49 protein-coding genes and 2 pseudogenes (2 of these 51 cut by a window edge) are annotated in these 56,597 nt (G+C 67.8%); 25 read left to right on the top strand and 26 right to left on the bottom strand.

Annotated features, from left to right (window positions below; genetic code table 11):
• From rnr to radA, 8 genes and pseudogenes are all read right to left on the bottom strand, one after another.
• A protein-coding gene (gene rnr / locus ACFFDA_RS13940) for a ribonuclease R (RefSeq protein ID WP_404481049.1) crosses the window boundary here: on the bottom strand, window positions 1-1,957 show its 5' portion. Its footprint begins 341 nt before the window's first position; 1,957 of the gene's 2,298 nt are visible here — the first part of the coding sequence; its start codon is at window positions 1,955-1,957; its stop codon lies off the left edge, out of view.
• A 200-nt stretch (window positions 1,958-2,157) separates the two neighbouring features.
• A complete protein-coding gene (proS, locus tag ACFFDA_RS13935; protein ID WP_404481048.1) occupies window positions 2,158-3,717 on the bottom strand; it encodes a proline--tRNA ligase in 1,560 nt (519 codons plus the stop codon).
• Between the two features lie 85 nt (window positions 3,718-3,802).
• Complete coding sequence (locus ACFFDA_RS13930; RefSeq protein WP_404481047.1) at window positions 3,803-4,240, bottom strand: NUDIX hydrolase; 438 nt, start codon at window positions 4,238-4,240, stop codon at window positions 3,803-3,805.
• A 24-nt stretch (window positions 4,241-4,264) separates the two neighbouring features.
• Window positions 4,265-4,831 carry a polyhydroxyalkanoate synthesis repressor PhaR gene (gene phaR / locus ACFFDA_RS13925; protein ID WP_404481046.1) on the bottom strand — a complete coding sequence of 189 codons (567 nt, stop codon included), beginning with the start codon at window positions 4,829-4,831 and terminating at the stop codon, window positions 4,265-4,267.
• A 116-nt stretch (window positions 4,832-4,947) separates the two neighbouring features.
• Window positions 4,948-5,994 carry an alanine racemase gene (locus ACFFDA_RS13920; protein ID WP_404481045.1) on the bottom strand — a complete coding sequence of 349 codons (1,047 nt, stop codon included), beginning with the start codon at window positions 5,992-5,994 and terminating at the stop codon, window positions 4,948-4,950.
• Window positions 5,984-6,415 (bottom strand): iron-sulfur cluster assembly scaffold protein, encoded by a 432-nt coding sequence (locus ACFFDA_RS13915; protein ID WP_404481044.1) that lies wholly within the window; start codon window positions 6,413-6,415, stop codon window positions 5,984-5,986. The genes ACFFDA_RS13920 and ACFFDA_RS13915 overlap by 11 nt, the downstream gene beginning before the upstream one ends.
• A gap of 7 nt (window positions 6,416-6,422) precedes the next feature.
• On the bottom strand, window positions 6,423-6,950 hold the full coding sequence (locus tag ACFFDA_RS13910) for a CvpA family protein (protein ID WP_404481043.1): 528 nt from the start codon (window positions 6,948-6,950) through the stop codon (window positions 6,423-6,425).
• Between the two features lie 12 nt (window positions 6,951-6,962).
• Window positions 6,963-8,331, bottom strand: a pseudogene (gene radA / locus ACFFDA_RS13905) (DNA repair protein RadA).
• A gap of 71 nt (window positions 8,332-8,402) precedes the next feature.
• On the opposite strand from radA, the gene ACFFDA_RS13900 reads away from it, so the two are divergent.
• Window positions 8,403-10,733 carry a patatin-like protein gene (locus ACFFDA_RS13900; protein WP_404481042.1) on the top strand — a complete coding sequence of 777 codons (2,331 nt, stop codon included), beginning with the start codon at window positions 8,403-8,405 and terminating at the stop codon, window positions 10,731-10,733.
• A 98-nt stretch (window positions 10,734-10,831) separates the two neighbouring features.
• Here the strand turns inward: ACFFDA_RS13900 and dnaJ are convergent, their stop codons facing one another.
• Window positions 10,832-11,956, bottom strand: coding sequence for a molecular chaperone DnaJ (dnaJ, locus tag ACFFDA_RS13895; RefSeq protein ID WP_404481041.1), 1,125 nt, complete (start codon window positions 11,954-11,956; stop codon window positions 10,832-10,834).
• 138 nt (window positions 11,957-12,094) lie between these two features.
• Window positions 12,095-14,003, bottom strand: a pseudogene (gene dnaK, locus ACFFDA_RS13890) (molecular chaperone DnaK).
• A 196-nt stretch (window positions 14,004-14,199) separates the two neighbouring features.
• Between dnaK and ACFFDA_RS13885 the strand changes: the two are divergent.
• Both ACFFDA_RS13885 and ACFFDA_RS13880 read left to right on the top strand, forming a co-directional pair.
• Window positions 14,200-14,721, top strand: coding sequence for a copper chaperone PCu(A)C (locus ACFFDA_RS13885; protein ID WP_404481040.1), 522 nt, complete (start codon window positions 14,200-14,202; stop codon window positions 14,719-14,721).
• Window positions 14,721-15,227 carry a vgr related protein gene (locus ACFFDA_RS13880; protein WP_404482754.1) on the top strand — a complete coding sequence of 169 codons (507 nt, stop codon included), beginning with the start codon at window positions 14,721-14,723 and terminating at the stop codon, window positions 15,225-15,227. Before ACFFDA_RS13885 ends, ACFFDA_RS13880 begins: the two co-directional genes overlap by 1 nt.
• 70 nt (window positions 15,228-15,297) lie before the next feature.
• On the opposite strand, the gene ACFFDA_RS13875 is transcribed toward ACFFDA_RS13880, so the two are convergent.
• The 3 genes from ACFFDA_RS13875 to hrcA form a co-directional block, all read right to left on the bottom strand.
• Entirely contained in the window at window positions 15,298-15,561 is a 264-nt protein-coding gene (locus ACFFDA_RS13875; RefSeq protein ID WP_404481039.1) for a glycine zipper domain-containing protein, read from the bottom strand.
• Window positions 15,562-15,796: 235 nt separating this feature from the next.
• Window positions 15,797-16,375, bottom strand: coding sequence for a nucleotide exchange factor GrpE (gene grpE, locus ACFFDA_RS13870; RefSeq protein WP_404481038.1), 579 nt, complete (start codon window positions 16,373-16,375; stop codon window positions 15,797-15,799).
• A gap of 16 nt (window positions 16,376-16,391) precedes the next feature.
• Entirely contained in the window at window positions 16,392-17,435 is a 1,044-nt protein-coding gene (hrcA, locus tag ACFFDA_RS13865; RefSeq protein WP_404481037.1) for a heat-inducible transcriptional repressor HrcA, read from the bottom strand.
• 194 nt (window positions 17,436-17,629) lie between these two features.
• Here hrcA and rph point away from each other — a divergent pair, with 194 nt between their 5' ends.
• The 5 genes from rph (at window position 17,630) to ACFFDA_RS13840 (ending at window position 22,677) form a co-directional block, all read left to right on the top strand.
• On the top strand, window positions 17,630-18,346 hold the full coding sequence (gene rph, locus ACFFDA_RS13860; protein ID WP_404481036.1) for a ribonuclease PH: 717 nt from the start codon (window positions 17,630-17,632) through the stop codon (window positions 18,344-18,346).
• 78 nt (window positions 18,347-18,424) lie between these two features.
• Window positions 18,425-19,099, top strand: coding sequence for an RdgB/HAM1 family non-canonical purine NTP pyrophosphatase (gene rdgB, locus ACFFDA_RS13855; RefSeq protein WP_404481035.1), 675 nt, complete (start codon window positions 18,425-18,427; stop codon window positions 19,097-19,099).
• A complete protein-coding gene (locus tag ACFFDA_RS13850) occupies window positions 19,083-20,594 on the top strand; it encodes a tetratricopeptide repeat-containing sulfotransferase family protein (protein ID WP_404481034.1) in 1,512 nt (503 codons plus the stop codon). The genes rdgB and ACFFDA_RS13850 overlap by 17 nt, the downstream gene beginning before the upstream one ends.
• 32 nt (window positions 20,595-20,626) lie before the next feature.
• Complete coding sequence (gene hemW / locus ACFFDA_RS13845; RefSeq protein WP_404481033.1) at window positions 20,627-21,778, top strand: radical SAM family heme chaperone HemW; 1,152 nt, start codon at window positions 20,627-20,629, stop codon at window positions 21,776-21,778.
• Entirely contained in the window at window positions 21,778-22,677 is a 900-nt protein-coding gene (locus ACFFDA_RS13840; protein ID WP_404481032.1) for a tyrosine recombinase XerC, read from the top strand. The genes hemW and ACFFDA_RS13840 overlap by 1 nt, the downstream gene beginning before the upstream one ends.
• 20 nt (window positions 22,678-22,697) lie before the next feature.
• Here the strand turns inward: ACFFDA_RS13840 and ACFFDA_RS13835 are convergent, their stop codons facing one another.
• The 5 genes from ACFFDA_RS13835 to rsmI all read right to left on the bottom strand — a co-directional run bounded on the left by ACFFDA_RS13835 (window position 22,698) and on the right by rsmI (window position 26,213).
• Window positions 22,698-23,147, bottom strand: a complete 450-nt coding sequence (locus ACFFDA_RS13835; protein WP_404481031.1) for a hypothetical protein — start codon at window positions 23,145-23,147, stop codon at window positions 22,698-22,700.
• Between the two features lie 129 nt (window positions 23,148-23,276).
• Window positions 23,277-23,891 carry a DedA family protein gene (locus ACFFDA_RS13830; RefSeq protein WP_404481030.1) on the bottom strand — a complete coding sequence of 205 codons (615 nt, stop codon included), beginning with the start codon at window positions 23,889-23,891 and terminating at the stop codon, window positions 23,277-23,279.
• A 12-nt stretch (window positions 23,892-23,903) separates the two neighbouring features.
• Window positions 23,904-24,875: a glutathione synthase gene (gshB, locus tag ACFFDA_RS13825; protein WP_404481029.1), complete on the bottom strand. Its 972-nt coding sequence runs from the start codon at window positions 24,873-24,875 to the stop codon at window positions 23,904-23,906.
• A 151-nt stretch (window positions 24,876-25,026) separates the two neighbouring features.
• Entirely contained in the window at window positions 25,027-25,389 is a 363-nt protein-coding gene (locus ACFFDA_RS13820) for a YraN family protein (RefSeq protein ID WP_404481028.1), read from the bottom strand.
• A complete protein-coding gene (gene rsmI / locus ACFFDA_RS13815) occupies window positions 25,386-26,213 on the bottom strand; it encodes a 16S rRNA (cytidine(1402)-2'-O)-methyltransferase (protein ID WP_404481027.1) in 828 nt (275 codons plus the stop codon). Before rsmI ends, ACFFDA_RS13820 begins: the two co-directional genes overlap by 4 nt.
• 41 nt (window positions 26,214-26,254) lie before the next feature.
• Between rsmI and ACFFDA_RS13810 the strand changes: the two genes are divergently transcribed.
• The 3 genes from ACFFDA_RS13810 (at window position 26,255) to ACFFDA_RS13800 (ending at window position 31,103) form a co-directional block, all read left to right on the top strand.
• The gene (locus tag ACFFDA_RS13810; RefSeq protein ID WP_404481026.1) at window positions 26,255-27,445 is read left to right on the top strand and encodes a penicillin-binding protein activator; all 1,191 of its coding nucleotides are present in this window, start codon (window positions 26,255-26,257) and stop codon (window positions 27,443-27,445) included.
• Window positions 27,446-27,717: 272 nt separating this feature from the next.
• The gene (parE, locus tag ACFFDA_RS13805) at window positions 27,718-29,727 is read left to right on the top strand and encodes a DNA topoisomerase IV subunit B (protein WP_404481025.1); all 2,010 of its coding nucleotides are present in this window, start codon (window positions 27,718-27,720) and stop codon (window positions 29,725-29,727) included.
• 92 nt (window positions 29,728-29,819) lie between these two features.
• Window positions 29,820-31,103 carry a serine hydrolase gene (locus ACFFDA_RS13800; RefSeq protein ID WP_404481024.1) on the top strand — a complete coding sequence of 428 codons (1,284 nt, stop codon included), beginning with the start codon at window positions 29,820-29,822 and terminating at the stop codon, window positions 31,101-31,103.
• 204 nt (window positions 31,104-31,307) lie between these two features.
• Here ACFFDA_RS13800 and ACFFDA_RS13795 read toward each other — a convergent pair whose 3' ends face one another.
• Entirely contained in the window at window positions 31,308-32,504 is a 1,197-nt protein-coding gene (locus ACFFDA_RS13795) for a glycosyltransferase family 87 protein (RefSeq protein ID WP_404481023.1), read from the bottom strand.
• Window positions 32,505-32,633: 129 nt separating this feature from the next.
• On the opposite strand from ACFFDA_RS13795, the gene ACFFDA_RS13790 reads away from it, so the two are divergent.
• From ACFFDA_RS13790 to ACFFDA_RS13775, 4 genes are read left to right on the top strand one after another with little or no spacing between them, the layout of a single operon-like run.
• Complete coding sequence (locus ACFFDA_RS13790) at window positions 32,634-33,479, top strand: AAA family ATPase (protein WP_404481022.1); 846 nt, start codon at window positions 32,634-32,636, stop codon at window positions 33,477-33,479.
• A gap of 1 nt (window position 33,480) precedes the next feature.
• The gene (locus ACFFDA_RS13785; RefSeq protein WP_404481021.1) at window positions 33,481-33,924 is read left to right on the top strand and encodes a GFA family protein; all 444 of its coding nucleotides are present in this window, start codon (window positions 33,481-33,483) and stop codon (window positions 33,922-33,924) included.
• Between the two features lie 3 nt (window positions 33,925-33,927).
• Window positions 33,928-34,830: a DUF817 domain-containing protein gene (locus ACFFDA_RS13780; RefSeq protein ID WP_404481020.1), complete on the top strand. Its 903-nt coding sequence runs from the start codon at window positions 33,928-33,930 to the stop codon at window positions 34,828-34,830.
• A 4-nt stretch (window positions 34,831-34,834) separates the two neighbouring features.
• Window positions 34,835-36,016, top strand: coding sequence for a VWA domain-containing protein (locus tag ACFFDA_RS13775; protein WP_404481019.1), 1,182 nt, complete (start codon window positions 34,835-34,837; stop codon window positions 36,014-36,016).
• A gap of 171 nt (window positions 36,017-36,187) precedes the next feature.
• On the opposite strand, the gene ACFFDA_RS13770 is transcribed toward ACFFDA_RS13775, so the two are convergent.
• Both ACFFDA_RS13770 and ACFFDA_RS13765 read right to left on the bottom strand, forming a co-directional pair.
• Window positions 36,188-37,387 carry an exo-beta-N-acetylmuramidase NamZ domain-containing protein gene (locus ACFFDA_RS13770; protein WP_404481018.1) on the bottom strand — a complete coding sequence of 400 codons (1,200 nt, stop codon included), beginning with the start codon at window positions 37,385-37,387 and terminating at the stop codon, window positions 36,188-36,190.
• Entirely contained in the window at window positions 37,384-37,920 is a 537-nt protein-coding gene (locus ACFFDA_RS13765) for a DOMON-like domain-containing protein (protein ID WP_404482753.1), read from the bottom strand. Before ACFFDA_RS13765 ends, ACFFDA_RS13770 begins: the two co-directional genes overlap by 4 nt.
• 272 nt (window positions 37,921-38,192) lie before the next feature.
• Here ACFFDA_RS13765 and tyrS point away from each other — a divergent pair, with 272 nt between their 5' ends.
• From tyrS to cysK, 5 genes are all read left to right on the top strand, one after another.
• Window positions 38,193-39,422 carry a tyrosine--tRNA ligase gene (gene tyrS / locus ACFFDA_RS13760; protein WP_404481017.1) on the top strand — a complete coding sequence of 410 codons (1,230 nt, stop codon included), beginning with the start codon at window positions 38,193-38,195 and terminating at the stop codon, window positions 39,420-39,422.
• A 316-nt stretch (window positions 39,423-39,738) separates the two neighbouring features.
• On the top strand, window positions 39,739-40,077 hold the full coding sequence (locus tag ACFFDA_RS13755; protein WP_404481016.1) for a PilZ domain-containing protein: 339 nt from the start codon (window positions 39,739-39,741) through the stop codon (window positions 40,075-40,077).
• Between the two features lie 97 nt (window positions 40,078-40,174).
• Entirely contained in the window at window positions 40,175-42,313 is a 2,139-nt protein-coding gene (locus ACFFDA_RS13750) for a TonB-dependent receptor (RefSeq protein WP_404481015.1), read from the top strand.
• A 346-nt stretch (window positions 42,314-42,659) separates the two neighbouring features.
• Entirely contained in the window at window positions 42,660-43,958 is a 1,299-nt protein-coding gene (locus ACFFDA_RS13745; RefSeq protein ID WP_404482752.1) for an MFS transporter, read from the top strand.
• The gene (gene cysK / locus ACFFDA_RS13740) at window positions 43,955-44,872 is read left to right on the top strand and encodes a cysteine synthase A (protein ID WP_404481014.1); all 918 of its coding nucleotides are present in this window, start codon (window positions 43,955-43,957) and stop codon (window positions 44,870-44,872) included. Before ACFFDA_RS13745 ends, cysK begins: the two co-directional genes overlap by 4 nt.
• 94 nt (window positions 44,873-44,966) lie before the next feature.
• Here the strand turns inward: cysK and hisI are convergent, their stop codons facing one another.
• Both hisI and ACFFDA_RS13730 read right to left on the bottom strand, forming a co-directional pair.
• Complete coding sequence (hisI, locus tag ACFFDA_RS13735) at window positions 44,967-45,344, bottom strand: phosphoribosyl-AMP cyclohydrolase (protein ID WP_404481013.1); 378 nt, start codon at window positions 45,342-45,344, stop codon at window positions 44,967-44,969.
• Between the two features lie 512 nt (window positions 45,345-45,856).
• Window positions 45,857-46,597, bottom strand: a complete 741-nt coding sequence (locus ACFFDA_RS13730) for a double zinc ribbon domain-containing protein (RefSeq protein WP_404482751.1) — start codon at window positions 46,595-46,597, stop codon at window positions 45,857-45,859.
• 88 nt (window positions 46,598-46,685) lie between these two features.
• Between ACFFDA_RS13730 and ACFFDA_RS13725 the strand changes: the two genes are divergently transcribed.
• Entirely contained in the window at window positions 46,686-47,453 is a 768-nt protein-coding gene (locus ACFFDA_RS13725; RefSeq protein ID WP_404481012.1) for a methyltransferase domain-containing protein, read from the top strand.
• A gap of 75 nt (window positions 47,454-47,528) precedes the next feature.
• Here ACFFDA_RS13725 and ppdK read toward each other — a convergent pair whose 3' ends face one another.
• The 3 genes from ppdK to ACFFDA_RS13710 all read right to left on the bottom strand — a co-directional run bounded on the left by ppdK (window position 47,529) and on the right by ACFFDA_RS13710 (window position 53,378).
• Window positions 47,529-50,192 (bottom strand): pyruvate, phosphate dikinase, encoded by a 2,664-nt coding sequence (gene ppdK / locus ACFFDA_RS13720; protein ID WP_404481011.1) that lies wholly within the window; start codon window positions 50,190-50,192, stop codon window positions 47,529-47,531.
• A 61-nt stretch (window positions 50,193-50,253) separates the two neighbouring features.
• Window positions 50,254-52,467, bottom strand: a complete 2,214-nt coding sequence (glyS, locus tag ACFFDA_RS13715) for a glycine--tRNA ligase subunit beta (RefSeq protein ID WP_404481010.1) — start codon at window positions 52,465-52,467, stop codon at window positions 50,254-50,256.
• Window positions 52,464-53,378, bottom strand: a complete 915-nt coding sequence (locus ACFFDA_RS13710) for a glycine--tRNA ligase subunit alpha (protein WP_404481009.1) — start codon at window positions 53,376-53,378, stop codon at window positions 52,464-52,466. The genes glyS and ACFFDA_RS13710 overlap by 4 nt, the downstream gene beginning before the upstream one ends.
• A gap of 153 nt (window positions 53,379-53,531) precedes the next feature.
• On the opposite strand from ACFFDA_RS13710, the gene ACFFDA_RS13705 reads away from it, so the two are divergent.
• The 4 genes from ACFFDA_RS13705 to pth all read left to right on the top strand — a co-directional run.
• Window positions 53,532-54,452, top strand: coding sequence for a TraB/GumN family protein (locus ACFFDA_RS13705; protein WP_404481008.1), 921 nt, complete (start codon window positions 53,532-53,534; stop codon window positions 54,450-54,452).
• Window positions 54,453-54,458: 6 nt separating this feature from the next.
• Window positions 54,459-55,307 carry a TraB/GumN family protein gene (locus ACFFDA_RS13700; RefSeq protein ID WP_404481007.1) on the top strand — a complete coding sequence of 283 codons (849 nt, stop codon included), beginning with the start codon at window positions 54,459-54,461 and terminating at the stop codon, window positions 55,305-55,307.
• A 145-nt stretch (window positions 55,308-55,452) separates the two neighbouring features.
• Window positions 55,453-56,061, top strand: coding sequence for a 50S ribosomal protein L25/general stress protein Ctc (locus tag ACFFDA_RS13695; protein ID WP_404481006.1), 609 nt, complete (start codon window positions 55,453-55,455; stop codon window positions 56,059-56,061).
• A gap of 224 nt (window positions 56,062-56,285) precedes the next feature.
• A protein-coding gene (pth, locus tag ACFFDA_RS13690; RefSeq protein WP_404481005.1) for an aminoacyl-tRNA hydrolase crosses the window boundary here: on the top strand, window positions 56,286-56,597 show its 5' portion. It continues 264 nt past the right edge of the window; only the first 312 of its 576 coding nucleotides appear in the window; it begins with the start codon at window positions 56,286-56,288; its stop codon lies beyond the right edge, outside the window.

Here is a 56,597-nt window from a genome sequence, read left to right as displayed (position 1 = left end):
CGAACTTCTGGACCCCAGTGATGCGGCAGTCGAACACCTCGCCCACGCGGGCCGAAAGCCAGGCGGCGACGTAGCGGTCGATGGTCTCGCGCTCGGCTTCCATGGCGCGGCGCTCGGCGGCGCTGATCGCCTCGCTGACCCGGCCGAGATCGCCGCGGTCGCGCTCCGACAGGCCGGAAGTCGCGGGGATGTCGCCCTGCGGCTTGGGCTGCTCCAGCCCATAGGCATCGACCAGCGCGCGGTGGACCAGGAGGTCGGCATAGCGGCGGATCGGCGAGGTGAAGTGTGCGTAGGACCCCAGCGCCAGGCCGAAGTGGCCGGCGTTGCTGGGGCCGTAATAGGCCTGGGTCTGGCTGCGCAGAACCGCTTCCATGATGAGCGCCTTCTCGCTCTCGTCGGCGATGTCCTTGAGCATGCGGTTGAACAGACCCGGCGTGATGACCTGCCCCATCGCAAGCTTCTTGCCGAAAGTCGCAAGGTACTCCTTGAGTGCCATGAGCTTCTCGCGGCTCGGCGTCTCGTGGATGCGGTAGACCACCGGCGCGACCTTGGCCTCGAGCGCCTTGGCGGCGGCGACGTTGGCGGCGATCATGAAGTCCTCCACCACGCGATGCGCATCGAGCCGCTCGCGGATGGCGATCTCGGTGATGCGCCCCTTCTCGTCGAGGCGGACGCGGCGTTCGGGCAGTTCCAGTTCGAGCGGGTCGCGGTCCTTGCGCGCCGCGGCCAGCGCCTGCCACGCGGCCCAGAGGTTGCGCAGGTGCTCCTCGGCCCTGTCGGCGTCGATGCGTTCCTGCGCGTCCTCGTAGGCGATGACCTCGTGGATGCGCACCAGCGCGCGGGTGAAGCGCCAGTCGGTGACGCGGCCGCCGGCGTCGATCTTGAGGTGGCAGGCCATCGCCGCGCGATCCTCGCCCGAGCGCAGCGAGCACACGTCGGCGCTGAGCACTTCGGGCAGCATCGGCACGACGCGGTCGGGGAAGTAGACCGAATTGCCGCGCTTCCTCGCCTCGCGGTCGATCTGGCCGCCGGGGCGCACGTAGAACGAGACGTCGGCGATGGCGACCAGCGCATCGAAACCGCCCTGCCCGTCGGGTTGCGCCCAGATCGCGTCGTCGTGGTCGCGCGCGTCGGACGGATCGATGGCGACGATGGGCAGGTGGCGCAAGTCCTCGCGGTGGTCATGGCTGAGCGGGAGCTTCGCGGAAAGCTGCGCCTCCTCCAGCGTCTCCTGCCCGAAGTGGTTGGGAATGCCGTGCTTGTGGATGGCGATCAGGCTGAACGCGCGCGGCGCCAGCGGTTCGCCCAGCACTTGCACCACCTTGACCGAAGGGCGCGCCGACTTGCCGATCGGCTCGCCCAGCACCAGTTCGCCGGGCTTGGCGCCGCCGAGGTCGGAGATCGGCGAGGAATTGCGCGTGCGCCTGTCGACCGGCGCCAGCCAGGGCTTTCCGGCCGTGTCCACCTCGACCACGCCGAGCACCTGGTCGCTGCGCAGCTCCAGTTTCTTCATCGGATAGGCGCGCCAGCCCGTCTCGCTCTCTTCGGTCCGCGCCAGTACGCGGTCGCCCTTGCGCAGCGCCGAGCCGCGATGCTTTCCCGGGCCCTTCTCGATCAGGCGAATGCGCGGCGGCGGGGTAGCGTCGTCCGGCTGCCAGGTGTCGGGCACGGCCACGGCCTCGCCCTCGTCGATGTCGACCACACGCAGCACGGTGACCCTGGGCAACCCGCCCATCTTGTGGAACGCGGTGCGCTTGCCGTCGATCAGGCCTTCCTCGGCCATGTCCTTGAGCAGCGCCTTGAGCTGGATCTTCTCCGCCCCCTGCAACCCGAAATGCCGCGAGATCTCGCGCTTGCCCGCGGGCTCGGAGGCGTTCTGGATGAAGTCGAGGATCTGCTTGCGCGTGGGCAGGCCGGGGGCGGGACGGTTCTTGGACGGAATTTTCTTGAAAGCCATGGCCCCAGCAATGGAGCCGATGACGCACCAATGCAATGGGCGCGGCGCGGGGCCATCTTCATTCGTCGTCCCGGGCTCGACCCGGGACCGTGGGCAAGGCCACGCCAGTTCGAGGACGGACGCAGCCTAGCAGTAGTCCATGGCGAGGTCTCGCCTCAAGAGCACCCGCTGTCCCGGAGCAAGTCCGGGACGACGGGGGATCAGTAGGACCGCGCCACGTAGATCTTCTCCACCGCCGGGCGTCCCGTGAAGATGCAGGTGCCCGTCACCGCCGCGGCGCCGAGCGGGGTGTTGCGCATGGTCAGCTTGAGCGTCTTGAGCTTCTGCACCACCGCTTCCAGTTCGTCGCCGGTGGGGCGCGCCCATTCGACTTCGACCCAGCCCGGGTAGCGCTTGTCCTCCCCGAAGCAGGCGGCGAGTTCGTCAAAGCTCGCAGCGGACGAAATGTTGGCGTCACGCCGCGCCTTCGCATCGGCGAACAGCGAGGCCTGGATGTCCTCGATCTCGGTCGACGCACGGGCAATGAATTCGTCCCTGGCGAGGCCGATGAAGTTGGCCTTGGCGGCCTCGTTCCACAGGCGGTCGCGGCGCAGCATCGAGACCTGGCCGCCGGCAGCATCGCGCCCGCCGATCTCGAGGACGATCGGCACGCCCTTCTTGACCCATGCCCAGCGCTTCTGCGTGGCCTTGCCGGGGCGCTTGTCGAGCAGCACGCGCAGCGGCTCGCCCAGCGCCGACTTGGCGGCCAGCGACTTGCGCAGGTCCTCGCAATAGGCGAGCAGCGCGTCGTCCTCGGGCGTGTCGCGCAGCATCGGCAGGATGACGATCTGGTGCGGCGCCACGCGCGGCGGCACCCGCAACCCGTCGTCGTCGCCGTGGGTCATGATGAGGCCGCCGATCATCCGGGTCGAAGTGCCCCAGCTCGTCGTGTGCGCATATTGCTGCGTGCCTTCGCGGTCCTGGAAAGTGATCCCGGCGGCATGCGCGAAGCCGGTGCCGAGGTAGTGCGAAGTGCCTGCCTGGAGCGCCTTGCCGTCCTGCATCATCGCCTCGATGGAATAAGTCGCGACGGCACCGGGGAAGCGCTCGTGCTCGGGCTTCTCGCCCGCGACCACCGGCATCGCCAGCTCGTCCTCGGCGAAGTCACGGTACATCTCGAGCGCGCGCAGCGTCTCGGCCATGGCGTCGTCGCGGTCGGCGTGGGCGGTGTGGCCTTCCTGCCAGAGGAACTCGCTGGTGCGCAGGAACATGCGCGTGCGCATTTCCCAGCGCACGACGTTGGCCCACTGGTTGACCATCAGCGGCAGGTCCCGCCACGACTGCACCCAGCGCGCCATCGCCTGCCCGATCACCGTCTCGGAGGTGGGGCGCACGATCAGCGGTTCTTCGAGCCTGGCCTCGGGATCGGGCACCAGGCCGCCCTTGCCGTCGCCGATGAGGCGGTGGTGGGTGACGACCGCCATCTCCTTGGCGAAGCCCTCGACGTGTTCGGCTTCCTTGGCGAAGTAGGACAGCGGAATGAACAGCGGGAAGTAGCAGTTCTGGACGCCGGCGGCCTTGATGCGATCGTCCATCAGGCGCTGGATGCGTTCCCACACGCCGTAGCCCCACGGCTTGATGACCATGCAGCCGCGCACGCCCGATTCCTCGGCCATCTCGGCTTCGGAGACGACTTCCTGATACCACTGCGCGAAATCGTCCTCGCGCTTGGTGGTGAGGGCGTGGCGGATGGCGGGCGACTGGCCGGTCTTCTGATTCATGGCAGCGCTGTTAGCGGCACTTGGCCCAAGGTTCAAATGGAGGAATGCAGTCTCGTCGTCCCGGACCTGACCCGGGACGACGACACTACAGCAACTCTACAAGGTCCTCGGGAAAGAACGGTTCGTCCAGCGCGGTCAGCGCTGCGCGATCGAACCAGCGCCAGCTGCGCATGACCGAACGTTCCAGATCGGTGTGGCCGCCGGTGTCGATCGCATCGGGGGCGACGCCGGCGGGTAGCCGCACGCGGAAGTAGCGCTCGTCGGCGATGACGGGAACGCCTTCGATGGTGATGAACTCCGCTGTCTTCTGAGCGACTTCGGGACCCGGATCGGCGACGATGCCGGTTTCCTCCCACAGTTCGCGGCGGGCGGCCTCGTCGTAGCTCTCGCCGGGATCGACGGCCCCGCCCGGGGTGCACCAGAACGGCGGACGGTCGGGCGGGTCGAAGCGGAACAGCAGCACGCGCTGCGCATCGTCGAGCAGCAGGATGCGCGCGGCAGGCCGGGCGGTACGAGACGACATCGTTTCGACCCGCCCGATCGCGCGTTACTTACCCAGCGCGTCGAGGCGCTTCTGGATTTCCGCCATCTGGTCGCGCAGCGCGGAAAGATCGCCCGTCTCGCCCGAGGACGGCGCCGGCGGGGCCTTGGCCTCGGGCTTTTCGGCGCCGGGCATGAAGGCGGCGGATGCGGCCCGGAACATCGCCATGTTCTGTTCGGCGAGCTTGGCCAGCGGGTTGTTGCCCAGGCTGTCCTCGAACGCCTTGGCGAGCTTGGACTGGTTTGCCCGGAAGTTCTCCATCGAGGCCTCGAGGTAGTGCGGGATCAGCGACTGCATCGAATTGCCGTACATGCTGATGAGTTCGCGCAGGAAATTCACGGGAAGCATCTGCTCGCCGTTCGATTCCTCTTCCATGATGATCTGGGTGAGGATCGTGTGGGTGATGTCGGACCCGGTCTTGGCGTCGAGAACCTTGTAGTCCACCCCTTCGCGGGTCATCTTCGAGAGATGGTCGAGCGTGATGTAGCTGGACGAGCGCGTGTTGTAGAGCCGCCGGTTTGCATATTTCTTGATGATTACGGTGTTGTCGTCGCCAGACGCCGTTTCAGCCATATCCAGTCCCCAATCCTGCGGATAGTTACGATACCATTCCGTCTTATCGCATTGCAACACAATTTGCTGCGCAGCAAAAGAGGGAAACGCGCAAATTTCCGCGCTACTCCGCAATTTCAACGAGGGAAGCGACGGCCCAGTAGCGTTAACAGCTCGTATTGCGACAGGCCCGTGGCGGCCGCGCTTTCCGGGAGCGCGTAGTCGGCCGCGATCCAGTCGCCCTCGCCGACATCGGGCGCCCCGGTGAGGTCGACCGCGGTGAGATCCATGCTGACCCGGCCGAGCACGGGCAGCACCCGTCCTCCCGCATCGCGGAAGCGACCCTTGCCCGACCAGCAACGCAAGTAGCCGTCGGCATAGCCGAGCGCGATCGTTCCCACCCGCATCGGCGCCGGGGTGGTGAACGTGGCGTTGTAGCCGACGGTTTCGCCGGCCGGCACCTCGCGCACTTGCAGGACGGCGGCCTGCGGGCACGCGACCCGGCGCAGCACGCCGGCCATCTCCGGACGCGGCACGCCGCCGTAGAGGGCGATGCCGGGGCGGGTGAGATCGCCGTGGAAGGCGCTTCCCAACGCGATCCCGGCGCTGTTGGCAAGGCTGGCGCGGGCATGGGGCAACAGCCTGCAGGCATGGGCCCAGGCCTTGCGCTGGCGTTCGTTGAGAGCGGTGTCCTCCTCGGCCGAGACGAGGTGCGAGAGCAGCACGTCGATCTCCAGGCCCGCCAGCGCCGGATCGCCGAGTTCGCCGAGCCCGACGCCGAGGCGGTTCATGCCGGTGTCGACCATGAGGTCGCAGCGCCCTCCCCCGGCATCGCGCCACCGCCGCGCCTGTGCCAGCGAGTTGATGACCGGCTTGACCCCTGCGCACCGCGCGAAGGCAGCGTCCGCGCCCGTCAGCGGCCCGTGCAGCACCGAGAGCGAGGCGCCGCGAGCCACTTCGAGAACTGCGGGCACTTCGGACCAGTGCGCGACGAAGAAGTCGCGGCAACCGGCGGCATGGAGCACCGGCACGACCTGCTTCGCGCCCAGGCCGTAGCCGTCCGCCTTCACGGCCGCACCGGCCCGCGCGCGGCCGGACATCCGGTCGAGCGCCAGCCAGTTGGAGCGGAGTGCATCTGGATCGAAGCCGAGCCGAAGCGCCGGTGCAGGACCGTCAGGGAGCATCGTCACTCTGGGCAAGGGCTTGCGCCGCGGCATTCCAGGGCAGCATGACCGCTCCGTGCCGCGCCGGGTAGTCGCGCGCGGCGGCGATCGTGGCGAAGCCCGGCCAGTCGGGAAGCGCGCCATCTCCCGCCAGCCATGCGGCGACGCGGGCGCGGGTCTGCGCGATCCGGGCGGGCTGCGCACCGACGACGCCGGCCGCGAAGATGGCCGCGGAAGCCTGCCCGATCGCGCAGGCCTGGCTGCGGATGCCGACGCGCTCGACGGTGCCGTCCGCCGCCGTCGCCAGGCCGAGCGCGATGGTGCTGCCGCAACTGGTCGAGCGTGCCTCGCCGCGCAAGGGCAGGTCCTGCGTCAGCGGATAGCGCGCCAGTTCGATGGCGAGGCCGAGGACCTCGGGCGTGTAGAGGATGGTCGTCGCCATGGTGGCGTCAGCGCGCGTCCCGGCCCGCTTCGGCGGCGACGGCTTCGCGGCGGCGCTCCGCGATGATCTGGACGAGCGCTTCGCTGCTCGCGTTGACGAAGGGGTAGGTGCGCGCCCCTGTGATCCAGTCGGGCCGGCCGCCGACGCCCCAGACGGTGTCGTAGCCGAGCACCAGGACCGAGAAGGCGAGGACGATGATGATGACGCCCTTCACGGCGCCGAAACCGAAGCCGAGCACGCGGTCGATCGGGCCCAGCACCGAGGCCCGGCTCTTGGCCCCCGCCCACCGCGCGACGAACTTGACCAGCGCGAAGGGGATGCCCAGGCACAAGGCGAAAGCGAGGACCGCGGCGGCCGAATCCGAGCCCAGGTGCGGCTCCAGCCACGCGGTGACGGGCGTGTGGGCCAGGCGGATGGCGAAGATCGCGAAGACCCACGCGGCCAGTGCCAGGATTTCCTGTACGAAGCCGCGGATGAAGCCGGTAATGGCGCCGAGCCCGACGAGGAGCAGGACGGCGATGTCGAAGCCAGTCATAGGTCGGCAGGATTAGGCGTCGGACAGGATGCGGTCAACGAGGTTGGGCAACATCGAAAGGCCGGTGAAGCGCATTCCGTTTTCGGGCGGCGGTCCGCTGGCCGGCCCGAACGCCTTCGCGAAGCCGAGTTTGGCCGAATTCGCGCTGGCGGATGGACCCATGGGCGACCGGGCGGATTTCCCCCGCCAGCGAGACCTCGCCGAACCATACCGCATCGGTGGCGAGCGGCTTGTCGCCCAGCGCCGAGACCAGCGCCGCCGCCACGGCGACGTCGGCGCCCGGGTCGCTCAGGCGATAGCCGCCCGCGACGTTGAGGTAGACTTCGCAAGTCGAGAAATTGAGCCCGCAGCGCGCTTCCAGAACCGCCAGCAGCATCGACATGCGCCCCGAATCCCAGCCGACCACGGCGCGGCGCGGGGTGGCCCCGCTCTGCAACCGTACGATCAGCGCCTGGATCTCGACCAGCACCGGCCGCGTGCCCTCCATCGCCGGGAACACCGCGCTGCCCGCCATCGGCTCCTCGCGTCCGGACAGGAACAGCATCGAGGGATTGCCGACTTCGGCAAGCCCTGCGCCTTCCATGGCGAAGACGCCGATCTCGTCGACCGGCCCGAAGCGGTTCTTGAGCGAGCGCAGGATGCGGTACTGGTGGCTGCGCTCGCCCTCGAAGCTCATAACCACGTCGACCATGTGCTCGAGCACGCGGGGGCCGGCGATCGAGCCGTCCTTGGTGACGTGGCCGACGAGGACGAGCGTGACGCCGTTCTCCTTGGCGTAGCGGATCAGCTCGAAGGCACAGCCGCGCACCTGGCTGACGGTGCCCGGCGCGCCTTCGATCTGGTCGGAATGCATGGTCTGGATCGAATCGATCACCAGCAGCGCCGGCGGGTCCATCATCCCCAGCGTCGTGAGGATGTCGCGCACCGAAGTCGCGGCGGCGAGCTGGATCGGCGCCTTGGTCAGCCCCAGGCGATCGGCGCGCAGGCGCACCTGCCCGGCCGCTTCCTCGCCGCTGACGTAAACCGACAGGCCGCCCGACGTCGCGATGTTCGCAGAGACCTGCAGCAGCAGCGTCGACTTGCCGATGCCGGGATCGCCGCCCATCAGGATCGCCGAGCCGGGGACCAGACCACCGCCCAGGGCGCGATCGAACTCGGCGATGCCGCTGGTCCGCCGCACGGGCAATTCGCCAGGCCGGTCGAGCGGGGTGAATTCGATCGGCCGCCCGCCACTCGACAGGTCGTGCTTGGCCGAGAAGATGGTCTGCGGCGCATCCTCCGCCAGCGTGTTCCACTCCCCGCAATCGGGGCACTGGCCCTGCCAGCGGGTGGAGACGCCCCCGCAGGCCTGACAGACATATCGACGTTTGGGCTTGGCCATGTCCGACCGACTAACGGGAACGGAATGAGAACGCAATTGCCATTCTCGTAAGCCTGCGCCAAGCTGCGAAAATGCAGCAAAAAGAACTGCGGATCGCGCTGGTCTGCTACGGCGGCGTCAGCCTTGCCGTCTACATGCACGGCGTTACCAAGGAGCTGTGGAAGGCCCTGCAGGCCAGCCGTGCGCTGTGGTCTCACGCGAAAGCGCCCGGGGGCAGCGCGGCGGTTTACCTCGACCTGCTGCGTCGCCTCGAAAGCAGCGGCAACGTGCGGCTGCGGGTGCTGACCGACATCGTAGCGGGGGCCAGCGCGGGCGGGATCAATTCGATCTTCCTGGCCCAGGCGATCCACTCGGGCCAATCGCTGGAGCCCCTGACCGACTTGTGGCTGGAGACCGCCGACGTCGACATGCTGCTCGATCCCGAAGCGCGACCGGGTTCGCGCGCGGCGAAGTTCTGGGCGAGCCCGCTGGTCACCTACCTGCTCCACCGGCCCGGCAACGCGGTCAGCGCCAGCGTCGCGCCCGAGGCGCGGACCGAAGTGCGCGAGAAGCTGTCGCGCCTGATCCGCTCGCGCTGGTTCGAGCCGCCGTTCAGCGGCATCGGCTTCTCCCGCCTGCTCTACCGGGCGCTGACGGCGATGGCCGAGGCGCCGTCCGGCAGACCGCTGCTCCCCGCCGGCCATCCGATCGACCTGTTCGTCACCGCCACCGACTTCAAGGGTCATCTCGAAACCCTGCGCCTGCACTCGCCCGAACTGGTGCTGGAGAGCGAGCATCGCCTGACCTTCGGCTTCCACGGCGTCACCGCGCGCGAGGGCGGCGAGGCGCTGGCCGCGGTGCCCGAACTGGTCTTGGCGGCGCGCGCCTCGGCCAGCTTTCCCGGCGCCTTCCCGCCGCTGCGGATCGAGGAGGTCGACCGGCTGGTCGAGGAGCAGCAGGCCCGGTGGCCGGGGCGCGACGCCTTCCTCGCCCGCGTGATGCCCGAGCACGCGCGGCGCGGCGAACTCGATGCGGTGTCGCTGATCGACGGTTCGGTACTGGTCAACGCTCCGTTCGCCGATGCCATGGCGGTGCTGCGCGACCGTCCCGCGACGCGCGAGATCGACCGCCGCTTCGTCTACATCGACCCCACCCCCGACCACCTCGGCGCCGAGATGCGGCGCGATCCCGAGTTGCCGGGGTTCTTCTCGGTGATCTTCGGGTCGCTGTCCTCGATCCCGCGCGAGCAGCCGATCCGCGACAACCTGGAGACGCTGGCCCGCCAGTCCCGCGAAATGGCGACGCTGCGCGAGATCGTCCTGGCCATGCGCCCGCAGATCGAGGAAACCGTCGACAAGCTGTTCGGACATACGCTGTTCCTCGACCGGCCGACGCCGCGGCGGCTCGTCGCCTGGCGAGCCAAGGCTCAGGCCGCCGCGTTCGAGCAGGCAGGCTATGCCTATCACGGCTATGCACAGGTCAAGTTCAGCGGCATCGCCGCGATGCTCTCGCGCATGGTGCTGGAGGCCGCTCCCGAGCTGGACCTGCCCTCGGCCGAGCCGGTGCGGGCGCGGCTGATGGCGCATCTCGCGGCAAGCGGTATCGATCGCACGCAGGCCCTGCGCGATGCCAGCTCGCCGGCGATGATCGGCTTCTTCCGCGCCCACGACATCGCCTTTCGCGTGCGCCGCCTGCGCCTGCTGGCGCGGCGGGTGACGCAGGAGTGGGAAGCCGAATCCGACGTTACCGAGCAGGACCGCGATGCCGCCCGCGCGGCGATCTACGCGGCGCTCTCTCTCTACATCGAACGCGAACCTGTAGCGGCGCTGGGAGAGGATTTCGCGGCCCTCGCCCGCGCCTTCTTCGAGGATCCGCAAGCCGCGATCGACCATGTCGAAAAGCGGCGCAACCTGCTGGAGACGGACGCGGCCGTCGACGACCTGCTGGCCCAGGCGCTGGCGGCGATGCCGCAGGCGCTTCGGCGCCGGGTGCTGCTCGCCTACCTCGGCTTCCCGTTCTACGACACCGTCACCCTGCCCCTGCTGCGCGGCGAGGGGCTCAACGAATTCGACCCCGTGCTGGTCGACCGCATCTCGCCCGAAGACTGCTCCGCGATCCGGCGGGGCGGCACGGGCGAGACCTTGCGCGGGACTGAGTTCTTCAACTTCGGCGCGTTTTTCAGCCGCGCCTACCGCGAGAACGACTACCTGTGGGGCCGCCTGCACGGCGCCGAGCGGATGATGGACATGATCGCCTCGACGCTGGAGCGCGAGCACGCGATGTCGCCGGTCGAACTGCTGGGGTTCAAGCGCCGGGCGTTCCTTGCGATCCTCGACGAGGAAAAACACAGGCTCCACGCCGATCCCGGCTTGGTCGCGCATATCCGCCGCGAGGTGCTGTCGGCGAAGAGCGGGCCGGGGTGACGGGCCTCGATTGGGCTACCACTGCGTCATGAGGTTCCGTCGGCGGTCCCCGCTTTAGTGCTGTGCACTGCCCTTAGGGGCGCGAGGACCGCCGATCGTCACTCGGTCAGGTCGTTCCAGGCGTCCTTGAGGCGGTCGAAAAAGCCTTTCGAGCCGGGGCATTCGTCGCCCGTCTCGGTCGCCTGCAATTCGCGCAGCAATTCCTTCTGGCGCGCGGAGAGCTTGGTCGGGGTCTCGACCGAAATCTCGACCACGAGATCGCCGCGCCCACGGCCCTGGAGAACCGGCATGCCCGAACCGCGCTTGCGCAACTGCTTGCCGGACTGGATGCCGGCCGGAATATCGACGGTGATCGGATCGCCGTCGATACCGGGAATCTCGATCTCTCCGCCCAGCGCCGCCGTGGTGAAAGTGATCGGCACGCGGGTCAGCAGCGTGGTGCCCTCGCGCTCGAAGACGCGGTGGCGCTTGACGTGCAGGAAGATGTAAAGATCGCCCGGGGGAGAGCCGAACGGTCCCGCCTCGCCCTTGCCGGAAAGACGGATGCGGGTGCCCGAATCGACGCCCGGCGGAATGTCCACCTGCAGTGTCTGGGCCTTGTCGACCCGGCCCTCGCCGCCGCACGAACGGCACGGCTTCTCGATGACCTCGCCGCGCCCGTGGCAGGTCGGGCAGGTGCGTTCGACGACGAAGAAGCCCTGCTGCGCGCGCACTTTGCCGTGACCGGCGCACATGGAGCACGAACGCTTGCTGGTGCCCGGCTCGGCGCCGGTGCCCTTGCATGGCTCGCAGCCTTGCGAGACCTCGATGGTGATTTCGGTGCTCTTGCCGCGGAACGCCTCGTCTAGGCTGACTTCCATGTCGTAGCGCAAGTCGGCGCCGCGACGCTGCTGCTGGCGCCCGCCGCCGCCGAAGGCGCTGCCGAAGATCGATTCGAAGATATCGCCGATATCGCCGAATTCCGCGCCGGCGCCGCCACCGCCGCCCGCACCCTGCTGGAAGGCGGCATGGCCATAGCGATCGTAGGCCGCGCGCTTTTGCGGGTCCTTGAGGCAATCGTAGGCCTCACTGATCTGCTTGAAGCGCGCTTCACTGTCGGCGCACCCGGGGTTCTTGTCCGGGTGGTAGCGCATGGCAAGCCGGCGATAGGACGACTTGATGACCTTGTCGTCGGCGCCGCGCTCGACCTCGAGCAGTTCGTAATAGTCAATTTCGGTAGTCAAGGCATAACCCCCAATAAACCCCCGTCACCCCCGCCGGGGCGGGGGCCCGCCTCCGGACATTGCGGCATGCCACAAGCCTGGAGACGGGTTCCCGCTGTCGCGGGAATGACGAGCACGGTTTATCTCCGCAAGGCCGGATCAGCCCTTGTTTTCGTCGACTTCCGAGAACTCGGCGTCGACCACGTCGTCGTCACCGGCCGGAGCCGCGCCCGGAGCGGCGGCCGAAGCCTGCTCCTTCTCGTAGATGGCCTGGCCCATCTTCATGGCGACCTGGGTCAGTTCCTGGGCCTTGGCGTTGATCTCGGCGGCGTCACCACCTTCGAGCGCCGTCTTGGTCACCGCGATCGCGGCTTCGACTTCGGCCTTCAGAGCGGCATCGATCTTGTCGCCGTTCTCGGCGATCTGCTGCTCGGTCGCGTGGACGAGGCTGTCGGCCTGGTTGCGGGCCTCGGCGGATTCGCGGCGCTTCTTGTCCTCTTCGGCGAACTTCTCGGCGTCCTTGACCATCTGGTCGATGTCGGAGTCCGAAAGGCCGCCCGAGGCCTGGATGCGGATCTGCTGTTCCTTGCCGGTGCCCTTGTCCTTGGCGGACACGTTCACGAGGCCGTTGGCGTCGATGTCGAACGTCACCTCGATCTGCGGGACGCCGCGACGCGACGGCGGGATGCCGACGAGGTCGAACTGGCCGAGCAGCTTGTTGTCCTGCGCCATCTCGCGCTCGCCCTGGAACACGCGGATCGTCACCGCCTGCTGGTTGTCCTCGGCGGTCGAGTAGACCTGGCTCTTCTTGGTCGGGATCGTCGTGTTGCGGTCGATCATCTTGGTCATGATGCCGCCCAGCGTCTCGATGCCCAGCGACAGCGGGGTCACGTCGAGCAGCAGCACGTCCTTGACGTCGCCCTGAAGCACGCCGGCCTGGATCGCAGCGCCCATGGCGACGACTTCGTCAGGGTTCACGCCGGTGTGCGGTTCCTTGCCGAAGAACTCCTTCACGACTTCGCGGACCTTGGGCATGCGGGTCATGCCGCCCACGAGGACGACGTCGTCGATGTCCTTGGCCGAGAGGCCGGCATCGGCGATCGCCTTGCGGCAGGGCTCCAGCGTGCGCTGGATCAGGTCGGCGACCATGCGCTCGAGGTCCGAACGGGTGATCGTCTCGACGAGGTGCAGCGGAGTGGTGGCGCCGCCTTCCATGCGCGCGGTGATGAAGGGCAGGTTGACCTCGGTCGTCGCGGTCGACGACAGTTCGATCTTCGCCTTCTCGGCCGCTTCCTTGAGACGCTGCAGAGCGAGCTTGTCGGTCTTCAGGTCCATGTTTTCCTTGGACTTGAACTTGTCGGCCAGCCACTCGACGATCTTGGAATCGAAGTCCTCGCCGCCCAGGAACGTGTCGCCGTTGGTCGACTTCACCTCGAACACGCCGTCGCCGATCTCGAGGACCGAGACGTCGAACGTGCCGCCGCCGAGATCGTAGACCGCGATCGTCTTGCCGTCCTGCTTGTCGAGGCCATAGGCCAGCGCCGCGGCGGTCGGCTCGTTGATGATGCGCAGCACTTCGAGGCCGGCGATCTGGCCCGCGTCCTTGGTCGCCTGGCGCTGGGCGTCGTTGAAGTAGGCAGGAACGGTGATGACCGCCTGCGTGACCGTCTCGCCGAGGTACGAATTCGGCGGTTTCCTTCATCTTCTGCAGCGTGAACGCAGAAATCTGCGACGGGCTGTAGTCCTCGCCGCCGGCCTGGACCCAGGCGTCGCCGTTCTTGCCCTTGACGATGGTGTAGGGAACCAGCTCGGTGTCCTTCTTGGTCACCGGGTCGTCGAAGCGGCGGCCGATCAGGCGCTTCACCGCGAAGATCGTATTGTTGCCGTTGGTGACGGCCTGGCGCTTCGCCGGCTGCCCGATCAGGCGCTCACCATCCTTGGTGAAAGCGACGATCGAGGGCGTCGTGCGCGCGCCTTCGGAATTCTCGATGACCTTGGGCTTGCCGCCGTCCATGACGGCGACGCAGCTGTTGGTGGTGCCAAGGTCGATACCAATTACTTTAGCCATTATCCCCATTCCTCACGTCAATTGGGTGACACCGTACGGATCGCCTCCCTTACACAAGGCAAGGCGGCTTGCACGGCTCGGTGACGCTTAACGTCGTCGAGGCGCGATATAGGGGTGGTTTTGCTTGGAACAAGACTCGACGAATGGCATTAGGCGAGCGATTTTTCCCCGGCGAAGTCACAAGGATACCTTGACCGTGAAACTCTTGCCCTCCCTCGCCCTGCTTCTCTCGGCTGGCCTGCTCGCCGGTCTCGGCGCCTGTGGCAAGGAGCCCGACAGCCCGACCGCGTCGAACGAGGCGACCCTTTCGGGTCCCGATGCGAAGCCGGGGCTCGTCGCCAGCGACGGCAAGCTGGTGCTGCCGGTCGTCGCCGGGCGCCCGGGCGCGGTCTACTTCACCGTGCGCAATGACGGCGCCGAGCCGGTCACGCTGGCGGGCGTGCATGTCGACGGCGCCGCCAAGGCACAGATGCACCAGACCAACGGCGGCTCGATGAGCGCGATCGAATCACTCCCGATCGACCCCGGCGCCTCGGTGGTCTTCGCGCCCGGCGGCCTGCACGTCATGGCCTTCGACCTGTCGCCCAAGGTCCAGGCCGGCGGCACCGCCGAACTGACGCTGACTTTCTCCGACGGCGACAAGCTGTCGATGCCGCTGCAGGTCGAGAAGATGGGCGCAGGGACCGACATGGGCGACATGGAAGGAATGCAGCACTGATCGCACCGGCCGGGGAACCGCGCTGCCCACCCGGCGGCGAGCGAGCGCTCACCACGGGCGAGGTCGACCTCGTCCGCTCGGTCTTCGGCACGGCGATCGACTGCGCCCCGGTTCGTGTGCGGCGGCGCAAGTGGTTCGCGTTCCAGCCCGTCGGCACGGTGATGGCGCCTTGCGGGCACCTGCACTTCCATCCGCGCACCCGCCTCTACGAGGACGATTTCGCGCAAGGTTCGCTCGGGCTCCAGGGCCTTTTCATCCACGAGATGACGCACGTCTGGCAGGCCCAACGCAAAGGTCGCTGGTATCTGCCGCTGATGCGCCACCCGCTGTGCCGCTACGACTACGCGCTGCGGCCGGGCTGGACGCTCGAGCGCTACGGCATCGAGCAGCAGGCCGAAATCGTTCGCCACGCCTTCCTGCTCGGGCTGGGGGTAGAGGTCCCCGGCGCGCCGCAAGTGGAGAGCTACCGCGCGATCCTGCCGTTCGCGCCGTCCGTTTCGCCATAACGACGAAAAGGGGCGCGGCCGATGTCTCGACCACGCCCCATGCGATGCTGGCAGGCAGCGGTTCGCGCGATCAGCAGTCGCGATCCCAGTAGCGGTCGCCGTTGCGATCGTAGCGGTAGCAGCCGCGGTCGTTGTCCTTCTTGACCTGCGAGCCGGCCAAGGCGCCTGCCGCCGCGCCGATCGCCGCGCCGGTGCCGACGTCGCCGCCCGCGACTGCGCCGACGCCCGCGCCGAGCGCACCGCCGGCCAGGGCGCCTTCGCCACCGTAGTTACCGGCACAGCCGGCGATGCTGAACGCGCCGGCGACGAGAATGGGGAAGATAAGCTTGCGCATCGAATTTCTCCGAAAACTTCTGGTTATACCAAAGTGAACGGAAGCGCGTGCCAGAGGTTCCTTGGCAACAAAACGACATGTCGTGACCGGGCATCCCGTCGTCCCGGACTTGGTCCGGGACAGTGGTGTGCCCTGGAGGCGTTAGCCTGCCATGGGCCGCCGCAGCGCCCGGTCCTGCCGCGAGCTGGGCGTGGCTTTGCAAGCGGCTTCAGGTCGAGCCCGGGACGACGGCGAATCAGTCCGGCTTCTTAGCCACGGCGACCATGGCGGGCCGCAGCAGGCGATCCTTGATCATGTAGCCGGCCTGCAGTTCCTGCACGATCGTGCCCGGCTCGGCATCGGCCGAAGGGACCTCGATCATCGCCTGGTGCTGGTTGGGATCGAGCGGAAGCCCGGTCGCGGCAATGCGGGTGATGCCATGGCTGGCAAAGACCTTGTCGATCTCGCGGCCGGTGGCCTCGATTCCGGAGACGAGGCCCTTGAGCTTGTCGTCGTCGCGCAATTCGGCGGGAATCGCAGAAAGTGCACGGGCGAGGTTGTCAGATACCGAGAGGATGTCGCGGGCAAAGCTCGTCGCGGCATAGGCGCGGGTGTCGGCGATGTCCTTCTCGAGCCGGCGGCGCACGTTCTGCGTTTCGGCACGGGCGTAGAGCACGTCCTGCTTGGCCGTCGCGAGATCTTCGCGCAGCTTCACCAGTTCCTCGTTCTCGCCTGCGGTGTCGAGGAAATCCTCGGGCACGCCCTGCAGTTCTTCGGCCACGGCGGCGTCTACAGTCTTGTCGGTGTTGTTGGACTGCGTCTTGTCGTCGGTCATTTCGTGATTGTTCCAGCTATCCGATGAGCTTGCCCAGGCTCTGGGCGGTGAAGTCCACCATGGGCACTACGCGCGCATAATTCAACCGCGTGGGGCCGATAACCCCCACCACGCCGACCACCTTTCCTTCGCGGTCGCGATAGGGCGAGGCGATCACCGAGGAGCCCGAAAGCGCGAACAGGCGGTTCTCCGAGCCGATGAATATGCGCGTCGCCTGTGCCTGGCGCGCGGTGTCGAGCAGGTCGGCGACCGACTGCTTGTTCTCCAGGTCGTCGAGCAGCGAGCGCACCCGTTCGAGATCGGTCAGCGCCGCCTCGTCGAGCAGGTTGGCCTGGCCGCGCACGATGAGCACCCGGCGCGCCATCGCGTCCTCGCTCCACACGGCGAGCCCCCGTTCGACGAGATCGCGGCTCGCGGCGTCGAGCGCCGACTTGCCCGAGGTGATCTCGGCACGCATCGCCCGCGCGGCCTGCGCCAGCGTGCGCCCGGTCAGGTGCGCCGAGATGTAGTTCGAGGCCTCCTCCAGCGCGCCCGGCGGCAGGCCCAGGGGGAGTTCGACCACGCGGTTCTCGACCCCGCCGTCCTCGCCCACCAGCACCGCGAGCGCCCGGCCCGGCCCGAGCGGCACGAGTTGCAGGTGCATCAGCCGCGGCTCGCGACGGGGCACCATGACCACGCCGGCGCCCGAGGACAGGCTGGAGAGCAGCGTGCTGGTCGCCTCCAGCGCCGCCTCGATCGGGCCCGGCGCCGAGATGCGGCTTTCGATGGCGATGCGTTCCTCGACCGTCGGCTCGGCCACCTGCATGATGCCGTCGACGAACAGGCGCAGTCCCGCCTCGGTCGGCAGCCGCCCGGCGCTCGTATGCGGCGCGGCAAGCAGGCCGAGGTGTTCGAGGTCGGCCAGCACCGACCGGATCGAAGCCGAGGACAGGCTCACGCCGCCCGGCCCGGCCAGCGCCTTCGAGCCCACCGGCGTGCCCGTCTCGAGGTAGCCCTCCACCACGAGACGGAAAATCTCGCGGGCGCGGGTTGTCAGTTCGGTGATCGGGGGCGTGGGCATTGCCCGGCCCGTTATAGGGGCAGCGCAAATCCGCGGGCAAGCGCCGGTTTGCGTTTTGACACATCATCGTCATCCCGAAACCATGGCGCCCGCGGTGCAAACCGCCCTCGCCATATCCGCTTGCGGCCCCCGGCCCAATGCGCCTAGGGCCGCGCGCAGACATCAAGACGACCATCCATCACGAGGACCACTCCATGCGACCTTCAGGCCGTGCCGCAGACGAAATGCGCACCATCGACATCCAGACCGGCTTCACCAAGCATGCCGAAGGGTCCGTGCTGATCTCGTTCGGCGACACCCGCGTGCTGGTCACCGCCTCGGTCGAGGAAAAGGTGCCCCCGTTTCTGCGCGGCAAGGGCGAAGGCTGGGTGACCGCCGAGTATTCGATGCTCCCGCGCGCAACGCACACCCGTGGCAGCCGCGAAGCCGCGAAGGGCAAGCAGTCGGGCCGCACGCAGGAAATCCAGCGCCTGATCGGCCGCAGCCTGCGCTCGGTGGTCGACATGAAGAAGCTCGGCGAGCGCCAGATCGTGCTCGATTGCGACGTAATCCAGGCCGACGGCGGCACCCGCACCGCCTCGATCTCGGGCGCGTGGGTGGCGCTGCGCCTGGCGGTCGACAAGTTGATGGCCGACGGCAAGATCAAGGAAGACCCGATCCAGGCACGCGTCGCCGCGGTGTCCTGCGGCATCTGCGCCGGCACGCCGGTGCTCGACCTCGACTATGTCGAGGACAGCGCGGCCGACGCCGATGCGAACTTCGTGCTGATCGAAGGCGGCAAGATCGCCGAAGCCCAGGCCACCGCCGAGGGCGCGACCTACGACGAGGAAGGCCTGCTGCGCCTGCTGCGCCTTGCGCGCATCGGTTGCGACGGCATCTTCGCCGCACAGGCCAAGGCGGTCGGGCGCTGAGCGCGGGCTGGCTTCAAGACACCGTCATGCCTGCCTGCGCGGGCATGACGGTTGAACCACTACGGGAATGACGCTCAGGTGACTACACGCAAGCTCGACGGCCCCAAGCTCGGCAAGGGGCGCCTCGTCATCGCCACCCACAACGCGGGCAAGCTGCGGGAAATCGCAGCGCTGCTCGCGCCGTACGGGATCGAGTGCCTGTCCGCCGGCCAGCTCGGCCTGCCCGAGCCTGAGGAGACCGGCACCACGTTCGCGGCGAACGCCCTACTCAAGGCCCATGCCGCGGCCAAGGCCGCGCAAATCCCCGCGCTCGCCGACGACAGCGGGCTGTCGGTGGCGGCGCTGGGCGGACGGCCCGGCGTCTACACCGCCGACTGGGCCGAACGACAGTGGTTCGAGGGCGATCCCGGTCGCGACTGGTACATGGCGATGGGCAAGGTCGAGGGCCTGCTCGCCGAGCAGGGCCCCGAGGTGGACCGTTCGTGCTGGTTCTCCTCGACTCTCGCGATCGCCTGGCCCGAGGGCGACGAGGCGGTCTACGAAGGCCGCGTCGATGGCACGTTCTCCTGGCCGCCGCGCGGGACGATGGGTTTCGGCTACGACCCGGCTTTCGTGCCGCAGGGCCACGAAGTCACGTTCGCGCAGCTCGATCCCGCGCAGAAGAACCGCATCAGCCACCGCGCGGATGCCTTCGCCAAGCTGGTCGCCGACCAGTTCGGCGCTGCCCCCGCGAGCGATGGCGACCCCGGCTGAGGCCATAAGCCTGGGCCGGGAAGCGGCCGGCAAGGGGCAGCTCGACGCGGCCGTCCGGCACTTTCGCGCGGCCTTGCAAGCGCTGCCCGGCGACCCGATGCCAACGATCTGGCTGGGACAGGCGCTCTGCGCCGGCGGCAATCTGCATGAGGGGACCGCCTGCCTGCGCGATGGCGCCTTGGCCCGGCTCGCCCTTGCCGGAACCCGGCCGGAGGACCTCCTCCCGGTGGCCCAACTGTTGCAGAAGGTCGGCGATGCCGCCTCGTCTCTACGGGTGCTCGAAGGCCTTGCCGCCAAGGGGCTGGACACCCCTGCGCTCCATCATGCCATGGCCACCGCCGCGGCGCAGCTCGCCCGCCACGACCTCGCGCTCGCCTCCTGCGCCAAGGCGCTGCGCGGGGCCCCGCACCATCCCCACCTCGAAGTCCTGACCGCGAGCATCGAGATCGACGCAGGCCAGGCCTCGGTGGCGGAGGCGCGGCTCGATCGCCTGCTTTCGGGCGACCTCCCTCCCCGCGAGCGGTTCCGCGCCCTGCGCGAACGGGCCCGAGCGCGCGACAGGCTCGGGCGTCACCGCGAGGTCTTCGCCGACCTCGCGGCTGGCGCCGCCATCGCACCGGACCTGCCCGAATATGCCGCGCAGGACGCCGGCCTCGTCGCCCGCCTGCTGGCGCAGGACGAGGCAGCCTTCGATGCCACGATGCTGCGACGCTGGCGCGACGACGGTCCGGCCGACAAGGCACCGGCGCCGGTGTTCCTGCTCGGCTACTTGCGCTCGGGAACGACGCTCATGCAGGAACTGCTGGCCTGCCACCCCGAAGTGCTCGTGGCCGACGAAGCCCCGCTGCTGTCAGGCACGCAGGCCGCGATCCGCCCGGCAGCATCGCGCCTAGCCGGCCTCGACGCGCTCGACCGGCAGGCCATCGCCCGCCTGCGCCAGCGCTATCGCCGGCTTGCCGCCATGCGCCTCGGCCCGGATGCCGACGCGCGGCGGCTCGTCGACAAGTTCGCGCTGAACGTGATCGACCTGCCGGTGATCCTGCGCCTGTTCCCCGAGGCGTCGATCCTGTTCATGGTCCGCGATCCGCGCGACGTGTGCCTGTCCTCGGTGCTGCAACTGATGCCGCCCAGTCCATCGACGGTGAACCTGCTCGGCTGGGAAGACGCGGTGCGCTTCCACGCCCTCGTCACCGCGACATGGCGGCGCTACCGCGACGCGCTCGGGCTTCATGCGAGCGAAGTGCGCTACGAAGCACTGGTCGACGATCTCGAAGGGACGATGCGCGGCGCGCTCGCCCCGCTCGGGCTGGGGTGGACAGAGGCCATGCGCAGCTTCCATGAAAACGCCGCCACCCGCGCCATCAGCACACCCAGCCGCAGCCAGGTCACGCGCCCGCTCAACCGCGCTTCGGTAGAGCGCTGGCGTTCCTACGCGCCGGAATTCGCGCGAGTGGAAAGCCTGATCGCGCCTGCCCTTCGCGACTGGGGCTATTGACTTCGCCGCCGAACCTGCGCCTGAGAAAGCCCATGGCCCGCGCTCTCTACATTCATTGGCCGTTCTGCCTCGCCAAGTGCCCGTACTGCGACTTCAACAGCCACGTGCGCGACCGGGTCGACCACGCGGCCTGGCAGGCGGGACTCCTCGCCGACATGCGCCACGAGCATGACCTCGCAGGCGGCGAACCGCTCGATTCGATCTTCTTCGGCGGCGGCACTCCCTCGCTGATGCCCCCTGCCCTCGTCGCGCGATTGCTGGAGGAGGCGGAACGCCTCTGGGGCTTCGCGCCCGGCATCGAGATCACCCTGGAAGGCAACCCTTCCTCGGTCGAAGCGGCGAACTATGCCGCGCTGGCGAGCGCCGGCGTCAACCGCGTGTCGCTCGGGCTGCAGGCGCTCGACAACGAAACCCTGCGTTTCCTCGGCCGCCTGCACGATGCCTCCGAAGGCCTCGCGGCGCTGGACGTGGCGCAGCGGCATTTCGAACGGGTCAGCTTCGACCTGATCTACGCGCGTCCCGGGCAGTCGCTCGACGGCTGGCGCACCGAACTCGCCCGCGCGCTGTCGTTCGGCACCGGGCACCTCTCGCTCTACCAGCTGACGATCGAGCCCGGCACGCGCTTCGAGACCATGGTGCGCAAGGGCGACTTCGCCCCACTCGACGAGGACGCCTGCGCCGACATGTTCGCCCTTACCCGCGAGATGACCGCCGCCGCGGGCCTCCCCGCGTACGAGATCAGCAACCACGCCCGCGCCGGCGAGGAGAGCCGCCACAACCTGACCTACTGGCGCTACCAGGACTACGCCGGCATCGGCCCCGGCGCCCACGGGAGGCGCGGCGGGCTTGCCACCGTGCGGCACCGCAAGCCCGAGAACTGGCAGGCGGAAATCGAACGCAGCCGGCACGGCATCGCCGAGCAACGCACGCTCGGCCTTCGCGAACAGGCGAGCGAAGCCATGCTGATGGGCCTGCGCCTGCGCGAAGGGGTGGACCTCGATGCCATGGCGACGCGCTTCGGCCTTGCGCCCGAACAGTTGTGCGATCCCGCCAAGGCGCTGTTCTACGAAAGCCAGGGACTGGTGCACCGGGACGGCGCCCGGATCGGCGTGGCAGAGGCGGGGATGTGCCTGCTCGACGCGCTGCTGGGCGAACTGGTGCCCGGGCAACTGGTCGAGAGCTGATGGCGGCCAAGGCCGACCTGCTGGAAGCCTGGGGCGGCTACCTTGCGCAGGATCGCCGCCGCAGCCCGCACACAGTGCGTGCCTATATCGCCACGGCTTCGCGGCTTCTCGACGCGCTGGGCGAAAGCGACTGGGCCAGCCTCGCCCGGATCGATGCCCCTGCCCTGCGCGGCCATCTCGCGGCGCGGCGGCAGGACGGCATCGGCAATGTTTCCGCCGCGCGCGAGCTTTCGGCGCTGAAGGCCTTCCTGGGTTTCGCGCGGGAGAAGGCCGGAATGGCGCAGGCGACCCCGCCCCGGCTGCGGGGGCCGCGCGTCAAGAAAGGCCTGCCGCGACCGGTGACGCCTGACGAGGCGGTGAACCTTGCCGCGACCGTCGAGGAGGACGCCGGCGAGCCGTGGATCGGCGCACGTGACCGGGCGGTGCTGCTCCTGCTCTACGGCGCCGGCCTGCGCATTGCCGAAGCACTCTCGCTGACCGCTGCCGCGCTGCCGCTGCGCGAAACGCTGGTGGTCACCGGCAAGGGTGGCAAGCAGCGCATGGTGCCGCTGCTGCCGATCGTGCGCTCTGGCGTGGCGGACTACCTCGGCAAATGCCCGTGGCCGCTCGAGCGCGACAAGGCCCTGTTTCGGGGGGCCAAGGGCGGGCCGCTCTCGCAGGGCATGGTTCAGAAGGCCGTGGCGCGCGCGCGGGTTTCGCTGGGCCTGCCGGCAAGCGCGACGCCCCATGCGCTGCGACACAGCTTCGCGACGCACCTGCTTGGCGCCGGCGCGGACTTGCGGTCCCTGCAGGAACTGCTCGGCCATGCCTCGCTCGGCTCGACGCAGATCTATACGCGAGTGGATGCGGCGACGCTGCTCGACGTCTACCGCAATGCCCATCCCCGCGAGCGCGGATAGGGCCCTTCGACCGTCGCGACCTATTTGTTCGAGGGCACGAAGGTCACGCCCGAGCGGTGCAGCGTCCTGAGAACATCGCCATCGATTTCGCTGCTGGTCTTGCTGGCATCGGTGGGCATGATGTTGCGCACGAACATCAGGTGCGCGGGGGGCTGCGTGATCGCCTTGGATTCGCGCGTCAGATTGACGTCGTAGTAAAGGTTGATCGACTGCCCGGCGGGTCCATAGGCCCATATCTCGTCGAGCAACGCGCGGGCGGACTGCGCCACCTTGCTGCCCTTGCTCTCGTAGAGGTTGACGTCGGCACGGAACTTGATGGCTGTCTTGGAGCCGTTGTAGTGTGCTTCCGACAGCGGCTTGAGAACATCGAAGACGTGAAGGCAGTCTCCCGCGCCCTCCCAGCGCAGCACGATTGGAGTAGTCGACCCGAGATTCCTTGCGAAGGCGAGAACCTTTTCGGCGTCACTCATGTCGCCCCCCGTCGTCGATTCGTATCGATCGCCGAAACGATAGGACGATACGGGTGAATTTCCACGTTTATTGTGGAGTTACTATAGATGTACCTAAGTTAACTATCAGTAATGCGGACCCATGGCCGGTTATTCACACCCGCCGTCCTCGCGCGGCTTCCACCGCGCCACGCGCCATGCGTAGGCCACGATCGTGACCACCGCGACCGCCAGCGTAACCCAGCCGAACCACTGTTCCGCCTGCGCCAGGGTCCGCCCCAGCCAGCGCCCGCCCAGGATCAGCAATGCATTCCAGATCGCCGCGCCGGCGGCCGTGAACAGGAGGAAGCGGACGTGTCCCATATGCGCGAGGCCGGCCGGGACCGATATCATCGAGCGGAACATCGGCATGAAGCGGAACACGAACACCACCCAGTGCCCGTGCCGGCGCAGGAACTTGCCTGCGTCCTCGATGTCGCGCCACTCCAGCGTAAGCCACCGGCCCCAGCGGTCGACGAACGGGCGCAGGCGTTCGTAGCCCATCCGGTCGGCCACGAGGAACAGCACGTAGTTACCGAGCGCCGATCCGACCGTTCCCCACAGCAGCAGTGGCCAGAACTGCATATGGCCGCGCGCCACCGCGATCCCGCCCAGACCCATGATGACTTCGGACGGTATGGGCGGAATGATGTTCTCGAGCGCCATGAGGAACACGATGCCGAGATAACCGCCCTGCCGGACGATCTCGTAGACCCACTCAGCCATGGAAACGGCCGATCACATCGCCGCGTGGCGCGCCTCTATGGCGTCCCAGATGAGCGCGCCGGTGTCGGTGCCGTTGAAGCGGTCGATCGCCACGATGCCGGTGGGCGAAGTCACGTTGATTTCCGTCAGCCATTTCCCGCCAATCACGTCGATGCCCACGAAAACCAGCCCGCGCGCCTTCAGTTCCGGGCCGAGCGCCGCGCAGATTTCCTCTTCGGCCGAAGTGAGCGTGCTGGCTTCGGCCGAGCCGCCCACCGCGAGGTTGGAACGGAACTCGCCCTCGCCCGGCTTGCGGTTGATGGCGCCTGCGAACGCACCGTCGACGAGGACGATGCGCTTGTCGCCCTCGGAGACGTCGGGAAGGAAGGGCTGGACCATGAACGGCTCGACCCAGGCATTCTCGAACATCTCGATCAGGGCGCCGAGGTTGGAACCGTCCGCGGGGATGCGGAACACCGCCTTGCCGCCATTGCCGTGGAGCGGCTTGATTACGAGGTCTCCCGGATGACGCTGGCCGAACGCCTTCACGTCCTCGATCCGGCGGGCGATGAAGGTGGGCGGCATGAAGCGCGCATAGTCGAGCACGAAGACCTTCTCGGGGGCATTGCGCACCGAGGCGGGATCGTTGACCACCAACGTGCGGCCGGCGAGGCGCTCGAGCAGATGGGTGGCGGTGATGTAGCCGAGGTCGAACGGCGGGTCCTGGCGCATCAGCACGACGTCGATGTCCTCGATGAGGTCGATCAGGCGATATTCGCCGCGCGTGAAGTGAGCGCCTTCGACGCGCTGTACGGTCACGGGAGCACCCCAGCAGGTCAGCCGTCCGTTGGCGCCGAAGGAGGCGTCGTAGGCCAGGGTCCGCACGTCGTAGTGGAACAGCGTATGCCCCCGCGCCTGCGCCGCCAGCATGAGCGCGAACGAGGAATCCCCCCCGATCTTGACGGTTTCGAGCGGGTCCATCTGCACGGCGACGCGTAAGGTCATGGCGGTTGTCGGCCTTTGTGAAAGGGTTGTCGGGCGCGGCTTAGCCGCAACCCGCCAAAGGTGCGACCGGAATTGCGCGTTTCAAGTTCCGGATGTGGAGCATGCGTGATTGAATGGCGGGAGGGGGCGGTAACGGGAGGGTTACGCGGCGTCACATCAAGGGCTGCCAGGCATTCACGATCCGACGCGGCCAGCGGAACGGGGCGACGAGCACCACGTCGATGCGCACGCTGTCTCCCACCTTCTGATAGCGCGCCGCGATCAGTTCGGCCGCATCCGCGACCCGCCGCAGCCGGTAGGCATCGATCGCGGTATTGAGTTCGCGCGCGGTGCGCCGCCATTTCACTTCCACGAAGCACAAGGTACGGCCGCGGCGCACGACGAGGTCCACTTCGCCGCGCCGGGTCTTCACTCGCCGTGCCAGCACACGCCAGCCGGTCAGCCGCAGGTAGAGCCTGGCCACCGTCTCGCCCCGCCGCCCGTCGCGCTCGGCCCGGATACGCCTGTCGCTCACTTCAGTTCCATCGCCCGCGCATAGAGGATCTTGCGGTCGAGCCCCGTCGCCCTGGCCACCGAGGCCGCCGCCTGCGAGGCCTTCGATTCGACCAGCGCCGCCAGCAGCAGCGCGTCGACGTCGACCTCGCCCGCTGGTTCGTCTCCCGGCGGGGCGACGAGCAGGACGATCTCGCCCTTCGGCGGATGCGCGGCATAATGCGCGGCAAGCTCGACGGGCGAGCCGCTGCGGCATTCCTCGAACTTCTTGGTCAGTTCACGGCCCACCGCCACCTCGCGTCCCGGGAGCACCGCGTCGATCGCGGCGAGCGAGGCGTCGAGGCGCGGCGCGGTCTCGTAGAACACCAGCGTGGCAGGCACTTGCCCGAGGCGCGCAAGCGTGTCCTCGCGCGCCTTGGCCTTGTTGGGCAGGAAGCCGGCGAACAGGAAACGGTCGTTGGGCAGGCCCGAAAGCGTGAGCGCCACGACCGCGGCGTTCGGCCCCGGCAGGCTGGTCACGGCAATGCCCCGCTCGCGCGCGGTGCGCACCAGCCGGTAGCCCGGATCGGATATCAGCGGCGTTCCCGCGTCGCTCACCAAGGCTACCGGCTCGGTTGCCATCAGCGCCAGCAGGCGCTCGCGGTCATGCTCGCCGGCATGGTCGTCGTAGCGGATCAGGCGCTGCTTTATCCCCAGATGATGCAGCAGTTTTCCGGTGACGCGGGTGTCCTCGCAAGCCACCGCGGCCACACCTTTCAGGGTTTCCACGGCACGCAGGGTAATGTCACCCAGGTTGCCAATGGGGGTTGCGACTATGTACAGGCCCGGTGAAAGAGTGTTTTCCATCAAGCAGACTCATTGCCCATAGACCAAGGGAGCGGCAAGCAATGTTCGACAATCGGCTGACCGATCGGCGCCTGAACCGGCGGAATCTTCTCGCCGCAGCCGCGATGGCCGTGCTCGCCGGCTGCGCCGTGGTGCCCAAGGCCCCCACGTCCGCACCCACGCCGACGCCAACGCCCCCGCCCACCCAGAGCGACATTCCCGTCGATACCGAGCGCCACCGCGTCGCGCTGCTGGTGCCGATCACCGGACCGAACGCCGGCGTCGGCCAGTCGATCGCCAATGCCGCGAACATGGCCTTGCTCGATACCGCCGCCAAGAACCTGCGCGTGACGACCTACGACACGTCCACCAATCCGGCGGAAGCCACGCGCCGCGCCATCGCCGACGGCAACCAGCTGATCCTGGGCCCCCTGCTGGCGGACAACATTCCCACCGTCTCGGCCATCGCCAAGGCAGCGAAGATTCCGGTCATCTCGTTCTCGAACGACGAGAAGGCGGCCAGCAGGGACGTCTTCATCATGGGCAACCTGCCCGGCCAGTCGGTCACCCGCACGGTCGAGTATGCCCGCGGTCACGGCGTCACCAGCTTTGCCGCGCTCGTTCCCAAGGGCGACTACGGCGACCGCACCAGCAGCGCCCTGCTCGCCGCCGTGCGTTCGGGCGGCGGCTCGGTCGTCGCGCTCGAACCCTACGACCGCAGTGCTGCCTCGATCGCCTCGGCCGCCTTGCGGGTGAAGGCCAAGGGCGGCTTCGACGCGCTGCTGATCGCCGACAGCGGCGGCCTTTCCGCCCGCGCCGCCACGGCCTTCAAGGGCACCAGCAAAACCACCGGTGTGCGCCTGCTCGGCACCGAGCTGTGGAGCGGCGAGCGCGAGCTGACCACCACCCCGGCGCTCGCCGGCGCCTGGTTCGCCACCGTGTCCGACCAGCGCTTCGGCCAGTTCTCCAAGAGCTACCGCGCCCGCTTCGGCGGCCAGCCCTTCCGCATCGCGACGCTGGGCTACGACGCCGTACTGCTCACCTTGCGCGTCGCGCGCGACTGGAAGCCCGGTTCGCGCTTCCCGGCCGATACCCTGCGCGATGCCAAAGCCTTCCCCGGCGGTTTCCTCGGCGTCGACGGTGCTTTCCGGTTCACTCGCGGCGGTCTCGTCGAACGCGCGCTGGAAGTGCGCGAGGTGCAGACCGGCGCCGTGAAGGTCATCAGCGCCGCGCCGGTCAAGTTCGGGGAGTAAGGCGGCAGGTCGCGGTCGGTCTTTTCCGTTCACGCGAAGACGCAAAACCACAAAGGGGGACATTGACGCCGCAGGCTATTTCTGCGGGCCAAGGCTGCGAAACTCGCCATGCGGGATGGAAAAGCGGCTTGGCCGCAGGCGCTACCCTTTGCGTCTTCGCGTGAGCCAAAGACACCCCCTGCGACCTTCGCCCCAAACGTTCCCGGTTTATTCGCAATTTCCCGCACAGCCCCGCTTGCCCCGGCGATTCTCCGCGCCCTATAGTCGCTCCCATGTCCGACGATCTCTTCGACAAACTCCCCACCGCCGCCGGCGAAGCCTATGACGGTTCCGCGATCGAGGTCCTCGAAGGGCTCGAACCCGTCCGCCGCCGTCCCGGCATGTACATCGGCGGCACCGACGAACGGGCGCTGCACCATCTCGCTGCCGAAGTGCTCGACAACGCGATGGACGAAGCCGTCGCCGGCCATGCCAACCGCATCGAAGTCACCCTGGAGGAGGAACCGGGCACGCCGGGCCGCCTCACCATCACCGACAACGGGCGCGGCATCCCGGTCGACGAGCATCCCAAGTTCCCCGGCAAATCGGCACTCGAGGTGATCCTCTCGACGCTGCACTCGGGCGGCAAGTTCTCGGGCAAGGCCTATGCGACCTCGGGCGGCCTGCACGGCGTCGGCATCTCGGTGGTCAACGCGCTTTCGGTGAAGACCCGCGTGGAAGTGGCGCGCAACAAGGAACTCTTCGCGCAGGAGTTTTCGCGCGGTCTCACGCTGGGACCTATCCAGCGCGTCGGCGCCGCTCCCAACCGGCGCGGCACGGCAGTCACCTTCACGCCCGACATCGAGATCTTCGGCGACCAGAAGTTCAAGCCCGCGCGCCTGTTCAAGCTGGTGCGGTCCAAGGCCTACCTCTTCGCCGGCGTGGAAATCCGCTGGAAATGTGCAGCCTCGCTCGCGGTGGACGGCGTGCCGGCCGAGGCGACCTTCCAGTTCCCCGGCGGCCTCGCCGACCACCTCGCCGAACAGATCGGCACGCGCGAATGCGTGACCACGCAATCCTTCGCCGGATCGCAGGACTTCCCCAAGGGCGAGGACGGGTCCGAGCAGGGCCGCGTCGAATGGGCGATCGCCTGGCCGCTCTATTCGGATGGTGCCTATTCCTGGTACTGCAACACCATCCCCACGCCCGATGGCGGCACCCACGAACAGGGGTTGCGGGGTGCGCTCACCAAGGGCATCCGTGCCTTCGCCGACCTGGTGGGACAGGCCAAGAAGGCCAAGGACATCATCCCGGACGACGTCATCACCGGCAGCGAGGTCATGCTCTCGGTCTTCATCCGCGACCCCCAGTTCCAGAGCCAGACCAAGGACCGCCTGACCAGCCCCGAGGCCGCGCGGATGGTGGAAGCCGCGGTGCGCGATCATTTCGACCACTTCCTGACCGACAACCTCGATCGCGGCAAGGCACTGCTGGGCGCGGTGATGGAGCGGATGGACGATCGCCTGCGCCGCAAGGCGGAGCGCGAGGTCAAGCGCAAGACCGCCACCAACGCCCGCAAGCTGCGCCTGCCCGGCAAGCTGACCGACTGTTCGGGCGAGGGCTCGGGCGAGACCGAACTGTTCATCGTCGAGGGCGATTCGGCGGGCGGCTCGGCCAAGCAGGCGCGCGATCGCAAGACCCAGGCGATCCTGCCTATCCGCGGCAAGATCCTCAACGTCGCCAGTGCCACCGCCGACAAGATCCGCGCCAACTCCGAAATCGCCGACCTCGGCCTCGCGCTTGGCTGCGGGACGCGCAAGGACTGCAACGCCGACAACTTGCGCTACGATCGCGTCATCATCATGACCGACGCCGACGTCGACGGCGCCCACATCGCGACGCTTTTGATGACCTTCTTCTTCCAGGAGATGCCCGACATCGTGCGGCGCGGGCACCTGTACCTCGCCCAGCCGCCGCTCTACCGCCTCGTCGCCGGCTCGACGTCCGCTTATGCCCGCGACGACGCCCACCGTGCCGAGCTGGAGGCGACGACCTTCAAGAACAAGAAAGTCGAAGTCGGCCGCTTCAAGGGCCTGGGCGAGATGAACCCGAACCAGCTGCGCGAAACGACGATGAGCCCGCAGACCCGCTCGCTCATCCGCATCACCCTGCCGCCCGAATACGAAGGCCGCGCGGCGGTGAAGGACCTCGTCGACCGGCTGATGGGCCGCAACCCGGAACACCGCTTCACCTTCATCCAGAACCGCGCGGGCGAGATCGATCCGGAACTGATCGACGCGTGACGCCGGACGACCGGACCGGGTCGACGCAGAAGACGAGCCCGGCTACCTTGGGCCAACTCTACGATCATGGGAACGCTTCCGGAATGGGCTGTTTGCGCAGGCTCCTGCAACTGGCGATGATCGCCCTGGCGGCGACCGGCTTCGGTGGAGCGGCACAGGCACAGGGCGGGACCGTGCTGGAAACCCGCGCCGGAGAAGTCGTGGCGGTGCTCAAGGGAGAACGCCCCGCCGCCGACGTCTTCGACACCGCGTTCCTCGCCGCCGTGCCGCCGGACAAGCTGCGCGAAATCGCCGCGCAGATGGTGGCGCAGGGCGGCCCCTTGCAGGGTTACGAGGGTTTCGCGGCGGACGGCGCCGGCGCTGCCACTTTCACCCTGCGTTTTGCGAATGCCACCGCCCCCTCCCGTCTCGAGCTGGGCCCGACGCCGCCCGGCAAAGTCGCGGGGTTCCGGATATTCGGCCTGACCCCGGGTGGTGACAGTCTAGAGCGGATCGACGCGGACTTCGCCGCGCTGCCGGGCAAGGCAGGCTTTGCGATCCATCGCCTGGGCTCCGGCGCCCCCGTGCTCGTGCATGGCCGCGCCGCCGCCTCCCCCTTCGCGATCGGCTCCGCCTTCAAGCTCTACGTCCTCGCCGCGCTTGCCCGGCAGGTTCAAGAGGGCAAGCGCCGCTGGAGCGACGTGGTGCCGGTATCGGGCAAGTCGTTCCAGGGCGGCACCGTCCATTCACTGCCCGACGGCGCCCCGATCACACTGCACACGCTCGCCAGCCTGATGATCTCGATCAGCGACAATTCGGCGACGGACATGCTCGTGCGACTCGTCGGACAGGAGGCGCTCGCCCGCGAGGTCGCCTTGTCGGGCCATGTCAGGCCCGAGGCCATGGCGCCGATGCTGACGACCGCCCAGCTCTTCGCCCTCAAGCTGGAGGGCCAGGCCGCGGCGCAGGCCTATGCCCACGCCGCGCCCGCCGAGCGCGTCAGGCAACTCGCCGCGCTGGACGTCTCCAGGCTCGCCGAGGCGCGACCGGGCGAAGTCTTCGGCCATGGCCCGGTGGCCATCGAGCAGGTCGAATGGTTCGCCTCGCCCACCGACCTCGCCGGGATCATGGACGACCTTCGCCGTCTCGGCAGCAAGGAAGCGCTGGACATCCTCGCCATCAATCCCGCCATGGACGAGGTCACCGCGCGCGCTTGGTCCTACGCGGGCTACAAGGGCGGGTCGGAGGACGGCGTCATCAGCATGACCTGGCTGCTGCGCGACAAGGCCGGGGCCTGGTCGGTGGCCAGCGGAAGCTGGAACGACCCCGAGCGACCGATCGAGGCCGGGCGGTTCGAACTGCTGATGCTGCGCCTGGCGAAGTTCGCGGGCGAATGATGGGTTCGCAGGAGCGCGGCCGGCTGTGATAATCGTTCGCCATGACCATACTCGACCGCTCCATCGAACTTGCCCGCGCGGTGCACGACGGCCGCCTCCGTCCGGTCGAGGACATGCTCGCGGCGCTTCCGCCGTCTCGTAACCCGACACTACGGAATCAAGATTGCCTGCATCGTGCTGGACGAGGCGATCGAAGTGATGGGTCTATTCAGCTTCCTGGACCGCGACCGCTGATCGTCGCCATGACGCCGCGAACAGCCCGGCCAGCACCAGGGGCATGACCGGCAAGCCGATGTTCATCGCCAGCGGCCGGGCGAAGGCCGGCGCAGCGAAGGCGAGCAGGATGGCGAGCTTGTCCCACGGCCGGAAACCGTCGCGCAGGCCCTCTCCCGTCAGCCACAGCAGCGGGAAGGCCAGGACCACCATGTCGTAGTCGAGCACGAAGGGCGTCACCAGCGGCGCGCCGGCGAGCGTCGTCGCGGCGAGGCCCGTCGACCAGCGGCGCGCCCATGCAGCCTGCGCGAGCAGGCCGGCGACGGCGAGCGACACCGCGCCCTGCACGGCATAGGCAACCCCCGTCGACGCGCCGACCAGCCTGAGCGCGGCGAAGGGGCTCGTCATCTTCGCATAGCCCACCGCTCCTGCCGCCATCGCCTCCTGGGCACGGGCGCTGGCGGCCAACCAGTCGGGCCAGACCTGCGGTCCGAACGCCAGCGCGGCAAAGGCGGCCAGCGCCAGCGCAGTGAGCGTCGCCGCGGCGATGACCTTCCACTCGCGCGTGAGGAGGAGGACCAGCGGCAACAGCAGCCCGAACTGCGGCTTGATCGTGGCGAGCCCGAAGAGCACGCCCGCCACTACAGGGCGTGACGGCACCAGCCAGGCGCCCAGACCGAGCAGGCCGGCGACCAGGAAAGCCGTCTGCCCGTGGGTAACGACGATCGGCACGGCGGGAAACGCGAGGAACGCCAGCCACGGCCGCGCGCCCATTCCGGCCTGCCGCCACCACGCCCGCACCGCGCAGAGATAGACCGTGCCTGTCGCCACCAGCCAGGCGCCCAGGGCCGGAAAGTAGTCGAGCAGCCCAAGCGGCCGGCAGAACGGCAGGAACGAGGGCGGATAGAAAAACGCGGTATAGCCGGTGTCCGACGCGAAGAACGCACGCTGCGCCGCGATATGGGCCGCCCCGTCGTAGGGATCGCCGCCGGCCCCCAGCATGTGCCCCACCGTCCAGAAGCTGATGAAGTCGCTCCCCAGCAGGAATCCGTTACGATCGACGCCGCCGTGCGAGGTCGCGACCAGCGCCGCCAGCATCACGAGGTTGAGCATGGCGAGCAGGCGCAGGTATCCCCGCGCCCGTGCGCCCCCCAGCCAGTCCATCCTGCGCACGAAATCAGCCCCCATGGCGCGTGCTGTGCAACGCCGGAGCGGGGTTGTCCATGCCCGCCTGACATGCTCCCGCGAACGATCTTGCCTTGCTGCGACGCACAACATATGGACTTAATCGGACAGTTAAAGCGGACAGGACGGCCCATGCAGCGTTTCGAAGGCACCAGCAACTACGTCGCCACCGATGACCTCAAGGTCGCCGTCAACGCAGCCGTGCTGCTGCGCCGTCCGCTGCTGGTGAAGGGGGAGCCCGGCACCGGCAAGACCGTCCTGGCCGAACAGATCGCCGCCGCCCTCGACGCCCCGCTCATCACCTGGAACGTCAAGTCGACCACCAAGGCGCACCAGGGCCTTTACGAGTACGATGCGGTCGCTCGCCTGCGCGATGGCCAGTTGGGCGACGAGCGGGTCCACGACATCTCGAACTACATCCGCAAGGGCAAGCTGTGGGAGGCCTTCACCGCGCCCGAACTGCCCGTCCTGCTGATCGACGAGATCGACAAGGCCGACATCGAGTTCCCCAACGATCTCCTCGCCGAACTCGATCGCATGGCCTTCGACGTCTACGAGACCGGCGAGCACATCGCGGCGGTGGAGCGCCCGATCGTCGTCATCACCTCTAACAACGAGAAGGACCTGCCCGACGCATTCCTGCGTCGCTGCTTCTTCCACTACATCAAGTTCCCCGAGCGCGAGACGATGGAAGCGATCATCGACGTGCACTTCCCCGGCATCCAGAAGACGCTCGTGCGCAAGGCGATGGAAATCTTCTACGAGTTGCGCGACGTGCCGGGCCTGAAGAAGAAGCCCTCCACCAGCGAACTGCTCGACTGGCTCAAGCTGTTGCTCAACGAGGACATGCCGCTCGACGTCCTGCAGAACAAGGACCCCACGAAGGCGATCCCGCCGCTGCACGGCGCGCTGCTCAAGAACGAGCAGGACGTGATGCTGTTCGAACGGCTCGCGTTCATGGCCCGCCGGGGCAACTGACGTGGCCGCGCCCTACACCGGCGCCTGCAACTGCGGTGCCGTCACGGTCACGGTTTGCGCCGAGCCTGTGGCGACGCGCCAGTGTTGGTGCCGACAGTGCCAGCGCATTGCGGCGGGCGGCCCGACCAACAACGCGATGTTTCCCACCGAGGCGGTGACGATCACTGGCGCGCGGGCGGACCACGCCTATGTCGCGGCCAGCGGCAACGTCCTGACGCACGAGTTCTGCGCCGCCTGCGGCACCCCGGTGCTCGGCCGCTCGAACGTGCGTCCGCAGTTCCGCACGATCCGGCTCGGCCTTCTCGACGAAGGACATGGCCTAAGCCCGGCCATGGCGATCTGGACCGACGAGGCACCGCCCTGGGCCGTGATCGACCCGAACCTCGAACGCTGGCCGGGTCAGCCCCCGGCGCCCAACGTGCCACCCGTTTCGCCCGAGCATTGATCCTTGTCAGGCCCGTCCGGTCTCGAAGAGCAGGTCGCCCACACCCGCTTCGGCGCGATCCGCGCACGTCTCGAAGGGTTCGAGCCACGCCCCGGCTTGCGCGCGTGGACCTACGAATTCCTCCTTTTCGGCTTCAAGCAGGGCTGGGCCTGCCTGTTCGGCGCGCTGCTGCTGGCACTCCTCCTCGGGACCTACCTGTTCTATCCGGCCGATGCAGCGCTGGCCCGCTACGACTTCCTGACGCTGGCCGCGCTGGCCATCCAGATCGCGATGCTGGCGCTGCGGCTCGAGACGATGGAGGAGGCCAGGGTCATCCTTGCCTTCCACGTCGTCGGCACCGTGATGGAACTGTTCAAGACTGCGCTGGGATCGTGGCAGTATCCCGAACCAAGCCTGTTGCACGTTGCCGGCGTCCCGCTGTTCTCGGGGTTCATGTATGCCGCAGTGGGCAGCTATGTCGCGCGTGTCTGGCGGATCTTCGACTTTCGTTTCACCGGCTATCCGCGCCCGTGGGCAAGCGTGGCGCTGGCGGTCGCGATCTACGTCAACTTCTTCGCACACCATTGGCTGCCGGACATGCGTCTCGCCCTGTTCGCGCTGTTGTTCGTCCTCTTCGCGCGGACCCGCGTGTGGTTTCGCGTCTGGCACGAGGATCGCTGGATGCCGCTGCTGGTGGGTTGGCTGCTGGTCGCGCTGTTCATCTGGTTCGCCGAGAACATATCCACGTTCTCGCATGCCTGGATCTATCCCGACCAGAAGGACGGCTGGGCTCTGGTCCATCCCGGCAAGCTTGGTGCGTGGTATCTGCTGATGTACGTTTCCTTCGTACTCGTCGCGGCAGTGCACCGACCCAAGGCCAGGGAAGCCACGCCTGATGCCTCGTCCACATACGCCGAAGTAAGGTGATGCCATGTTCCTGAACTTCATCGACGAATTACGTGCGGCCGGGATCTCGGCCTCGCTCAAGGAACACCTCGTGCTGCTCGAGGCGCTCGAGAAGGACGTGATCGAGCAGACGCCCGAGGCGTTCTACTACCTCAGCCGTGCGACGTTCGTGAAGGACGAGGGCCTCCTCGACCGCTTCGACCAGGTCTTCCAGCGGGTCTTCAAGGGCATCCTGACCGACTACGGCCAGCAGCCGGTCGACATCCCCGAGGACTGGCTCAAGAAGATGGCCGAGCGCTATTTCTCGCCCGAGGAGATGGAGAAGGTCAAGGCGCTCGGCTCGTGGGACGAGATCATGGAGACGCTCAAGAAGCGCCTCGAGGAGCAGCAGAAGCGGCATCAGGGCGGCAACAAGTGGGTCGGCACCAACGGCACCTCGCCGTTCGGTCATTCGGGGTACAACCCCGAAGGCGTGCGCATCGGCGGCGAGGGCAAGCAGGGCCGCGCGATCAAGGTCTGGGAAAAGCGCGAGTTCGCCAACCTCGACAACACGCGCGAACTGGGCACCCGCAACATCAAGGTCGCGCTGCGCCGCCTGCGCCGCTTCGCCCGCGAAGGCGCGGCGGAGGAACTGGACCTCGACGCCACCATTTCGGGCACCGCGCGACAGGGTTGGCTGGACGTGGTGATGCGGCCCGAGCGGCACAATGCGGTCAAGGTGCTGCTGTTCCTCGACGTCGGCGGCTCGATGGACCCGTTCATCAAGCTCATGGAGGAACTGTTCAGCGCCGCTACCGGCGAGTTCAAGAACATGGAGTTCTTCTACTTCCATAACTGCCTCTACGAAGGCGTGTGGAAGGACAACAAGCGCCGCTGGTCGCAGCGCACCCCGACCTGGGACCTCCTCCACAAGTACGGGCACGACTACAAGGTGATCTTCGTCGGCGACGCCGCGATGAGCCCCTACGAGATCAGCCACCCCGGCGGCTCCGTGGAGCACATGAACGAGGAAGCCGGCGCGGTATGGCTGCAACGCGTGGTGCAGACGTATCCGGCGACGGTATGGCTCAACCCCTCGCCCAAGCGGCAGTGGGGCTATTCGCAGTCGACCAAGATGATCCGCGAGATAGTCGGCGGCTCGATGTTCCCGCTGACGCTGGACGGCCTCGACATGGCGATGCGCGAACTGACGCGCAAGAAGGGGTGAAGTTCGCGTTATTCGTCGTCCCGGACTTGATCCGGGACCGTGATGCACTGTTGCGGCGATAGCTCGCGAGGGGCCAATGCGACGTCGCGCGCGGCCTTGATGTCGACGCGGCCTTGCCCGCGGTCCCGGGTCGAGCCCGGGACGACGCAGTGCTCAGTATGGACGCAGTGGTCAGTACAGCAGCAACCCGGCGATCTCTTCGCGCCATGCCGCCTCGTCGGCGCTGGCGACGCGTTCGAGATCGGCTGGCAGCGCGTCCGGGCTGTCGACCCATTCGCGCAAGGCCGGGCCACCGTTGATGACGTCGATCGCCAGGCGGTCGAACTCGTACTCGTAGGGAAAGTCGCGCCATAGCGGGTAGTCGGGGTATAGGCGGCGGATCGCCTTGAAGGCGAGTGCCTGGAGCCGCCAGGGACGGAACGCCTGGTGGTCGTAGAACGGGCCCTCGGCATGAATCATCAAACCGTTGCACAAGGTCTTGGCATGCTTGTGGAAGGTCGGTTCGAACCAGCATTCGCGCAAGGCGCAGCCGGCGAGCCACTCGGGCGCGAAAGCCTGCATTTCGGCGAGCACCGCCTTGGCATCGACATCGGGCGCGCCGAACAGGACTTCGAGCGGACGGGTGGTGCCGCGTCCTTCCGACAGCGTCGCGCCCTCCAGCATGACGGTGCCGGCATAGGCGCGGGCCATGTTGAGATTGGCGGCGTTGGGGCTGGGATTGATCCAGATGCGGTCCTCCGGCCAGCCGAAGCCCGGGCCCTCGTCCGGGCGCCAGCCTTCCATGGCGATGACGCGGTAGTCGACGTCGAGGCCGAACTCGGCGATGAACCAGTGGCCCATCTCGCCCAGCGTCAGCCCGTGACGCATCGGCATCCGGCCGGCGCCGACGAAGCTCTCCTGCCCGGCGACCAGCGTAGTGCCCTCGACCGGGCGGCCGGCGGGGTTCGGCCGGTCCAGCACCCAAACGCTCTTGCCCTCGCGCGCGGCTTCTTCGAGCAGGTAGAGCAGCGTGGTGACGAAAGTATAGATGCGGCAACCCAGGTCCTGCAGGTCGAACAGGAAGACGTCGGCGGTGTCCATCATCGCAGGGGTGGGGCGACGCACTTCGCCGTAGAGGCTGAACACCGGGATGCCGTGGACGGGATCGACCTCGTCCAGGGTCTCGACCATATTGTCCTGCTTGTCGCCCTTGAGGCCATGCTGTGGGCCGAACGCGCTGGTCATGTTCACCCCGGCCGCGACCAGCGCGTCGAGCGAATGGACGAGATCGGCAGTGACCGAGGCGGGGTGGGCGACGAGGGAAACGCGCTTGCCGTCGAGTGGCTGGCGCAGGGCGGGGTCCGCGAGCAGGCGGTCGATACCGAACTTCATGCCCCGCTCGGTGCCGCAACCCGTGCCGTGAAGCAAGCCGGATCGTGGAAGTCTGGCGCGTCGCCGGTGTGGGCGAGCGACCAGTAGCTCTTGTGGCCGCCCTGCTCCTCGATCACCGCCGTAAAGCCGCAGCGCCATGGTGCTTGCGGCAGGCCGGCGGCGGGAATGGCGGTGTCGAAGATCGCCATGTCGGTGCCGAGCCGCATGGCGCAGTCGGGCTCGCGCGGCATCGGCCGTTCGGTCATGCCCTCCCGACGCCCGGTGAAGTCGTAGGCGTTCCAGCGTTCGGAGGGAGAGAGGTTGAGTTCGGTATAGCCCGGCCCTTCCCCCCCTTGCAGAAACAGCTCGAAGCAGGTCGTCTGCCACAGCCCGTCGTCGCGCCCCTTGCCGGCGAAGGCGGGCACCACCAGCTTGCCGGCGCCCAGGATCTTCCAGCGCGCGCGCAGCCAGGTGGCATCGAAGCCGATGATCCGCGCCTCGATGCTGCGGACGGCGAGCGGAGGATGCGCGGGGTGATAGGAAAGTTCGGGCATGACCTGGACGTAGAGGCTCCAGTGGGAAGGTGACAATCGGGATTCGTCGAAGCGCCCGTCATCCCGGACTTGATCCGGGACCGTGGGCAAGGCCGCATCTGACGATAGACTGGGCGCCCCGCCCAAGTGGCCCGCAGCAAGCTATCGCCTCGAGGATACACTAGGGTCCCGGATCGAGCCCGCGACGACGCCTCCACGCCTATGGACGACAGCGTTTATTTGTCTCCGCCCCCGTGCTAGTCGCGCCGCTCCAAAAGAACCGAAGCGAGACGATGACCTACACCTCCTCCCTGCTCCGCCTGCTCGACGAGCGTGGCTACATCCACCAGCTGACCGATGCCGAGGGCCTCGATGCCATGGCCGCAAAGCAGGTGGTGCCGGGATATATCGGCTTCGACCCGACCGCGCCCTCGCTGCACGTCGGGCACCTCGTCTCGATCATGATGCTGCGCCAGCTCCAGCGCGCCGGCCACAAGCCGATCGTGGTGATGGGCGGCGGCACCGGAAAGATCGGCGACCCCAGCTTCAAGGACGAGGCGCGCAAGCTGCTGACCGAGGACACCATCAGCGAGAACGTCGCCTCGATCCGCCGCGTCTTCGAACGGTTCCTGACCTTCGGCGATGGCCCCAGCGACGCGATCATGGTCGACAACGCCGAGTGGCTCGACAAACTGGAATACATCCCGTTCCTGCGCGACATCGGCCAGCATTTCTCGATCAACCGCATGCTCAGCTTCGACTCGGTTAAGCTGCGCCTCGATCGCGAGCAGTCGCTCAGCTTCCTCGAATTCAACTACATGATCCTACAGGCTTACGACTTCCTGGAGCTGTCGCGCCGCGCCGGGTGCCGCTTGCAGATGGGCGGCTCCGACCAGTGGGGCAACATCGTCAACGGCGTCGAGCTGTCGCGCCGGGTCGACGGCACCCAGGTCTTCGGCCTGACCACGCCGCTGCTGACCAATGCCGACGGCACCAAGATGGGCAAGACGGTGGGCGGCGCGGTCTGGCTGAACGAGGACCAGCTCTCGCACTTCGACTACTGGCAGTTCTGGCGCAACACCGACGACCGCGACGTCGGCAAGCGCCTGCGCCTGTTCACCGATCTGCCGATCGACGAGATCGAACGCCTCGAAGCGCTCCGGGGCAGCGAGATCAACGCTGCCAAGATCGTGCTCGCCAACGAGGCGACGCGCCTGTGCCGGGGAGAGAACGCCTCGAAGGCCGCCGAAGCCACTGCGCAGACGACTTTCGCGGGTGGGGGCCTCGGCGAAGATCTGCCGACGATCGAGGTCGATGCCGAAGGCATTCGGCTTGGCGCTGCTTGCGTCGCGCTCGGGTTCGTCGCCTCCAACGGCGAGGCCAAGCGCAAGATCGGCGAAGGCGCGGTGCGGCTCGACGACGTCGCGGTCGACGATCCGGCCCTGCTCCTCACCCTTGCGACGGGCGAAACCCGCAAGCTCAGCCTGGGCAAAAAGAAGCACGGAATCCTCAGGGGTATCTGAGGCCCGGCCAGGCAAAGCCCCCCGCATGCAAGGCCCCGTTGTCCCGCGGGGCCTTGCGTGCGGGGGGCTTTGGGTCCGTGCAGCGAAGACGGAATCAGCAAGTAATTCAATCATATCCGAGCATCATTCGGCACCTGTTACGGCGATGTCGCAACCTCGCCGGATACCGGGCCTGCGATGAGACAGCCGGGACGAACGGCCCCTCGACCCGCCCCGCTGCCCCCGGCGGGACATGCCCGGCCCGGCCGAATTTACCGATTGTTTGCCATTTGCCGCTATGGCCTTCGCTACGGCAAAGAACAAAGGCGACACCCCCATGAGTGCAGGAGCGCAGCTCACTGTAACCGACAAGCGGCGCGCGGCGCGCCATCCCGTCGACTACACCGTGATCGCCGAGCATCGCCAGCTTGGCGACCTGCCCCTGCACATCGTCAATGTCTCGGCCCAGGGTTTCATGGCTCAGGGCGAACCCGAGATCGAGCGCGGCGAGCGGCTCGTCATGCGCCTGCCCGTGATCGGCCGCATCGAGGCCCACATGATCTGGGCCCACGAGGGACGTTCCGGCTTCCAGTTCGAACGCATCATCCGCATCGACGACTTCCTCAAGCTGGTCGACACCCTGCAGCCCAACCCCCGCCTGCGCCCGCGCCGCTAACTCGCCTTCCGTCGTCCGGGATTTGATCCGCGACGACGATGCCGCAACTGCACAAAAATGGATTGATATAATATATCATGACAAGTAGAGGATGCGCATGAGCACCCTCCCTCCCCGAATCGCCCTGCTGGCACGCGCCAGCGTCCTTGCCGCAGCAGCGATGGCCGCCACCCCGACGCTGGCCCAGACCGCCAATGATCCCGCCGACCAGCCGGCTTCGACTTCGACCGGCCACGCGCAGGAAAGCGGCCCCGAAATCATCGTCACCGGCCGCGTCATCTCGGGCAATGCCGACCCGATCTCGGCCCCGGTGGTACTCACCGGCGATGCGCTGCTGCGCAATCTCAAGCCGCAGATCGGCGACATGCTCAAGAGCCTGCCCGGCGTCTCCAGCAGCGGCTTCGCACCCGGCGTCTCGCGCCCGATCCTGCGCGGCTTCGACGGCCCCCGCGTCCAGGTGCTGCTCGACGGGCTCGGATCGCTCGACGCCTCGGCGGTATCGGCCGACCATGCCGTCTCGCTCGATACGCTCAACGTGGAGCGCGTCGAAGTCCTCCACGGCCCGCGCGTCCTGCTCTACGCCAGCGACCCGGCCGGCGGCGCGGTCAACGCCCTCGACAAGCGCATCCCGCGCACCGTGCCCGAGAAGGGCTTCAGCCTCGATGCGCTCGGCTCCTATGGCACGGCGGCCGACCAGGTGAACGGCGGCGTCGCGGCGAACGTGAAGCTCGCCGACCGCTTCGTCGCCCATGTCGATGCGTCCTACTACCATTCGGGCGACCTCGACATCGGCGGCCATGTGCTTTCGCCGCAACTGCGAGCGGAGACGCTGGCCGCCGCCGACGTGCTGGCGGCCGACGGCAACGCCGCCGGGGCCCAGAGCCTCACCGACCAGGCAAACCGCAAGGGCTCGATCGCCAACAGCGGCACCGAGGGCTGGACGTACGGTGCCGGCCTCGCCTTCATCGACGCGGGCGGCGACATCGGCATTTCCGCCCAGCGCGTCGCCACCGACTACGGCATTCCGCCGCGCCCGTCCGAAGACCCTGGCGCAACCACCATTTCCCTGCGCCAGACGCGCTTCGACTTGCGCGCCGGCCTCAACCTCGACGGCTTCCTCAAGCGCCTCGAAGTGCGCGGCGCCTATGGCGATTACCACCACGCCGAGATCGAGGGCGGCGAGACCGGCTCGCGCTTCGACAGCAAGGCGCTTTCGGTCCGCCTCCAGGCCGACCAGGCCCGCCACGGCATCTGGAGCGGGTCCAGCGGCGTCCAGTATTCCTCGGCCTCGATGGACATCACCGGCGACGAGAAGCTCCTGCCCGACACCAACACCGACCGTTTCGCCGTGTTCACCCTGCAGCAGCTCGAAGTCGGCCAGTTCGACCTCGAAGGCGCGCTGCGCTATGAAAACACCCGCATCGACGCGACCCCCAACGGCGGCGAACTGCTGACGCGCGAAAGCCGCAACTTCGACCAGTATGCCGCCGTCGCCGGCCTCGCCTGGCATCCGGTCGACACCGTGACGCTCTCGGTGAACTACCAGCACGGCGAGCGCGCGCCCTCGGCCGAGGAGCTGTTCGTCGACGGCGCCCACGATGCCACCCAGTCCTACGAGATCGGCGACCCCGGCTTCAAGGTCGAGCGCAGCGACGGCATCGAGGCCGGCATCCGCTACAACGGCGGCGACCTCGTAGCCTCGGTCACCGGCTACGGCACCAACTTCGACAACTTCATCACCGCCGTGCCGACCGGCGCCATGGTCGAGGACTTCCCGGTCTACCAGTACATCCAGGCCCCGGCCCGCTTCCGCGGCGTCGAGGCGGAAGGCGCACTGACCTTCGCGCGGTTGTCGAGCGGCGCCTCGCTCAAGGCCGATGCCGGGGTGGACTACACCCACGCCAAGCTCGTCGACCTCGGCCCCGTGCCGCGCATCCCGCCCTTGCGCGCCCGCGGCGGGCTGGAGTTTGATTCGCCCGCCTTCGACTTGCGCGGCGAAGTCGAATGGAACGCCAGGCAGGACCGCGTCACCGAGAACGAGATACCCACTTCGGCCTTCACCCTCGTCAACCTGAGCGCCACATGGCGGCCGATGGGCGAGGACGGCCACGTCACGCTCATGCTGGCGGCCGACAACCTGCTCGACGTCTCCGGCCGCCTAGCCGCCTCGCAGACGCGCGACTTCGTGCCGATCGCCGGCCGAGACGTGCGCCTGACCGCCCGCTTCACCTATTGATCCGGTCCAGCGGAGCCGACAAGACAGCGCCCACTCCAGGCAAATGCGAACATTCGTCGTCCCGGGCTCGCCCCAGGACGACGGGTCGGTAAGAAGGGAGTTCCCACAGAGCCGCGGAGGCGTCGTCTCTCGCCACAGGCCATTGCAGTCATTCAACGGTGCGACATCCGCCGCATCGACAAGCAAGGGCGGCCTTGCCGCCGACGACACCTGCGTGCCTTTGCGTTCCCCTGTTCTTCTCCACCTTCCCGCCATAGCACGCTCGCCCGACCCACGGCCCTGAATCCGATCCCGCTTGAAAAATTCAAATATGCGCGGTGTCTTGGCAACCGCGCACCACGCTGCCATGCCCCGTGGCGTGAGTCTCCCCCCTGCCCCGTCCGCACCTGAGCCCGCCTCGCCGCTGGCCATTCCCGACTACCGCCGGTTCTGGCTGGCCCGCTTCTTCGCGGTGCTGGCCACCACCGGCACGGTGGTCATCATCGGCTACCAGCTCTACGACGTCGCCCGAACCGACTACGGCATGTCGATCTCCCAGGCCGCCTTCCAGCTCGGCCTGCTCGGCTTCGCGCAGTTCGTGCCGGTATTCCTGCTGACCCCGGTGGCCGGCGTGCTGGCCGACCGGTTCGACCGCCGCAAGGTGGCCGGGATCGCCTCGCTGCTCGACATGGGCGTCGCGCTGGGCTTGGGCGTAACGACGGCGATGGAACTGCGCAGCCTGCCCGTGCTCTATGCCTTCGCGGTCCTCCACGGCACCGTTCGGGTCTTCATCAGCCCCTCGATGGCGGCGATCGCGCCGAACATCGTGCCGGCCCGCCTGATCCCGCGGGCGATCGGCTTCAACTCTATCGCCATGCAGGCGGGAACGATCGTCGGCCCGGCCGCCTACGGCTTCCTGTTCGCGGCCGACCATGCCCTGCCCTACTGGACTTCGGCCATGTTCACGCTGGGCGCCTCGATCGCGATCCAGTCGATCCGCAACCTGCCTCCCACCCGCCACGACGCGCGCAAAGCGCACCCGATCCGCCAGATCGTCGAAGGTTTCCAGTTCGTCTCGCGCGAGCGGTTCCTGCTCGGCTGCCTGACGCTCGACCTGTTCGCCGTGCTGCTGGGCGGCGCGACCGCGCTCATGCCGGTCTTCGCGCGCGATATCCTGCTCGTCGGCCCCGAAGGTCTCGGCCAGATGCGCGCGGCAACGGCGGCGGGAGCGGCGATCGTCGCCCTATGGCTGTCGTTCCGCCCGCTCAAGTCGAACGTCGGCGTCAAGATGCTCGCCTCGGTCGTCGGCTACGGCGCGATGACGGTGGCCTTCGGCCTCTCGCGCCACTTCCTGCTGTCGCTCGCCTGCCTGGCGCTGCTGGGCGCCGCCGACATGATCTCGGTGTTCATCCGCAGTTCGCTGGTTCAGTTGCGCACCCCGGATGACGTGCGCGGCCGCGTCTCGGCGATTTCCGGGCTCGCGGTGTCCGCCTCGAACGAACTGGGCGAACTGCAATCGGGCTTCGCCGCGGCGCTGCTGGGTGCGACCGGAGCGGTTGTTTTCGGCGGCAGCGCTGCCATAGTCATCACCCTTGCCTGGGCCTGGCTTTTCCCGGAAATCCGCCGGGCCCGCACGTTCGAACCACGTTGGGAGCATACCACATGAAGGCCGACAGCATCCTCGCCACGATCGGCAATACCCCGCACATCCGGCTCTCCCGCCTGTTCCCCGACCACGAGGTCTGGGTGAAGGCGGAGCGCGCAAACCCCGGCGGCTCGATCAAGGACCGCATCGGCCTCGCCATGATCGAGGCGGCCGAGGCCGACGGCAGCCTCAAGCCCGGCGGCGCGATCATCGAGCCGACTTCGGGCAACACCGGCATCGGCCTCGCCATGGCGGCGGCGGTAAAGGGCTACAAGTTGATCCTGGTCATGCCCGAGTTGATGTCGATCGAGCGGCGCCGGCTGATGCTCGCCTATGGCGCGCAGTTCGACCTCACCCCGCGCGAGAAGGGCATGAAAGGTGCGATCGAGCGCGCCAAGGAACTGATCGAGGCCACCCCGGGATCGTGGATGCCCCAGCAGTTCGACAATCCCGCCAACATCGACGTCCATGTCAGGACCACCGCACAGGAAATCCTCGCCGACTTCGCCGACGAGCCGATCGACGTGCTGGTCACGGGCGTCGGCACCGGCGGCCACCTCACCGGCTGCGCCGAAACGCTCAAGGCCGCCTGGCCCGAGCTGAAGGCCTATGCGGTGGAGCCCACGCTCTCGCCGGTGATCTCCGGCGGGCAGCCCGGCCCGCACCCCATCCAGGGCATCGGCGCCGGCTTCATCCCGGGCAACCTGCACACCCAGGCCATCGACGGCGCCATTCAGGTCGATCCCGCCGACGCCAAGGAGTGGGCCCGCCGCAGCGCCACCGTCGAGGGCATGCTGGTGGGCATCAGCTCGGGCGCGACGCTGGCCGCCATCGCGCAGAAGCTCAAGGACCTCCCCGCCGGCAGCCGCGTGCTCGGTTTCAACTACGACACCGGCGAACGCTACCTGTCGGTTCCGGACTTCCTGCCGGAATGACCCCGTTCCTCCCCGTCGCGTCGCGATGGGGAGGCGGACCGCCCCCCGGCAAAGGCCTGCCAGTGGTCGCTGCGATTCCTGCGAAACGCGAGCATCAGGGCTGGAGCCGCTCCAGCCCATCGCCTTCGAGCCGGCGATAGAAGCAACTCGGCGCGCCGGTGTGGCAGGCCGGCCCTTCCGGCCTTACCCGCAGCTCGAGCGCATCCTGATCGCAGTCGACGCGGATTTCCGCCACCCGCAGGAAGTGCCCCGAGGTCTCGCCCTTGAGCCAAAGCCGGCCCCGCGAACGCGAATGGAAATGCGCCAGCCCGGTCTCGCGCGTCTTCGCCAGCGCCTCGGCATCCATGTAGGCGACCATCAGGATTTCCCGGGTCGCGGCATCCACCGCGATCGCGATCAACAGGCCCTGCGCGTCGAAACGCGGCAGAAACGCCGTACCCAGTTCCCGCTCGGCGGCCGTCACGTCTGACATTTCGGAGATTTCCCTGATTTGGCTCGTGGTAAAGTATTGTTGCAGGATAACCACAGCACAGCGTCAAAATCCACCTTACCCGCCGAATCCTCTTTCCAAAAAGGCCGATTCGATGAATTTTGTACTTGCAGCTGGGGGGCTGCTACTGACCCACAGGTCGCTCGCAGGCAAGTGTCTGAAATGGATACGAACCTGACATAAACGCGCCACGGTTCAGGGAATGCGATCAATGAGGGATCGGGCCAGGCGAGTCCAGGGGCACAGCCGAACTGCGCAAGCAGGGTCCAACAGTTTCGTCACGAGGACGCCCGGAACCACAAGTTCCGGGCGTTTTCGTTGGTGATCCTCTTGCTGGTGGTCCCCGTGCTCGCAGCTGGAAGCCTTATCCAAGCCTTGGCCGCGATGAGGCGTTGCGGTCGTCGGAGCCCTCCTCGTCAGATAAGGGGGAAGCGCCGCTCGGCGAAACCCCGCTTGCTCGCGCTTTGCGGCCGCCGGAACCTGCCCACACCAGGCTAGGTTGCGTCCAGCGCTTCGTCGAGCACGCGGGCAAAGCAGGCGACCACCACCTTCTCGGCGCCGGCCCGTCGCAGCGCGGATACGCAGGCATTGCTGGTCGCCCCGCTGGTCAGGACGTCGTCGACCAGCACCACGCTCACGCCCTTGAGCGTGGCCGCGCGCCCGGCGCGCACCCCGATCGCACCCGACAGCACCCGCTTGCGCGCAAGCTTGCCGAGGCCACCCAGCGACGGCGTCGGCTTGCGCCGCTCCAGGGCATCGACGCAGAGCCGTGCGCCGGTGCGCCGGGCGACGTGGCGCCCCAGTTCCGCCGCCTGGTTGTAGCCGCGCTTCCACAGCCGCCAGCGGTGCAGCGGCACCGGCACCACCAGCCAGGCACCGTCGACGAACGAGAGCTTGGGTACGATCAGGCCGGCCATCATCGGCGCTAGCGCCAGCCGGTTGCCGTGCTTGAGTGCGAGGACGAGCTTGCGCGAGGTGTCGTTGTAGAGCGTACCGGCGGCGATCCCGGCATGGCGCGGCGGATCGGCCAGGCAGGGAACGCAAGTGCCCCCTTCGGGCATGGCCTCGCCGAACGGACGGCCGCAGGCCCGGCAGGACGGATCGCCGGGGATCGCCAGGGTCGACCAGCAGTCCATGCACAGTCCGGTCTGCGCGGCGATACCCGCCCCGCACAGCGGGCAACGCGGCGGGTACAGGAGATCGAAAAGCGGCAGGAGCGCCCCGCCGATGGACATGGTACGATCCGGCATGGCGCGATGCTATCGCCCCGACCGCGCGTCACAAGCGGTTGCCAGAATTTCATCGACGCGGCAGGGGAAGCGCATGGCAAGCAAGGCTCCCCCCCGCATCTTCTCCCCCCACCGCCGCATCGCCGCGCGCCGGCGCATGATGGCCCTCCAGCAAGGCCCCGACGCGGCGCGCTACCTCATCGACGACATGGTCGAGGACGTGCTCGAACGCCTGTCGTTCCTGCGCTTCGAACCGAAGACGGCGCTGGTGATCGGCGACTACTCCGGCGCTCTCGCCCCGACGCTGCGGGCCGGCTGCGTCGCCGTCACCGAGGTCGAACCGGGGTCCGGCTTCGCGGAAGAAGAGCCCTACCCGTTCGACGGCTTCGACTTCGTCGCCAGCCTCGGCACCCTCGACACCGTCAACGACCTCCCCGGCGCGCTGGTGCACATCCGCAAGGCGCTGAACGCGGGCGGCCTGATGATCGCCAGCTTCCTGTCGTCGGGCAGCCTGCCGGTGCTGCGCGAAGTCATGCTCGCAGCCGACGCGGAGCGGCCCGCCCCGCGCGTCCACCCCACCGTCGATGCGCGTTCAGGCGCGCAGCTTCTGCAACGCACCCTGTTCGCCGACCCCGTGACCGACCATCGCTCGGTCGACGTCGGTTTCCGCAGCCTCGAGCGGCTGGTGGGTGACGTGCGCGCGCAAGGGCTGTCGAACGTGCTTGCCGATCCGGGCCCGGCGCTGGGCAAGACCGCGCTGGCCCGCGCGCGCGCCGCCTTTGCGGCAGCCGGCGAGGATGGGCGCACCGTGGAACGGTTCGAGATATTGACGCTATCTGGCTGGAAACACGGAACGTCGTGAGCCCGGCTTGATCCGGGACGACGCAGGTACGGAGCCGTCGTCCCCGGCCTGGCCCGGGGACGACGGGTATTTCTCTTAGCCCAGCGCGGCCTGCGCTGCTGCCAAGCGCGCGATCGGCACGCGGTAGGGCGAGGCGCTGACGTAGTCGAGGCCCACCTTCTCGCAGAACGCGATCGAGGCCGGGTCGCCGCCGTGCTCGCCGCAGATGCCGAGCTTGATCGCGGCATAAGTGGCGCGGCCGCGTTCTGCTGCCAGTTCGACGAGCTGGCCGACACCTTCGATGTCGAGGCTGACGAACGGATCGCGCGGGTAGATGCCCTTCTCCACGTAGGGGCTGAGGAAGCGCGCGGCATCGTCGCGCGAAACGCCCAGCGTGGTCTGCGTCAGGTCGTTGGTGCCGAACGAGAAGAACTTGGCTTCTTCCGCGATCTCGCCCGCCATCAGCGCCGCGCGCGGCAGCTCGATCATGGTGCCGACGAGGTATTCGAGCGTGGTGCCCTTCTCGGCGAACACCTTGGCGGCAGCTTCGTCGACGACCTTCTTGAGGATTTCCAGCTCGCGCTTGGTGGCGACGAGCGGGATCATCACTTCGGGCACGATCGCCTCGCCCGATGCGGCTGCGACGTCGCAGGCTGCCTCGAAGATGGCGCGGGCCTGCATCTCGTAGATCTCGGGGAAGGTGATGCCGAGGCGGCAGCCACGGTGGCCGAGCATCGGGTTGAACTCGTGGAGTTCGTCCGCGCGGCGCTTGAGCGTGTCGACGCCGATGCCGATGGTGTCCGAAAGCTCGGCGAACTCGGCATCGCTGTGCGGCAGGAACTCGTGCAGCGGCGGGTCGAGCAGGCGGATGGTAACGGGCAGGCCCGCCATCACCTCGAAGATCGACTGGAAGTCCGCGCGCTGTTCCGGCAGCAGCTTGGCAAGGGCGGCGCGGCGGCCGGCCTCGTCTTCGGCGAGGATCATCTGGCGCACGGCCGAAATGCGGCCGGCATCGAAGAACATGTGCTCGGTGCGGCACAGGCCGATGCCTTCGGCGCCGAACTGGCGCGCCATGCGGCAGTCGGCCGGGGTCTCGGCATTGGTGCGCACTTTCATGCGGCGGTGCTTGTCGGCCCAGACCATCAGCGTCGCGAAGTCGCCGGCCAGCTCGGGTTCGATGGTCGGCACTTCGCCGGCCATGATCTCGCCCGTCGAACCGTCGAGGGTGATGACGTCACCCTCCTTCAGCTCGCGGTTACCGATCCGCAGGGTGCGGGTCTTCATGTCGATCGACAGGCCAGAGGCGCCCGAGACGCAAGGACGGCCCATGCCGCGCGCCACGACGGCGGCGTGGCTGGTCATGCCGCCGCGCGCGGTCAGGATGCCCTTTGCGGCGTGCATGCCGTGGATGTCCTCGGGCGAGGTCTCGACGCGCACCAGGACGACGGCGTCGCCGCGCTCGGCGCGCTTCTCGGCGGTGTCGGCATCGAGCACGATCGCACCCGAAGCCGCACCCGGCGAGGCCGGCAGGCCCTTGCCAAGCACGTCGCGCGCGGCCTTGGGGTCGAGCGTGGGGTGCAGCAACTGGTCGAGCGCCATCGGATCGATGCGCTTGATCGCGGTCGCCTCGTCGATCAGGCCTTCCTCGACCATGTCGACCGCCATCTTGAGCGCGGCCTTGGCGGTGCGCTTGCCCGACCGGGTCTGCAGCATCCACAGCTTGTTGCGCTCGACGGTGAACTCGATGTCCTGCATGTCGCGGTAGTGCTTTTCGAGCAGCTCGAACACCGCTGCCAGTTCGCCATAGGCGCCCGGCATCGCTTCTTCCATCGACAGCGGCTTGGCGCCGGCACGCTCGCGCGCGGCCTTGGTCAGGTACTGCGGGGTGCGGATGCCGGCGACGACATCCTCGCCCTGCGCGTTGACCAGCCATTCGCCGTAGTAGGCCTTCTCGCCGGTCGCAGGGTCGCGGGTGAACGCGACGCCGGTGGCCGAGGTGTCGCCCATGTTGCCGAAGACCATGGCCTGCACGTTGACGGCCGTTCCCCAGCCGCCGGGAATGTCGTTCAGACGGCGATAGACCTTGGCGCGGTCGGAATCCCACGAATCGAAAACGGCCTGGATGGCACCCCAGAGCTGTGCCTGCGGGTCCTGCGGGAACGGGTGGCCCAGTGCGCTCTCGACGATCGTCTTGTACTGCGCGACGATCTTCTTCCAGTCGGCCGCGGTCAGTTCGACGTCGTTGTCGTAGCCGTTGTCTTCCTTGGCGATCTCGAGCGCTTCCTCGAACAGGTGGTGCTCGACGCCTAGGACGACGTCGGAATACATCTGGATGAAGCGGCGATAGGAATCCCAGGCGAAGCGGTCGTCGCCCGACGTCGCGACCAGGCCTTCGACGGTTTCGTCGTTCAGGCCCAGGTTCAGGACGGTGTCCATCATGCCCGGCATCGAGACGCGCGCGCCCGAGCGGACCGAGACCAGCAGCGGGTCGGCGGCATCGCCGAAGTTCTTGCCGACGGTCTTCTCGATGTGGGTCAGCGCCTCGGCCACGTCGGCGCGCAGCTGGTCGGAGAACGCACCACCGTCGACGAGATACTTGACGCACTCCTCGGTGGTGATGGTGAAGCCCGGGGGCACCGGCAGGCCGATCCCGGCCATTTCCGCCAGGTTGGCGCCCTTGCCGCCCGTGATGACCTTGTCGCGCGAGCGGGGGTCTTCGTGCTTTACCCCACCGCCGAACGTGTAGACCTGCGTAACCATCTATCCCCTAACTTTCCTGTACAGGATTTGCGCAAGTTGAACGAACCAAGGGGGAATCCTCCTACCCCTCGATCCGCGAGAAATCTGCTACGTTGTGCACTGCAGCACGAAAACGATCAAGCAATGCAAGACGAGAATATCGTTTGTTGGCGTCCGTATCGTTGACTGTCACCTGGTCAAAGAAACCGTCGATCGGCGCGCGCAGCGAGGCAAGTGCACGCATGGCGCCGGCGAAATCCTCTCCCGCAACTGCGGAAGCGGCCTGCGGTTCCGCGGCATCAAGGGCATCGATCAGCGCCTTCTCGGCCGTCTCGGGCAAGTAGGACAGCGCCCGGCGCGGGTTCCTGGCGGCGGCGTAGACTTCCTGCATGTCGGGATCGTCGACGTTCTCCAGCGGGTCCTCGTCGCCGGTCTGCGGATGGGCCGACGGCTCGGCGACCTCGGCCTTCCAGTCCTCCTTGCGCAGGATGTTGGCAGCGCGCTTGTAGCCGGCGAGGAGATTGGTGCCGTCCTCGGTGGCGACGAAGGCCTGAAGCGCATGGACGCGAGCGAGCAGGCGGACGAGGTCGTCCTCACCGCCAAGCGCGAAGACCGCGTCGATCAGGTCGTGGCGGACGCCCGCTTCGCGTTGCTGGACCTTGAGGCGGTCGGCGAAGAAGTCTGGGATGGTCGTAAATACGGATTTTTGCGCAGCCTGATGCGCAAGGTAATCGGTCTCCGGCGTGCTTTCGGACAGCATCTGGGTCGCAAAAGTTGCCAGGCTTTTGGCAATCGCTTCCCAAAGCGATACCCTCAGACCGTTCCTGCCGAAGATTTCAAGAATGCCAAGCGCGGCACGGCGCAAAGCGAAGGGGTCGCGCGAACCGGTTGGTCGTTGATCAATCAGGAAGAACCCAACCAACGTATCCAGCTTGTCCGCCAGCGCAACCGCCACTGTCACGGACGCGGTCGGCACGTCGTCGCCCTGTCCCACCGGCTTGTAGTGGTCGCGGATGGCGTCGGCTACGGCGTCGGGCAGGCCCTCGGCGCGAGCATAGTAGCCACCCATCAGGCCTTGGAGTTCGGGGAACTCGCCGACCATCTCGGTGACGAGGTCCGCCTTGCACAGGTCTGCCGCCTGGCGGGCCAGCGCCGGGTCGCAATTCGGGACGATCCCCTCGCTCGCCAACCACTCGGCCAGCTTGGCGACGCGCTCGACCTTGTCGGCGACGGTGCCCAGCTTTTCGTGGAAGGTGATGCGGCCCAGCTTCTTCGCGTGGTCCGAAAGGGCGGTCTTCTTGTCCTGCTCCCAGAAGAAGCGGGCGTCGGAGAGGCGCGCGGCGAGGACCTTGCGGTTGCCCGCGACGATCCCCTCGCCGCCGTCGACCGCATGGATGTTGGCGGTGCACACGAAGGCGTTGGCGAGCTTGCCGTCCTGCTCGCACACGAAATACTTCTGGTTCACGCGCGCGGTGAGCTGGATCACTTCGGGCGGCACGTCGAGGAACGCCTCGTCGAAGCGGCCCAGCAGCGGCACCGGCCATTCGGTGAGGCCGGCGTTCTCGATCACCAGCCCCTCGTCCTCGACCAGCACGAGGCCGGCGGCGGCGGCGGCATTGCGGGCCTCGTCGCGGATCAGGTCCTGGCGTTCGGCGTGGTCGACGATGACGTGGCAGGCCGACAGCTTGCTCGCATAGTCGTGCGCGCCGCCGATGGTGATCTCGCCCGGCGCGTGGAAGCGGTGGCCGCGGGTGGCATAGCCCGAACGGATGCCCCCGACTTCGCACTCGACGAGGTCCTCGCCCAGGATCGCGACGATGCCCGACAGCGGGCGCACCCAGCGCAGCGATTCGGTGCTGATCGAGGCGGCGCCCCAGCGCTGCGACTTGGGCCAGGGGAATGCGCGCACGATCGCCGGGATCGCTTCGGCCAGCACGTCCCGCACGGAGCGGCCGGGCTTTTCGACGACGGCGAAGTAGGTGTCCTTGCCCTTGACGTCGCGGACTTCGAGCTGGTCCTTCGTCAGGCCCGTCTTGCGCAGGAAACCTTCGAGCGCCTGCTCCGGCGCGCTGGTGGCGGGGCCCTTGGTCTCTTCGCTGACGGCCTCGGTGGTCTCGGGCAGCGCCTTCGCGATCAGCGCGAGGCGGCGCGGGGTCGACCACACCGTGACCTCGCCCAGCGTGACGCCGGCCGCGCCCATTTCCTTGCGGAACAGCTTTTCCAGATCGGCGCGCGCACCGGCCTGCATCCGGGCCGGGATTTCCTCGCAGCGCAGTTCGAGAAGGAAGTCGGTCATACGCTCCACCCCGGGAACTTGGCTTCCCAGCGCTCCTTGTTGATGTCGATCCAGGCCTGGCACGATCCCTTGGCGAGGTCGCGCACGCGGGCCATGTAGCTGGCGCGCTCCTGAACCGAGATCACGCCGCGTGCCTGCAGCAGGTTGAACAGGTGGCTGGCCTCGATCGCCTGGTCGTAGGCGGCGAGCGGGACTTGCGCCTCGATGCAGCGCACGCATTCGGCCTCCGCGGCCTTGAAGCCGGCGAACAGCGAGTCCGTGTCGGCGATCTCGAAGTTGTACTTCGATTGCTGCTGTTCGTTGGCGAGGAACACGTCGCCGTAGCTGACGCCTTCGTTGTTGAACCGGAGGTCGTAGACCCAATCGACGTTCTGGATGTACATCGCCAGGCGCTCGAGGCCGTAGGTCAGCTCGCCCGCGACCGGCTTGCAGTCGAACCCGCCCATTTGCTGGAAGTAAGTGAACTGCGTCACTTCCATCCCGTCGCACCACACTTCCCAGCCCAGGCCCCAGGCCCCCAGCGTGGGGCTCTCCCAGTCGTCCTCGACGAAGCGGATGTCATGCGCCAAGGGATCGACGCCGATCGCCGCGAGGCTCTGGAGGTACAGCTCCTGGAGGTTCTCGGGGTTCGGCTTGAGGATCACCTGGTACTGGTAGTAATGCTGCAGCCGGTTCGGGTTCTTGCCGTAGCGGCCGTCGGTCGGGCGGCGCGAAGGCTGCACGTAGGCAGCCTTCCACGGTTCCGGACCGAGCGCTCGCAGGGTGGTGGCCGGGTGGAACGTGCCCGCGCCCATGCGCATGTCGTAGGGCTGCAGGATCAGGCACCCTTGCGCGCTCCAGAAATTGTGGAGCGTCAGGATCATGTCCTGGAAGCTGAGCGGCTGATCGGCAGCCTGTGGCGCGGCGGTCATCGTTTTTCCGTGAATGTCTTGGCTGGCCGGCCTTTGGCGGATCGGGCCTGCCAAATCAACCGCGCAAAGCGGTGGGACGGGCTCGCCGCCGACATATCGTTTCGCAGCCCGGCCCGATTGCGCAATCCGGCGATCTGGCCCACAGGTCGCGTCATGAGTTGCCTCCCGATCTGGCTGCGCGCCGCAGCCTGCGCTTTCGCCATCCTCCCGACCATTCCCGCACTGGCCGACGCACCCGCGCCGGTCGCGGCGGCGGCGCCCGTTTCCCCTCCCGCCGCGAAGCCCGCGCTGTGGAAGGTCGCGGACGCGGATACGACGATCTGGCTGTTCGGCACGATCCACGTCCTGCCCGAGGAGGTCGACTGGCACACCGGCCCGGTCGCCGCCGCCTTCGACGCGGCGCAGGAACTGGTGACCGAAATTCCGATGGACGACGTCGCGCAGTCGCAGGAGGTCATCACCCGCAAAAGCCTGCGCGAGGACGGCAGGACCCTGCGCGCCGCGCTTTCCGAGCCGCAGCGCAAGGCCTACGAGCAGGCGATGGCGGCGATCGGTCTGCCGCCCGAGGCTTTCGACCGTAACGACACCTGGCTAGCCGCGCTGATGCTCACGCTGATCCCGCTCAAGGCGGCGGGCTACAACACCGAGAGCGGCATCGACGGGCAGGTCGCCGCACGGGCCCGGACACGCCACCTCGTCAACCACGCCTTCGAGACGGCCGAATACCAGATCGACCTGTTCGACACGCTGCCCGAAGCGACCCAGCGCGCCTATCTCGGCGAAGTGATCGAGGCGCTGCCGACCGTCAAGGCGGACATCGACGCCATGGTCGCGGCCTGGAAGGCGGGCGACGCGGACCACCTCGCCCAGCTTCTCAACGAGGACGAGAGCGACCCGCAGATGCGCAAGGTCCTCATCACCGATCGCAACGTCGCCTGGGCGAAGTGGCTCGAGGCGCGGCTCGACCGGCCCGGCACCGTGTTCGTCGCGGTGGGTGCGGGGCACCTGGCCGGCGCGGGGAGCGTGCAGGAGCAACTCGCCGCCGCCGGCGTCGCCTCGACCCGGGTGCAGTAAGCCGCGATGCGCCGTTTCGGATATCTTCTGCCGCTGGCCCTGTTCGCCTGCTCGCCCGCGCCGCGTCAGGCCCATCCGGCGCTCTGGCGCATCGAGGACGGGCACGGCCACGAAGGCTGGCTGTTCGGAACGATCCATTCCTCCGACCGCCCGCTCGAATGGCGCACCCCGGCAGTGGACGGCGCGCTGAAGCAGTCGGGCGCGATTCTCGTCGAAGTAGGCAACCTCGCCGACGAGGCGGACGTCGCTGCGACGTTCGCCCGACTAGCACGCAGCGAGGGAGAGCCGCCGCTGTCGCGTCGCGTCGCGGCGAAAGACCGCCCCGCCCTCGCCGCGCTGCTGGAGAAGAGCGGCCATGCCGACGGCGACTTCGCCGCGATGGACACCTGGGCCGCCGCGCTCACGCTGGCGCGCGCCGGCTCAGAAGATGCCGACGCGCGCAACGGCGTCGACCGGGCGGTGATCGCCTCGGCAGGCCGGCGCCCGGTAGTCGAACTGGAAGGCGCCGCGGCGCAACTCGGCCTGTTCGACGCCCTGCCCGAAAGCGAGCAGCGCGATCTCCTGGCCGCCGTCGTCGCCGAAGCCGCCGCGCCCGACCGCGACCTCGCCGGAAGCTGGCGCACCGGCGACATGAAGGCGATCGAGCAGGAGACCCGCTCGGGCTTGCTCGCCGATCCCGAGCTGCGCGAAGTCCTGTTCACCGGCCGCAACCGGCGCTGGAGCGGGCGCATCGCACAGGCACTGGAGGCGGGGCAGAAGCCGTTCGTCGCGGTCGGCGCCGCGCACATGGCCGGGCCGCAGGGGTTGCCGGCGATGCTGACCGCGCAGGGGCTGACCGTCACCCGGGTGGAATGACCGCTCGCCGCTTGCATTTCGACCCTCTTGCCGCTAAGGGCCGCGCCTTCCCGTCGTGGTCATCCCTGGAGGCGTGACGGGCGGTGCGTGGCCGATGAGCGGCAGCGCATCGAAATTCAATCCAGTTTTTCGAAAGGCACGTTCCATGAGCGATACGCTTAACCTGCCGGCCGAGACGCGTGAACGGGCTGGCAAGGGAGCCTCCCGTGAACTGCGTCGTAATGGTCGCGTCCCCGCTGTGATCTACGGCGGCAAGGAAGAACCCCTTGCCATCCACCTCGAGCTGAAGGAACTGGCCCGCCAGCTCGGCACCGGCCACTTCTTCAACTCGATCGTCGAAGTCGAAGTCGGTGGCAAGACCTACCGTACGCAGCCCAAGGACGTGGCGTTCCACCCCGTCTCCGACCGTCCGCTCCACGTCGACTTCCTGCGCGTCGTCAAGGGCGCGACCGTGCACGTCAACGTGCCCGTCGTGTTCGAGAACGAGGAAGCCTCGCCGGGCCTGAAGCGCGGCGGCGTGCTCAACATCGTTCGCCACGAACTCGAACTGGTCTGCGACGCCGAGAAGATCCCGCACGAGATCGCCATCGACGTGACCGGCTTCGACCTGGGCGAGTCGATCCACTTCAGCCACGTCAAGCTGCCCAAGGGTGTCGAGAGCGCAATTTCGGATCGTGACTTCACGATCGCGACGATCGCTGCTCCCTCGGCCCTGCGCAGCGCCGGCGGCGAAGAGGCTGCCGAAGCCGAATAAGGCCTCGACGGTTACGAAAAGGCCCTTCCCGCCCCGGCGATCCGGTGCGCGGGAAGGGCTTTTTCTTTTTCGTCCCCTTCTCTTCAGACGAGGGGGCTGGGGGTGGTGGCTCGCCGCATGCGCGCAGCGTCCGGCGAGCCACCACCCCGCTGCGACTAGGCAGCAAGCTGCCAAGTCTCGCTCCCCTCCTCTGAAGAGGAAGAGGGAGAAGAGGAACAGATCAAATGCCCACGCAGCTCTGGGTCGGCCTGGGCAATCCCGGCCCGCAATACCTTTTCAACCGGCACAACGTCGGCTTCATGGTCGCGGATGCGATTGCCGACATCCATCGCTTCGGGCCGGTGCAGAAGAAGTTCCAGGGCTGGCTCCAGGAAGGCCGCATCGGCACAGACAAGGTGCTGCTGCTCAAGCCCGCGACGTTCATGAACGAAAGCGGCCGCGCCGTCGGCGAGGCGATGCGGTTCTACAAGCTCGACCTCTCGGCCCTCACCGTCTTCCACGACGAACTCGACCTCGCCCCCTTCAAGGTCAAGGTG

The sequence above is a fragment of the Novosphingobium sp. BL-52-GroH genome (assembly GCF_044813085.1).
Lineage (GTDB): Bacteria > Pseudomonadota > Alphaproteobacteria > Sphingomonadales > Sphingomonadaceae > Novosphingobium.
Note: the sequence above shows the minus strand (reverse complement) of the source record. Positions and strands in the feature narration are given on the sequence as shown.

Excerpts from the sequence above, each read along its gene's own strand:
- ACFFDA_RS13850 (WP_404481034.1), top strand. The coding sequence starts at position 19,083 with ATGGCGACCCCGGCTGAGGCCATAAGCCTGGGCCGGGAAGCGGCCGGC.
- glyS (WP_404481010.1), bottom strand. The coding sequence starts at position 52,467 with ATGACCGACTTCCTTCTCGAACTGCGCTGCGAGGAAATCCCGGCCCGG.
- ACFFDA_RS13770 (WP_404481018.1), bottom strand. The coding sequence starts at position 37,387 with ATGAAGTTCGGTATCGACCGCCTGCTCGCGGACCCCGCCCTGCGCCAG.
- ACFFDA_RS13810 (WP_404481026.1), top strand. The coding sequence starts at position 26,255 with ATGTTCGACAATCGGCTGACCGATCGGCGCCTGAACCGGCGGAATCTT.
- gshB (WP_404481029.1), bottom strand. The coding sequence starts at position 24,875 with ATGACCTTACGCGTCGCCGTGCAGATGGACCCGCTCGAAACCGTCAAG.
- grpE (WP_404481038.1), bottom strand. The coding sequence starts at position 16,375 with ATGACCGACGACAAGACGCAGTCCAACAACACCGACAAGACTGTAGAC.
- ACFFDA_RS13775 (WP_404481019.1), top strand. The coding sequence starts at position 34,835 with ATGTTCCTGAACTTCATCGACGAATTACGTGCGGCCGGGATCTCGGCC.
- ACFFDA_RS13875 (WP_404481039.1), bottom strand. The coding sequence starts at position 15,561 with ATGCGCAAGCTTATCTTCCCCATTCTCGTCGCCGGCGCGTTCAGCATC.
- ppdK (WP_404481011.1), bottom strand. The coding sequence starts at position 50,192 with ATGGTTACGCAGGTCTACACGTTCGGCGGTGGGGTAAAGCACGAAGAC.
- ACFFDA_RS13695 (WP_404481006.1), top strand. The coding sequence starts at position 55,453 with ATGAGCGATACGCTTAACCTGCCGGCCGAGACGCGTGAACGGGCTGGC.
- ACFFDA_RS13930 (WP_404481047.1), bottom strand. The coding sequence starts at position 4,240 with ATGTCGTCTCGTACCGCCCGGCCTGCCGCGCGCATCCTGCTGCTCGAC.
- ACFFDA_RS13790 (WP_404481022.1), top strand. The coding sequence starts at position 32,634 with ATGCAGCGTTTCGAAGGCACCAGCAACTACGTCGCCACCGATGACCTC.
- ACFFDA_RS13830 (WP_404481030.1), bottom strand. The coding sequence starts at position 23,891 with ATGGCTGAGTGGGTCTACGAGATCGTCCGGCAGGGCGGTTATCTCGGC.
- ACFFDA_RS13725 (WP_404481012.1), top strand. The coding sequence starts at position 46,686 with ATGGCAAGCAAGGCTCCCCCCCGCATCTTCTCCCCCCACCGCCGCATC.
- ACFFDA_RS13745 (WP_404482752.1), top strand. The coding sequence starts at position 42,660 with ATGCCCCGTGGCGTGAGTCTCCCCCCTGCCCCGTCCGCACCTGAGCCC.
- parE (WP_404481025.1), top strand. The coding sequence starts at position 27,718 with ATGTCCGACGATCTCTTCGACAAACTCCCCACCGCCGCCGGCGAAGCC.
- tyrS (WP_404481017.1), top strand. The coding sequence starts at position 38,193 with ATGACCTACACCTCCTCCCTGCTCCGCCTGCTCGACGAGCGTGGCTAC.
- ACFFDA_RS13900 (WP_404481042.1), top strand. The coding sequence starts at position 8,403 with ATGCAGCAAAAAGAACTGCGGATCGCGCTGGTCTGCTACGGCGGCGTC.
- hemW (WP_404481033.1), top strand. The coding sequence starts at position 20,627 with ATGGCCCGCGCTCTCTACATTCATTGGCCGTTCTGCCTCGCCAAGTGC.
- cysK (WP_404481014.1), top strand. The coding sequence starts at position 43,955 with ATGAAGGCCGACAGCATCCTCGCCACGATCGGCAATACCCCGCACATC.
- phaR (WP_404481046.1), bottom strand. The coding sequence starts at position 4,831 with ATGGCTGAAACGGCGTCTGGCGACGACAACACCGTAATCATCAAGAAA.
- ACFFDA_RS13835 (WP_404481031.1), bottom strand. The coding sequence starts at position 23,147 with ATGAGTGACGCCGAAAAGGTTCTCGCCTTCGCAAGGAATCTCGGGTCG.
- rph (WP_404481036.1), top strand. The coding sequence starts at position 17,630 with ATGCGACCTTCAGGCCGTGCCGCAGACGAAATGCGCACCATCGACATC.
- ACFFDA_RS13795 (WP_404481023.1), bottom strand. The coding sequence starts at position 32,504 with ATGGGGGCTGATTTCGTGCGCAGGATGGACTGGCTGGGGGGCGCACGG.
- ACFFDA_RS13755 (WP_404481016.1), top strand. The coding sequence starts at position 39,739 with ATGAGTGCAGGAGCGCAGCTCACTGTAACCGACAAGCGGCGCGCGGCG.
- proS (WP_404481048.1), bottom strand. The coding sequence starts at position 3,717 with ATGAATCAGAAGACCGGCCAGTCGCCCGCCATCCGCCACGCCCTCACC.
- hisI (WP_404481013.1), bottom strand. The coding sequence starts at position 45,344 with ATGTCAGACGTGACGGCCGCCGAGCGGGAACTGGGTACGGCGTTTCTG.
- ACFFDA_RS13705 (WP_404481008.1), top strand. The coding sequence starts at position 53,532 with ATGAGTTGCCTCCCGATCTGGCTGCGCGCCGCAGCCTGCGCTTTCGCC.
- ACFFDA_RS13730 (WP_404482751.1), bottom strand. The coding sequence starts at position 46,597 with ATGTCCATCGGCGGGGCGCTCCTGCCGCTTTTCGATCTCCTGTACCCG.
- ACFFDA_RS13920 (WP_404481045.1), bottom strand. The coding sequence starts at position 5,994 with ATGCTCCCTGACGGTCCTGCACCGGCGCTTCGGCTCGGCTTCGATCCA.
- ACFFDA_RS13765 (WP_404482753.1), bottom strand. The coding sequence starts at position 37,920 with ATGCCCGAACTTTCCTATCACCCCGCGCATCCTCCGCTCGCCGTCCGC.
- ACFFDA_RS13750 (WP_404481015.1), top strand. The coding sequence starts at position 40,175 with ATGAGCACCCTCCCTCCCCGAATCGCCCTGCTGGCACGCGCCAGCGTC.
- ACFFDA_RS13710 (WP_404481009.1), bottom strand. The coding sequence starts at position 53,378 with ATGACCGCCGCGCCACAGGCTGCCGATCAGCCGCTCAGCTTCCAGGAC.
- rsmI (WP_404481027.1), bottom strand. The coding sequence starts at position 26,213 with ATGGAAAACACTCTTTCACCGGGCCTGTACATAGTCGCAACCCCCATT.
- ACFFDA_RS13910 (WP_404481043.1), bottom strand. The coding sequence starts at position 6,950 with ATGACTGGCTTCGACATCGCCGTCCTGCTCCTCGTCGGGCTCGGCGCC.
- hrcA (WP_404481037.1), bottom strand. The coding sequence starts at position 17,435 with ATGCCCACGCCCCCGATCACCGAACTGACAACCCGCGCCCGCGAGATT.
- ACFFDA_RS13700 (WP_404481007.1), top strand. The coding sequence starts at position 54,459 with ATGCGCCGTTTCGGATATCTTCTGCCGCTGGCCCTGTTCGCCTGCTCG.
- ACFFDA_RS13915 (WP_404481044.1), bottom strand. The coding sequence starts at position 6,415 with ATGGCGACGACCATCCTCTACACGCCCGAGGTCCTCGGCCTCGCCATC.
- ACFFDA_RS13840 (WP_404481032.1), top strand. The coding sequence starts at position 21,778 with ATGGCGGCCAAGGCCGACCTGCTGGAAGCCTGGGGCGGCTACCTTGCG.